This is a genomic window from Rossellomorea aquimaris TF-12 (genome assembly GCF_001648555.1).
GTDB classification, from domain to species: domain Bacteria; phylum Bacillota; class Bacilli; order Bacillales; family Bacillaceae_B; genus Rossellomorea; species Rossellomorea aquimaris.
The window spans coordinates 1-56,375 of sequence record NZ_LQXM01000019.1 but is presented as its reverse complement, the minus strand read 5'-3'; the positions used below and the strand labels follow the sequence as shown (position 1 = coordinate 56,375).

Genomic DNA, 56,375 nt, shown 5'->3' with positions numbered 1-56,375 from the left:
ACTGACCTTTCCACCTAATAAAAAAGCTTCAATCGCAACATCGAAGCAAGCTTCGTCAAATCCCTGCTGCATAAAAACGCCGCCTTGAATCTTTATATATCCAAAATGCTTTCGCACACTTTCCTGAAGCATTTTAATTGAAATCTCTTTTAACAATTTTCTTTCGGTTTTTATTTGTTTTTCTCTTCTCTTTGTATTGAAAGTTGTAATAACGTTCAAAGTTAATCCACCCCTTTGAACGTATTTTCCTACTTAACTGAACAGTTCATTCGAGCAATGGTTTCCAATTTGAAAGCCAAGCCTAATAATTCCAAATAAAAAATGGCGGGGATTATATCCTCACCATTTTTGAAATCCATATTATTTTACTTCCAAAGCCAATTTTAAATATTCCACAAACAACGTGGACTGTTCTTTTAATTTCAAATCTTCTTTTGGCAATATGGAATGTTCGAGAGCTAATCCATCAATAAAGGATACGATAGAACGAGCAAGTATTTCACTATCGAATTTCGAACTAAATTCTCCCTTTGTTTGTCCTTGGTCGATAATATCCTTATAGATCTTCAATCCATCATAATAACGAACCTTCCCATACTCTCTTCTTCGTTGATCATTTCTTCCTGTTATGAAAAACTCCAGGTTGGAAGGTGCCATGGGATCCATTTCATCATCAGGTTTCTTATCTTCGCCAAACACACTCATCAGTAACAAATCCCAGTATGAAGAAACTTCTTCCTTTAATGAATCGACTGTTTCATTTAAAGATTTTGTTAAGCTTTCTTCTAATATGGTTTCGTACACATCTTCTTTATTTGAGAAGTATTGGTACAATCCGCCACGACTAACATTAGCAGCATCCATAATATGTTTCATCGTCGTCTTTTCGTAACCATGCTCAATAAACACGTTTCTTGCTGCTTCCAATATATTCGCTCTACGCTGTTCCTTATGCTCTTTACTGACTTTTGGAGACATCTTTCTACCCCCGTTCTAATTGACTTTTTTAAAAATACTATTTGAATTTCAACTTAATTATATCGACATTGATGTCTTTTTACAAGTGAGCGATTTATTTTCACGTCTTAGATAAGTTATATTTAAAAAAACTGACCGTTGCTTTCCGCGGGGAGGAAGTCGAGCCTCCTCGACGTTCCGTCTGTGGGGTCTCGACCTTTCCTCTATCACCCGCAGGAGTCAAGTGCCTTCCGCTACAATCCACTCTGTGGTTCTACATTCATATTGCATAAAATAATATGGAAAGACAAACATAAAAGAGATCCTTTTGTAGATATGTTGAGCTTTCGTTCCCAAAAACTAACTTACTAGTAAGGTGAACCCAAATCCCGTTATGATAGCTCAAACTCATTTATTAGTAAACGTTTATCATTATTACCCACCAAGGATTTATCTTGTCCTCTTTTAAAATTATATTAATAAAAAGCATTCGATTGGAACAGTTAGTTAGTTTTTGTAGCTCTTATAGTGAAACAAAAAAGAATGGCAACAAACAACAAGCTTAAAGCAGTGGGTCCCACATCTCCCACAGGAGTCGAGCCCGTTCCGCTCCAATCAACTTTCAACGCGTGAATTCTTTAATATAAACAAAATGAAAACAATAAACTTTAAGTTAACGGTGTTCGATTTCTGCTTGGGTACTAGAAATTATGTTCAGTATGTTTTTCCTTGCCAGTGCTCTGTCACGAAATTTCTTATAGATGGTGAGGGAACTGTGTAACCCCTTCAAAAGTACTGGCGTGCCGAGACCTCGAAAAAAAGCAGTTCCCCTCACTATCTAGCTCATACTGGTTTACAGAGTCCTAGATAGAACTCATTTAAATAAACAAATCCTTTGCTAGAAGAGCAATCAAAAACATTCTTTGTCTTGAATGTTGTTTATTAAATTGGTTCTTGAAAACCACCGTTGATCATGATGCTAATTGGAGCGGAACTCAACTACCCCCATCTACTTACAAACTACACCATATTTTGAATAAAACAGCTTTAAAAACAAAAAAAGACCCCCAACCAAAAGGTTGAGAGTCTTTGGATTCCCAAAATTAACGTTTTGAGAACTGAGGTGCACGACGAGCGCCTTTAAGACCGTATTTTTTACGTTCTTTCATACGAGCGTCACGAGTTAATAGTCCAGCGCGTTTTAGAGTTCCGCGGTATTCTGGATCAGCTTGTAGTAAAGCACGAGCGATTCCGTGACGGATCGCACCAGCTTGACCAGCATATCCTCCACCACTAACGTTTACTAAAACGTCATAGTTACCAAGAGTTTCAGTTGCAACTAATGGTTGCTTGATTACTTCTCTTAGTGCTGCGAATGGGATGTAAACTTCTACTTCACGATTATTGATAACAATGTTACCGTTACCTGGTACTAAACGTACGCGAGCTACTGAGCTCTTACGACGACCAGTTCCGTAATATTGAACTTGAGCCAAGATAATAACCTCCTCTTATTAATTATCCACGAAGTTCGTAAACTTCTGGTTGTTGTGCTTGATGTGGATGCTCTGCTCCAGCAAATACATGTAATTTCTTGAACATTTGACGACCTAGAGAACCTTTTGGAAGCATACCTTTGATAGTAAGCTCTAACATTTTCTCTGAGTAGTTTGTACGCATTTCTAATGCTGTACGAGATTTTAATCCACCTGGATGTTGGCTGTGACGGTAGTAAATCTTGTCCGTAAGCTTTTTCCCAGTTAGTTCAATCTTTGAAGCATTAAGAATAATTACATGATCACCAGTGTCAACGTGTGGTGTGAATGTTGGTTTGTGTTTACCGCGTAGAATTGAAGCTACTTCACTAGCTAAACGACCTAGAGTTTTGCCTTCTGCATCTACAACGTACCATTTACGATCGATTTCGTTGGCTTTTGCCATATACGTAGTACGCATGATCTAACCTCCTATTTAATGAATCCGTAGTATTTATTTTCTAATCACAATAAGATCCGGGGCTTATCGTGGGGTTAATAACATACCATATGCTATAATATCTTGTTCTAAAGCTATTGTCAAGGGAATGTTACACCTGGATTAGTTGTTTTAGATATTTTTTTTATTTCTTACTATAATTCCTAACCTTTTTCCGGATCATAATCCACTTTCCAAAGGTATAATCCTTGGGGTGGTGCCGTCTTCCCTGCTGCGTTACGATCCTTTGCATCCAGGATAGAGGGGATATCTTCATTAGATATATTTCCTGAACCTACTTCTAATAAAGTTCCAACTAATATCCGTACCATATTATATAAAAATCCATTTCCCACAAATAAAAAGACAAGCTCTTCCTCGTATTCTTCTATGGTTATGCGATGAATCGTTCTCACTTTATCCTCTACCTCTGTTTTCGCAGAACAAAAGCTTGTGAAGTCATGTTCTCCTAGCAGATAACTAGCGGCTTTCTTCATCTCAACAACTGAAACAGGTTGAGGATAATGAAGAGCGAAGTGACGATAAAAAGGACTTCTCGTCTTTCCTGTGTACACTCTATATCGATACTCCTTTTGAAGGACAGAGAATCTTGAATGGAAATCCATCGATACATACGAAGCTTCTTTAACGGTTACTTCATCAGGTAGTTTTGTGTTTAGGACCACTGGCCATTTCTCTTCTGGTATGGCTAACGGAGTATCAAAATGAAAAACTTGACCGTTGGCGTGGACACCTGCGTCTGTACGACCAGAGGCACTTACTCGGATCTTTTCACCTTTATGGATGTCAGATAACCTGTCTTCTAGAAGTCCTTGTACAGTTCGTTGATTCGGTTGAATTTGATATCCATGAAAATTGGTTCCATCATAAGCGATGATGCACTTAATTCGCTGCATACTCTGCTCACCCCCTGTTTATCCCCTAAAAATGATTAAAACGGCTGTAAGGAGGATTAAAACGAATAATGCTCCTGTATCTTTCTTATGCCAGGATAAGAGTCTATATTTCGTTCTTCCTTCCCCGCCTTGATAGCCCCTTGCCTCCATGGCAGTGGCTAAGTCCTCAGCACGTTTGAATGCACTCACAAATAAAGGAATAAGCAAGGGGATGATCGCCTGGATTCGCTCCTTAATTGGACCTGAAGTGAATTCTGCACCTCTTGCCACTTGAGCCTTCATGATCTTATCGGTCTCTTCCATAAGTGTTGGAATAAACCGTAAAGAAATAGACATCATTAGAGCTAATTCGTGTACAGGGAATTTCACTTTTCTTAACGGATTTAACAATGTCTCTAACCCATCTGTAATGGTGATTGGAGAGGTTGTCAATGTAAGAAGAGAGGTGACAAGAATAAGGTAAAAGAACCGTAGTGAGATAAAAATTCCTTGTCTTAGTCCTTCCTCGTGTACAGAAAGTATTCCAAGGTTTAATATGACGTCCCCTTCTTTTGTGAAAAATACGTGTAGGAAGAACGTAAAGAGAATAAGCCACAGAATGGGCTTCAGTCCTCCAATGATAAAGTGAATCGGCAATCTGGACATTATAAGTGCACCGATCGTGAATAAACCGAGTAATCCATACGTCACAAAATTATTCGCTAGGAAGACAACACATATAAATCCAAAGATAAATAGTAATTTTGCTCTCGGATCTAATCGGTGAAGAATCGAATCTGTCGGTACGTATCGTCCAATAATCATTTTCTCCATCATAGAGCTTCACCCCCGTTTCGGGATCTGCTAATGGCTGTAGCCAGCTCTTCAATGGACAAACATGTTTTTGGAAGTTTATGACCTGTCCGTTTTTCAAATTCGTATTGGAATCGAACCACATCCGGGACATCTAATCCTATTTCAAACAACTCTTCAGGTTGTGAGAAAATGTCTTCAGGTTTCCCTTTTTTCTTCAGACGGCCGTTTTGCATAATGACAATTTCTTCAGCATAGTGAGCTGCATCTTCCATGCTATGAGTAACTAGTATAGTTGTCAGGCCCTTTTCCTTATGAAGAGTATAGAACATGTCCATAATTTCCTTCTGTCCTCTTGGATCTAACCCTGCTGTGGGCTCATCCAAAACAATGACATCTGGATTCATAGCCAGTACACCGGCAATGGCAACTCTTCTCATTTGGCCACCTGACAGGTCAAAGGGAGACTTATGGAGAATCTCTTCAGATAGACCGACCTTCACAATCAGTTCCTTCGCTCTTCTCTTTGCTTCCTCTTCTGATACACCAAAATTCATGGGTCCATAGCAGATGTCTTTCAGTACGGTTTCTTCAAACAATTGGTGTTCAGGAAATTGAAATACAATCCCTACCTTTTGTCTTACCGGTTTTAAGCTTTTGGCTTTTTTCTTAGGGGTAATCTCGTACTCCCCAACATTTACTGTTCCTCTTGTCGGCTTTAAAAGACCATTTAAATGCTGTAATAACGTTGACTTCCCTGAACCCGTATGACCAATAACAGCAAGAAACTGACCAGATGGAATGGATAAATCAATATCTTCTAACGCTAGCTTTTCAAATGGAGTATTATTCGAATAACGAAATTCTACATGTTGAAATGAGATTTGCATAATTCATCCACCAACTCTTCTTCTGTAAAATATGTCTTTGATAAAGGGATTCCATTTTCTTTTAAAGCGCCAGCTAATTTTATCGTAAAAGGAGAATCTAATCCTAATTTGATTAATTCATCTTCTAAAAGAAAAATCTCTTCGGGTGTTCCTTCTTTAAAAACAGACCCTTGATTCAATACAATCATTCGATCTGCCTTTGTTGCTTCTTCTAAATCATGTGTAATCGAGATAACCGTTAAGTTTTCTTCGTCTTTTAGTTTTCTAACTGTTTCAAGAACTTCTTTTCTACCTTGCGGGTCCAGCATAGAAGTGGCTTCATCCAAAATAATGATGGAAGGTTGCAAAGCTACAACACCTGCGATTGCTACTCTTTGCTTCTGACCTCCTGATAAATGGTGCGGCTCTTGATCAAGAAAATCTTCCATATGGACGCTTTTCAAAGCGTCATTCACTCTTTGTACCATCTTTTCAAAAGGTACACCATGGTTTTCTAACCCAAAAGCCACATCATCTTCAACAGTAGCACCAACAAATTGATTATCGGGATTTTGAAAAACCATACCTAGCTTTGAACGAATATCCCAAATGGAATTTTCTTCTAAGCGGGTATCATCCACAGTCACACTCCCCTTTTCAGGAAAATGAAGACCATTTAACATTTTTGCAAGGGTGGATTTTCCTGAACCATTATGGCCTACGATTGCCAGCCATTCCCCCTGCTTAACACTTAGAGTAATTCCTTTAAGGGCATAATCTTTTTGATCTGGATAACGATAATAAACATCGTCGACTTTGATGATTTCCCCCATGCCAATACCTCCTCTACGCCCTTCAATACTCAGCTGTCTCATTCTTAGCTCAAAATAAAAATACGTGCATATAAAAAAAAGCCTGCACCCCAACCAAAGAAAAGGAATCTTTTCTTGTTCATCCATTGAACAGCTTCTATGAACATAGAAGTTGGAAGGGGCGCACGAGCTAGACGAGACAACTGGGTTGCTCATCGTAACGCTCTGCTTTTCATCAACATGCACTTATACAAAAAGGGCAAAGAAGCAGTTAAGGATAACTGTCCTGCCCTTAATGTTAGTAGTCACGAATTATTAAACTAATTCGATGATTGCCATTGGAGCACCGTCACCACGGCGAGGACCAACCTTCATAATGCGAGTATATCCGCCTTGACGCTCTGTGTAACGAGGAGCGATGTCAGAGAATAACTTTTGTAAAGCATCTTGGTTGTTTTCAGCGTTTGCAATTTCTTTACGAATAAATGCACCAGCTTGACGACGCGCGTGAATGTCACCACGTTTACCTAAAGTGATCATTTTTTCCACAACCGAACGAAGCTCTTTCGCACGAGTTTCAGTTGTTTCAATACGCTCGTTAATGATCAGGTCTGTAGCTAAATCACGTAGCATTGCTTTACGCTGAGCACTAGTACGTCCTAACTTTCTGTAAGCCATTAAGGGTTCCCTCCTTTGTTGAATCTATATATGAAAGAAGATATTATCAGTCGTCTTTACGTAATCCTAAGCCAAGGTCTTCAAGTTTAACTTTAACCTCTTCTAGAGATTTACGTCCTAAGTTACGTACTTTCATCATGTCTTCTTCAGTCTTGTTAGCAAGCTCTTGAACAGTATTGATTCCAGCACGCTTTAGGCAGTTATAAGAACGAACAGAAAGATCTAGTTCTTCAATAGTCATTTCTAGAACTTTTTCTTTTTGGTCTTCTTCTTTTTCTACCATGATTTCAGCATTCTGCGCTTCATCTGTAAGGCCAACGAAAATATTTAGATGTTCTGTTAGAATTTTAGCACCCAAAGAAATAGCTTCTTTTGGTCCAATACTTCCATCAGTCCAAACATCAAGAGAAAGTTTATCGTAGTTCGTCATTTGACCAACACGAGTGTTCTCTACTTGATAATTAACGCGTGAAACTGGAGTGTAAATAGAATCGATTGGGATCACACCGATAGGAAGATCCTCACGTTTGTTTTGATCTGCTGGTCTGTAACCACGTCCACGTGATGCGCTTAAACGCACACGGAAGTGTCCACTCTTAGATAAGGTTGCGATGTGTAAATCAGGATTTAACACTTCAACATCACTATCATGAGTTATATCAGCAGCCGTAACGACTCCTTCACCCTGTACATCAATTTCAAGCGTTTTTTCTTCATCAGAATAAATCTTTAACGCTAATTTCTTGATATTCAAAATGATGGATGTGACATCCTCTACGACGCCCTCAATTGTTGAAAATTCATGCAGTACTCCATCTATTTGAATAGATGTGACAGCGGCACCTGGGAGTGACGATAGTAGGATACGACGTAAGGAGTTACCCAAAGTTGTACCATATCCACGCTCAAGTGGTTCTACGACGAACTTTCCATATGTGGCATCATCGCTGATCTCAACCGTTTCAATTTTTGGCTTTTCAATTTCGATCATTAATATTTACCCTCCTTCAAAACGTCGAAACTCCGGGCTAAAAGGATAAAGTCCGAAATTCCCCATGTTTACGTTCCCTATTGTGCACCAACAACTGGTTACTTTCTCTGAACGTATCTTGTATCATATCCCATTATAGACAAGGATACAAAATTTATACAGAAAAATTAAACGCGGCGACGTTTTGGCGGACGGCATCCATTATGAGGAACTGGAGTAACGTCTCTGATTGCAGTAACCTCAAGACCTGCTGCTTGAAGAGCACGGATCGCTGCTTCACGACCAGCACCAGGGCCTTTAACTGTTACTTCAAGAGTTTTAAGACCATGTTCCTGGGAAGCTTTCGCTGCAGTTTCAGCTGCTAATTGAGCTGCGAATGGTGTTGATTTACGAGAACCTCTAAATCCTAGAGAACCTGCACTTGACCATGCAACAGCATTTCCATGAACGTCAGTAATAGTTACGATTGTGTTATTGAATGTAGAACGAATGTGTGCAATACCAGCTTCGATATTCTTTTTCACACGACGTTTACGAGTGTTTGTTTTACGTGCCATACTAAGAAGTAACCTCCTTTACCTATTATTTTTTCTTATTCGCTACAGTCTTACGAGGACCTTTACGTGTACGAGCATTGTTCTTCGTATGTTGTCCACGAACAGGTAGTCCACGACGGTGACGAAGACCGCGGTATGAACCGATTTCCATAAGACGTTTGATATTTAGAGAGATCTCACGACGAAGATCACCTTCTACTTTTAATTTGTCAACGATATCACGAATTTTTCCTAATTCGTCATCAGTAAGATCACGAACACGCGTATTTTCAGAAACACCAGCTTCTGATAAGATTTGTGTCGCAGTATTTTTACCAATACCGTAGATGTATGTTAATGAAATGACAACACGTTTGTCACGTGGAATGTCTACACCAGCAATACGTGCCATAGTGATAGCGCACCTCCTTCAAGTTTAGCCTTGTTTTTGTTTGTGTTTAGGGTTTTCACAGATAACCATAACTTTACCTTTTCTACGAATAACTTTACATTTTTCGCAGATTGGTTTAACTGATGGTCTTACTTTCATCTTATTCTAACCTCCTTAATAGTACGGAGTGCAATAGATTATTTATAACGATAAGTGATTCTACCACGAGTTAAGTCATACGGTGATAATTCAACTGTTACCTTGTCACCAGGAAGAATACGGATGAAATGCATACGAATCTTTCCTGAAACATGTGCCAGAACTGTATGACCATTTTCTAATTCTACCTTAAACATCGCGTTGGGTAATGTCTCAGCGACTTTACCTTCAACTTCAATTACATCATCTTTAGCCATCGAACATGTCTCCCTTCTTCTCATCATTTAAAACTTCGTTTACAAACTTTGAAACAGCAAATCGCAGTTTACCGTTCGTCACTCTACCTGTTTCTATAATACTGTTTTGAACTTCTGGAGAAACATAGTCAAACAGTTGAAGATGTCCTATGTTCTTTCGTTTTGCACGATCGAACTTTCGTTTATCTCCATCTGCAATAAGTACAAAACGTTCATCCAATTGCTGAACAACGACCGAGTAGCATCCTGTTTCTCTACCTTTTTTAGTAAGAACAATTTGCCCTATCCTCGGAACCGTCGAATCTGACTCGATCAATCCAATCACCTTCACTTAGGCTTTCGTCAATATCTCATAGCCGTTTTCAGTAATTGCAATAGTGTGTTCAAAGTGCGCACACATTTTATCATCTACTGTGACTACTGTCCAGTTATCTGGTAACGTTCTAACATATCGACTACCTGCATTAACCATTGGTTCAATAGCCAGTACCATGCCAGGCTTTAAGCGAGGACCTTTGTTTGGTGGTCCATAATGAGGAATCTGAGGATCCTCATGTAAGTCTTGACCAACTCCGTGTCCTACATACTCCCGAACGATAGAAAAGCCATTAGCTTCAACATAAGTTTGTATACTATGAGAGATATTCGACAGACGTTCGCCTGGTTTAGCTTCGTTTAGCCCTAAATGTAAGGATTGCTCCGTTACATCTAAAAGCTTCTGGGTTTCATCATCAATGGTTCCTACTCCATAAGTCCAAGCTGAGTCTCCGTGATAGCCATTATATTTCGCACCGATATCGATACTAATAATGTCACCATTCTTCAATACTCGATCGCCTGGAATTCCATGAACTAATTCATTGTTGACTGATGCACAGATGCTACCACGAAACCCATTATACCCTTTAAAAGATGGAATTGCATCATGTTTACGAATGAATTTTTCAGCAATTGCATCCAATTCCTTCGTCGTTATTCCGGGTGAAATAACTTTTTGCAATTCCTTATGAGTTAACGCTACAATCTTTCCAGCTTGTCGCATAATCTCAATCTCTCTCGGAGTTTTACAAATGATCATTATGAAAGGCCTCCAAGTAATTCATCAATGTCATCAAACACTCTATGGATGTCTTGTTGACCGTCAATGTTTTCGAGATAGCCTTTTTCTTCGTAGTATGCCAAAAGTGGTTGAGTTTGTTTAATGTTTACGTCTAAACGATTTTGAACCGTTTCTTCGTTATCATCTGCACGTTGATATAACTCTCCGCCACAGCGATCACAAACGCCCTCTTCTTTTGGTGGGTTAAAGACAAGATGATAAGTAGCGCCGCACTCTTTACAGATTCTACGACCTGTCAAGCGCTCCATCAGAATGTCCTTATCTACATTAATATTAATGACATAATTCATTTTCTTACCAAGGTCAGAAAGAATGTTTTCCAGTGCTTCTGCTTGAGCTACCGTTCTTGGAAACCCATCCAGCAAGAAGCCTTTCATACAATCCTCTTTGCTTAAACGTTCACGAACGATACCGATTGTTACTTCATCAGGAACAAGATCGCCATTATCCATGAATGATTTCGCCTTCAAGCCTAGTTCGGTACCGCCTTTAATAGCTGCACGGAACATATCGCCTGTAGAGATATGGGGGATACCATATTTATCTACGATTTTTTCAGCTTGAGTGCCTTTTCCTGCGCCTGGTAGGCCCATAAGAACTATATTCACTCGAACTCCCCCTAATTGTCTATAAAATGGCTTCAGGAACAGAACGTTCCCGAAAACCCTCTTATTTAATAAAGCCTTTGTAGTGACGTTTCACTAACTGTGCTTCCAACTGCTTCATTGTCTCTAGAGCAACACCTACTACGATGAGTAAACTTGTTCCCCCAATTTGAGCTGCAGGCGGTAATCCTGCAAAGTTAATGAAGAAAACTGGAAGGATCGAGATAACAGCTAAGAAGATTGCCCCAACAAATGTTAGACGATACAGAACGCGAGTGAGATACTCTTGTGTGGTTTTACCTGGACGAATACCAGGGATATATCCACCTTGCTTCTTCAAGTTTTCAGCCATTTGTTCTGGATTCACTTGAATGAAAGCATAGAAATACGTAAAGGCAACGATCAGAGCTACATAAATGATCATTCCAACTGGTTTAGTGTAGTCAAAGATGTACTGAATCGTACTCGTCACATCATTTTCTCCAAAGAAAGATGAAATGGTCTGTGGTGTGATGATAAAAGAAATCGCGAAGATAACTGGAATAACACCCGCAGCATTCACTTTTAATGGTAGATGTGTTGACTGTCCACCAACCGGACTACGCCCCACTAAACGTTTTGCATATTGAATTGGGATTTTACGAAGTGCTTGTTGAATAAACACTACGCCAACCACAATTGCAATTACTGCTAAAACAAGAAGTGCAAGAACCACAATACGAAGGAAGAGCTGTTCGCCTGCTCCCTCAATTTGTTGAGCATAGATTTGGTTTACAGTGTTAGGAATAGCAGCAACGATACCTGCAAAAATCAGGATCGAAATACCATTACCGACACCTTTAGCCGTGATTTGTTCTCCTAACCACATAAGAAAAGCCGTACCAGCTGTTAGAACTAGAGCTATAAGTAGGTACGTACTGACTCCAGGGCTTTGGATAAGCATTCCACCGTAGATTCGGTTAAAGCCGTAGGACATACCCAGAGCTTGAATAAAACCAAGTACGATTGTGAAATATCTTGTGAACTGAGCTAGTTTACGGCGCCCAACTTCACCTTGCTTTGACCACTCCGTAAATTTTGGTACAACATCCATTTGCAGAAGCTGCACAATAATTGAAGCAGTAATGTAAGGCATAATCCCCATCGCAAAGATTGAGAAGTTTTGCAGTGCACCGCCACCAAATGTATTCAAGAATCCTAGAATTCCTGATTGATCTTGCATTTTCAATACTTCAGCGTCTACGTTCGGTACCGGTATGAAGGTACCAAGACGGAAGACTATTAACATTAGAAGGGTGAAAATAATTTTATTTCTTATATCACCCACGCGCATAAAATTGGAGATAGTTTGAAACATTAGATCACCTCAGATGTACCGCCAGCAGCTTCGATAGCTTCTTTAGCAGTGGTTGAGAATTTGTGTGCTTTTACTGTAAGCTTTTTCTCGATTGAACCTTTACCAAGAATCTTAATTCCTGCTTTTTCGTTACTTACTAAACCAGTTTCAACTAGTAGAGTAGGTGTAACCTCTGTACCATCTTCGAAGCGATTCAATGCGTCAAGGTTGACGATTGCATAATCTTTACGGTTGATGTTCGTGAATCCACGCTTAGGTAAACGTTGGAATAAAGGAGTTTGACCACCCTCAAATCCTGGACGAGTTCCGCCACCAGAACGAGCATTTTGCCCTTTATGACCTTTACCAGACGTTTTACCATTACCAGATCCAGTTCCACGACCTACACGATTGCGTACTTTACGAGAACCTTCTGCAGGTTGTAATTCATGTAATTTCATGTCGGCACCTCCTTGTTATCGAAATGACTCGATTATTTTTCTGTTACCGTTACAAGGTGAGCAACTTTATTAATCATACCGCGAATCGCAGCATTGTCTTGATGCTCAACTGTTTGATGTAGTTTACGAAGTCCAAGAGCTTCAACAGTTTGGCGTTGAGGCTGTGGACGACCGATTGTACTACGAGTGAGGGTAATTTCTAGTTTGTTAGCCATCGTTATCCCTCCCTTATCCTAATATCTCTTCTACTGATTTACCACGTAATTTTGCTACGTCTTCAGCACGCTTTAATTGCTTTAATCCTTCAAGTGTTGCGCGTACCATGTTAATTGGAGTGTTAGACCCTAATGATTTAGATAGGATATCTTGAACACCAGCTAATTCTAGTACCGCACGAACAGGTCCACCAGCAATAATTCCTGTACCCGCAGAAGCAGGTTTGATAAGAATTTGACCAGCACCAAATCGTCCAGTTACTAAGTGAGGTGTAGTACCTCCAACCATAGGAACTTCAATTAGATTTTTCTTCGCATCTTCAACCGCTTTACGGATTGCATCAGGTACTTCTTGAGCTTTACCCGTTCCGAAGCCAACGTGACCGTTTTTATCGCCTACTACTACAAGAGCAGCAAAGCGGAAACGACGTCCACCTTTAACAACTTTCGCTACACGATTGATTGTAACTACGCGTTCTTCAAATTCTAGTTTGCTTGAATCAATATGACGCATCTGGAATGTCCCTCCTTTTTTTAAAATTCTAAGCCGTTTTCACGAGCTGCTTCAGCTAAAGCTTTAATACGGCCATGATATAAATATCCACCACGGTCAAATACTACAGATTTTAATCCTTTTTCTACTGCACGCTTCGCAATTAGTTCTCCAACTTTAGCTGCTGCATCAACAGTAGAAGTTGTTTCTAATCCGAAATCATTATCTTTAGAAGATGCACTTGCAAGAGTAACACCGTTCATATCATCGATAAGTTGAGCGTAGATATTTTTGTTAGAACGGAAAACGTTCAAACGAGGACGAGTTTCAGTTCCAGTAATTTTTGAACGTACACGAGCATGACGTTTCTTACGTGTTTTGTTCTTATCTGGCTTAGTAATCACCTACGGTCACTCCTTTCTTTTGCCTACGCGGCATTATTTACCTGTTTTACCTTCTTTACGACGAACATATTCACCTTCGTAGCGAATACCTTTTCCTTTGTAAGGCTCAGGTGAGCGTACTGCACGAATGTTAGCAGCTAATGCGCCAACACGTTCTTTGTCGATTCCTTTAATAGAAATCTTTGTATTTGCTGGTACTTCGATCTCGATACCTGCTTCTGGTTCAATCTCAACTGGGTGAGAGTAACCAACGTTAAGTACAAGCTTAGTACCTTGTTTTTGAGCACGGTAACCTACACCGACTAATTCAAGGTTTCTTTGGAATCCTTTTGAAACACCTTCAACCATGTTTGCGATTAGGGCACGAGTTGTACCGTGTAACGCGCGGTGTTCTTTTGCATCAGAAGGACGAGTAACTGTTGCTACATTTCCTTCTAATTCTACTTTAATATCAGAACTGAATGTACGAGAAAGTTCCCCTTTAGATCCTTTTACAGTTACAGTGTTATCTTCTGCTACTGTAAGAGTTACATCAGATGGAATTTCAATTGGTAGTTTTCCTACACGTGACATCCTGTTGCACCTCCATTCATATAAAAAATATTACCAAACGTAAGCTAGTACTTCTCCGCCTACTTGTTGAGCACGAGCTTCTTTATCAGTTAAAACACCCGTAGAAGTAGAAACAAGTGCGATACCTAAACCGTTTAATACTCTAGGTACTTCAGTAGATTTTGCATATACACGTAAACCAGGTTTAGAGATACGCTTCAATCCAGTAATTACGCGTTCGTTGTTTGCTCCATATTTTAAGAAAATGCGGATAACTCCTTGCTTGTTGTCTTCCACATATTCTACGTCACGTACGAAACCTTCACGTTTGAGGATTTCAGCAATTTCTTTCTTGATGTTAGAAGCAGGAACTTCTAGTCTTTCGTGACGAACCATGTTCGCATTACGGATGCGAGTAAGCAAATCTGCAATTGGATCTGTCATTGTCATAATAATTTACCTCCTTCCCAATTATAGGGTATTACCAACTAGCTTTTTTAACGCCAGGAATCTGACCCTTATATGCAAGTTCACGGAAACAAATACGGCAAAGCTTAAATTTACGGATAACTGAATGAGGACGTCCGCAACGTTCGCAACGTGTGTACGCTTGAACATTATGCTTTGGCGTGCGTTTTTGTTTCGCAATCATAGATTTTTTAGCCACATTTTCGCCTCCCTTATATAGCGATTACTTTTGGAATGGCATTCCGATTTGTGTCAATAATTCACGAGCTTCTTCGTCTGTGTTCGCAGTTGTTACGATTACGATATCCATACCACGTACTTTAGACACTTTATCATAGTCAATCTCAGGGAAAATCAATTGCTCTTTAACTCCTAATGTGTAGTTACCGCGACCGTCGAATGCTTTTTTAGAAACACCACGGAAGTCACGTACACGTGGAAGTGAAACAGAAATTAATTTATCTAAGAATTGGTACATACGCTCTCCGCGAAGAGTAACTTTTGCACCGATTGGCATACCTTCACGTAGACGGAAGCCAGCGATTGATTTCTTTGCTTTCGTTACAACTGGTTTTTGACCAGTGATTTGAGTTAGTTCGTCAACAGCTACATCAAGAGCTTTTGAGTTTTGAACTGCGTCACCGATACCCATGTTGACAACGATCTTTTCAACTTTAGGTACTTCCATAACTGATTTGTAGTTGAATTTGCTCACTAGAGCTGGACTAATTTCTTGTTGAAATTTTTCTTTTAGGCGGTTCATTCAGAATACCTCCCTTCTTAATCGTACTATTTATCTAGAACTTCACCTGATTTTTTTGCTACACGTACTTTTTTGCCATCTTCAGTCTTATAACCTACACGAGTTGGCTCGTTAGATTTCGGATCTAAAAGCATAACGTTTGATACATGGATAGATGCCTCTTGGCTGATGATTCCGCCTTGCGGATTCATTTGAGAAGGCTTAGCGTGTTTTTTCACAACATTAATACCTTCAACTAGCACTCGGTCTTTTTTCGGGAATGAAGCAAGAACAACACCTGTTTTGCCTTTGTCTTTCCCTGTAATGACCATTACTTTATCGCCTTTTTTTACATGCATTTCATCGCACCTCCTTGAATGGCCCAATGCTATTCTATTAAAGAACTTCTGGAGCTAATGATACAATTTTCATAAAGTTACTGTCACGTAGTTCACGGGCAACTGGTCCGAAGATACGAGTTCCACGTGGTCCCTTATCGTCACGGATGATTACACAAGCGTTCTCGTCGAACTTAATGTATGTTCCGTCTTGACGACGTACACCAGATTTCGTACGTACGATAACAGCTTTTACAACTTCACCTTTTTTAACAACGCCACCTGGTGTTGCTTGTTTTACTGTACACACGATAACATCACCGATGTTAGCTGTCTTGCGTCCAGAACCACCAAGTACTTTGATAGTTAATACTTCACGAGCACCAGAGTTGTCAGCAACTTTTAAACGTGATTCTTGTTGAATCATGTAGGTAACCTCCCTTCGGAATTAAAAATTATCCGAACAAATATATTAGATAATAACTGCTTTTTCAACAACTTCTACTAAACGGAAACGTTTTGTAGCAGATAGTGGACGAGTCTCCATGATACGTACGATATCGCCTACTTTTGCTTCGTTGTTCTCATCATGAGTTTTAAACTTCTTAGAGTACTTAACGCGCTTGCCGTATAGAGAATGCTTTTTATAAGTTTCTACCATAACCGTTACTGTTTTATCCATTTTATCTGAAACAACACGGCCAGTGTAAACCTTACGTTGGTTGCGGTCACTCATTTAAGCAAACCTCCTCTCATTTATCGATTGTTAACCCCGATCTCTCTTTCACGGATTACAGTTTTCATACGAGCGATCCCTTTGCGGACTTCACGGATGCGAGCTGTGTTTTCAAGTTGCCCAGTCGCAAGTTGGAAGCGAAGGTTAAATAACTCTTCTTTCAGAGTTTTGACTTTTTGTTCTATTTCAGCAGTGGTTAGGTCACGAATTTCATTAGTTTTCATTTGATTCACCACCAATTTCCTCTCGTTTTACAAACTTCGTTTTGATTGGAAGTTTGTGGGATGCAAGACGAAGAGCTTCACGAGCAACCTCTTCAGAAACACCAGCGATTTCAAACATGATTTTTCCAGGCTTAACTACTGCTACCCAACCTTCTGGAGCACCTTTACCTGAACCCATACGTACTTCTAAAGGTTTAGCAGTGTAAGGTTTGTGAGGGAAGATTTTAATCCATACTTTACCGCCACGTTTCATATAACGAGTCATAGCGATACGAGCGGCTTCGATTTGACGGTTTGTGATCCAAGAAGCTTCAACTGCTTGTAAACCGTATTCACCGAATGCTACTTCCTGTCCGCCTTTAGCACGACCACGCATTTTTCCACGGTGTTCGCGACGATGTTTTACGCGTTTAGGTAATAACATAATTATTTGCCTCCTTCCTCAGTTTTCTTTCTTGTAGGAAGAACTTCTCCACGATAGATCCATACTTTTACGCCAAGCTTACCATAAGTTGTGTCAGCTTCTGCATGAGCATAGTCAATGTCAGCGCGTAGTGTATGAAGTGGAACAGTACCTTCACTGTAATGTTCTGCACGAGCAATATCCGCTCCGCCTAGACGACCAGATACTTGTGTTTTGATTCCTTTTGCACCAGCACGCATCGCACGTTGGATAGCTTGCTTTTGAGCACGACGGAAAGAAACACGATTTTCTAATTGGCGAGCAATGTTTTCTGCTACTAATTTAGCATCAACGTCTGCTCTCTTGATTTCAACGATGTTGATGTGTACACGTTTTGAAGTTAATTCGTTTAATGCTTTACGAAGAGCTTCAACTTCTGTACCACCTTTACCGATAACCATACCAGGCTTAGCTGTATGAACTGTAATGTTAATACGGTTTGCAGCGCGTTCGATTTCAACTTTAGAAACAGAAGCGTCTACTAAACGTTTTGCAATATATTCACGTACTTTAAGGTCTTCATGTAAAAGATTAGCGTAATCTTTGTCTGCGTACCATTTAGATTCCCAATCACGGATTATACCGACACGAAGTCCGACCGGATGTACTTTTTGACCCACGGATTATCCCTCCTTCTTTTCTGATACTACAAGTGTAATGTGACTTGTACGTTTGTTAATTTGACTTGCACGTCCCATCGCACGAGGGCGGAAACGTTTAAGTGTTGGACCTTCATTTACATAAGCCTCAGTTACGACTAGGCTGTTAATATCCATGTCATAGTTATGCTCTGCATTTGCGATAGCAGATTTAAGTACTTTTTCGATTACTGGTGAAGCAGCTTTCGGTGTATGCTTTAAAATCGCAACCGCTTCTCCAACTTGCTTACCTCGGATTAGATCAACGACTAAACGTACTTTACGAGGAGCAATACGAACTGTATTAGCAACAGCTTTTGCTTGCATTAGGATACCCTCCTCTCAATTAGCGTCTTGTTTTCTTATCATCACTAGCATGACCTTTGTAAGTACGAGATGGTGCGAATTCACCAAGCTTGTGTCCTACCATGTCTTCAGTGACGTATACTGGTACGTGTTTACGGCCATCGTAAACAGCGATCGTGTGACCGATGAATGCTGGGAAGATCGTTGAACGGCGAGACCAAGTTTTAACAACTTGTTTACCTTCGGTTTCGTTCAGTTTTTCGATCTTATTCATTAAATGACCATCAACAAAAGGTCCTTTTTTTAAGCTACGACCCATGTTTGAACCTCCCTTCGTGACTGATCTACGGCTCTTTGATCGAACCGTAGTACAATCCCGTTATTTTTTGCGACGACGCACAATAAATTTATCTGATTTGTTGTTCTTCTTACGAGTCTTGAATCCAAGAGTTGGTTTACCCCATGGAGACATTGGTGATTTACGTCCGATTGGAGCGCGTCCTTCACCACCACCGTGTGGGTGATCGTTAGGGTTCATTACAGAACCACGAACTGTTGGGCGTTTGCCTAACCAACGAGAACGTCCAGCTTTACCAATGTTGATAAGTTCGTGTTGTTCATTTCCAACTTGACCTACTGTTGCACGACAAGCAGAAAGGATCATACGAGTTTCACCAGAGTTAAGACGTACAAGTACATATTTACCTTCTTTACCAAGTACTTGAGCAGATGTTCCAGCAGAACGTACTAACTGGCCACCTTTTCCTGGTTTAAGTTCGATATTGTGTACAACTGTACCAACTGGGATGTTGATTAGTGGTAATGCATTACCTACTTTAATATCTGCTTCAGGGCCAGACATTACTTCTACACCTACTTCGATTGTTTTCGGTGCAAGAATGTAACGCTTTTCTCCATCAGCGTAATGGATTAGTGCAATATTTGCTGAGCGGTTTGGATCGTATTCGATCGTAGCAACGCGTCCTGGTATACCATCTTTTTCACGTTTGAAATCGATGATACGGTATTGACGCTTATGACCGCCACCTTGATGACGAACTGTTAACTTACCTTGGTTGTTACGGCCACCCTTTTTGTGTAGGGGTGCTAAAAGTGACTTTTCCGGAGAATCCGTTGTGATTTCAGCGAAATCAGATGAAGTCATACCGCGACGACCATTAGAGGTAGGTTTATACTTTTTAATCGCCATGTTTTTCCCTCCTCTTCTTAATTAAGTGTATTATACTTCAAAAAATTCGATTTCTTTACTATCAGCAGTAAGTTTTACGATAGCCTTACGACGCTTGTTAGTGTAACCAGCGTGACGACCCATGCGTTTGAACTTACCTTTGTAGTTCATAATGTTTACTTTGTCTACTTTCACGTCAAAGATTTCTTCAACAGCGTCTTTTACTTGAGTTTTGTTCGCTCTAGTATCAACTTCGAAAGTATATTTCTTTTCAGACATAAGATCAGTTGAAGCCTCTGTAATTACGGGGCGCTTAATGATTTCACGTACATCCATTATGCGAGCACCTCCTCTACTTTTTCAACAGCTGATTTAGTAATCACTAGCTTGTCGTGTCCAATTACATCTAGAACGCTAATTCCGTTTGCTGGAACAACTGTTACACCAGGGATGTTTCGAGCTGAAAGTGCTACGTTTTCATCAAGACCATCAGTTACCACTAATGTTTTAGAGTTAATTGATAGACCTTTAAGAACGTTAGCGAATTCTTTTGTTTTAGGAGCATCAAATGATAATGCTTCTAATACTACAATGTTTTCTTCTACTACTTTAGAAGAAAGTGCAGATTTGATCGCTAAGCGACGTACTTTCTTTGGCAGTTTGTAGCTGTAGCTACGTGGAACTGGTCCAAATACTACACCACCACCGCGCCATTGTGGAGAACGGATTGACCCTTGACGAGCACGACCTGTTCCTTTTTGACGCCAAGGCTTACGCCCACCGCCACGTACTTCAGAACGATTTTTTACTTTGTGATTTCCTTGACGTAATGAAGCTCTTTGCATTAATACTGCTTCAAACATTACATGTTTGTTTGGTTCGATACCAAAAACAGTGTCATTAAGTTCGATATCTCCAACTTTAGAACCGCTTTGGTTTAATAATGCTACTTTCGGCATTCTTGTTTCCTCCTTTCTTGAAAAGTTCTATTATTTTGCTTTAATAGCTGTTTTCACTCGGATTAATTGTTTCTTAGGTCCAGGTACATTACCTTTTACTAAGATAAGGTTACGGTCAGCATCAATCTTTACAATTTCAAGATTTTGAATTGTAATTTGCTCTCCACCCATACGTCCAGGTAATAATTTACCTTTGAATACACGGTTTGGATCAACAGGTCCCATTGAACCAGGACGACGGTGATAACGAGAACCATGGGACATAGGTCCGCGAGATTGGTTGTGACGCTTGATAGCACCTTGGAATCCTTTACCTTTTGATACTCCAGTTACATCTACGATATCTCCTGCAGCGAAAATATCAACTTTGACTTCTTGACCAACTTCGTACTCTTCTACGTTTACACCGCGAATTTCACGGATGAAGCGCTTAGGAGCAGTTTCAGCTTTAGCAACATGTCCCTTTGATGGTTTGTTAGAAAGCTTGTCACGTTTGTCTTCGAAACCGATTTGGATAGCTTCATAGCCATCAACCTCAACAGATTTCTTTTGAAGTACTACGTTTTGAGCAGCCTCAATTACAGTTACAGGGATAAGATCACCATTTTCAGCGAAAACTTGAGTCATACCGATCTTTCTTCCTAAGATTCCTTTGGTCATAAGTCACACCTCCTATAAATTGTTGTTTTATAAATTAAAGTTTAATTTCGATATCTACACCTGATGGTAAGTCTAAACGCATAAGCGCATCAACTGTTTGAGGTGTTGGGTTCACAATATCGATTAAGCGTTTGTGTGTACGCATTTCGAATTGCTCACGAGAATCTTTGTATTTGTGCACAGCACGTAAGATTGTGTAAACAGACTTTTCTGTTGGAAGTGGGATCGGTCCAGAAACCGCCGCACCAGAACGTTTTGCTGTTTCAACAATTTTCTCAGCTGATTGATCAAGAATTCTATGATCATAAGCCTTCAAACGAATACGAATCTTTTGTTTTGCCATTATTTTCCCTCCTTTTTTCGCCTATTTTTAAATAGACATTCTCCACAGAAATTTCCCACACACTCGCCATGGCAAAGCGGCCGGGTGTATCAGCAACCTTCTGTTTCATCGCAGTCAAAGACCAACATTGTCTATTATAACTAAATCGCCTAGAAGATGCAAGGGTTTCTTGCAAAATCTTTATGTTTTGCACACTTTCTCTATTATACAAACGAACACCTATATTTTCAAGGCTGTCGGTTATTTTCACAATATTTAATATTAATGATACAAATTGTTTATTCTTTGAGTTCGTTTAAATAAATATCGTTCATTACCAATCAATATTAACCAATCTAGAATAGTTAGCATTCCAGGATGCTCGCTTTCCGCGGGGCGTGAGTTGAGCCTCCTCGTGTTTTGCCCTGTGGGGTCTCAACTTTCCCGTTTTTTCCGCAGGAGTCGAGCACTTTCCGCTCCAATCAAATTAGCTTTTCATATTCTTGATTATCAATACAAAATAAGAAATACGAGATCCAACCAATATTTTATATGAAAATTTGAAAAATATTAATGATCTAATGGTATTGATCAGTTCAGTAATTCAATACACATAGTAGATAGACCGGTTTGTAAAACGATTAACATATATATAGAAGAAACTCGTCACTTCATATTAATATTCTTAGAGATACCATCCAAGTAAATAGCTATTTAAACACAAAAAAACAGATGGACAAGATGTCCATCTGTTTTTGATATCAATGATTACTCAGTGATTGTTGCTACTACTCCAGCACCTACAGTACGTCCACCCTCACGGATAGAGAACTTAGTACCTTCTTCGATAGCGATTGGAGCGATAAGCTCAACTGTCATTTCGATGTTATCACCAGGCATAACCATTTCTACACCTTCAGGAAGGTTACAGATACCAGTTACGTCAGTTGTACGGAAGTAGAACTGTGGGCGATAGTTAGTGAAGAATGGAGTGTGACGTCCACCTTCTTCTTTAGAAAGAACATAAACTTCAGCTTTGAACTTTGTGTGTGGAGTGATTGTACCTGGCTTAGCAAGTACTTGTCCACGTTGGATATCTTCACGAGCTACACCACGAAGTAGTGCACCGATGTTGTCTCCAGCTTCAGCATAGTCAAGAAGCTTACGGAACATTTCTACACCTGTTACAGTTGTAGATTTAGGCTCTTCAGAAAGACCGATGATGTCGATAGTGTCTCCAACTTTAACTTGTCCACGCTCAACACGTCCAGTTGCAACAGTTCCACGACCTGTAATTGAGAATACGTCCTCAACAGGCATCATGAATGGCTTTTCAGTGTCACGCTCTGGAGTTGGGATGTAGCTATCTACTGCTTCCATAAGTTCGTAGATTTTTTCTTCCCACTCAGCATCTCCTTCAAGAGCTTTAAGAGCAGAACCTTTGATTACTGGTACGTCATCGCCAGGGAAATCGTACTCAGAAAGAAGGTCACGTACTTCCATTTCTACTAATTCAAGTAACTCTTCGTCGTCTACCATGTCACATTTGTTCATGAATACAACTAGGTAAGGTACACCTACTTGACGAGAAAGAAGGATGTGCTCACGAGTTTGTGGCATTGGGCCGTCAGCAGCAGATACTACTAGGATCCCACCATCCATTTGTGCAGCACCAGTGATCATGTTTTTAACATAGTCAGCATGTCCTGGGCAGTCAACGTGTGCATAGTGACGAGTATCAGTTTCATACTCAACGTGCGCAGTAGAGATTGTGATTCCACGTTCTCTTTCTTCTGGGGCACCATCAATTTGGTCATATGCCATTGCAGTTCCACGACCATACTTCTTGTGAAGTGTAGTTGTGATTGCAGCTGTTAGAGTTGTTTTACCATGGTCAACGTGACCAATTGTACCGATATTCGCATGTTGCTTGGAACGATCAAATTTTTCCTTACCCATTTGAAAATCCTCCTTTAATTTTAAAGAAAATAAGTATATTTTGGGATGTTTCAGAGATAGTTAAAACCACCTCTGAAACAACAATTGCTTACAATAGTATTTATACTTTATAAAAGCGAATAAATCAATTATTCACCTTTATTTTTTTTGATGATTTCTTCTGAAATTGATTTTGGTACTTCTTCATAGTGATCGAAGTGCATGGAGTATGTTCCACGTCCTTGTGTGTTAGAACGAAGAGATGTTGCATATCCAAACATTTCAGAAAGTGGTACGAACGCTTTAACAACTTGAGCGTTACCGCGTGCTTCCATACCTTCTACACGACCACGACGAGAAGTAACGTCACCCATGATATCTCCAAGGTATTCCTCAGGGATAACAACCTCTACCTTCATCATTGGCTCTAAGATTACAGGCTTACATTTAGAAGCTGCATTCTTAAGTGCCATTGATGCAGCGATTTTAAACGCCATCTCAGAGGAGTCAACATCATGGTACGATCCATCGAATAATCTTGCTTTAACATCAACAAGTGGGAAACCAGCTAGGACACCATTTTCTAAAGCGTCTGCTAAACCAGCTTGTACTGCTGGGATGTATTCACGAGGAACTACACCACCGACAATACCGTTCTCGAATTCGAATCCTTTTCCTTCTTCATTAGGAGAGAACTCGATCCAAACGTGTCCGAATTGTCCACGTCCACCAGATTGACGAGCGAACTTACCTTCAACTTTAGCCGTATCACGGAAAGTTTCACGGTAAGATACTTGAGGAGCACCTACGTTTGCTTCTACTTTGAATTCACGTTTCATACGGTCAACGATGATATCTAAGTGCAGCTCACCCATACCGGCAATGATTACTTGACCTGTTTCTTGGTCAGTATGCGCACGGAAAGTTGGATCTTCCTCTTGAAGTTTTTGTAGAGCAGTAGTCATTTTATCTTGGTCAGCTTTTGATTTAGGCTCAACAGATAAAGAGATAACCGGCTCTGGGAATACCATTGATTCTAAGATAACAAGACTCTTTTCATCACATAGTGTATCTCCAGTACTAGTATCTTTCAGACCAACTGCAGCTGCAATGTCTCCAGCATATACAGTAGAGATCTCTTCACGAGAGTTAGCGTGCATTTGCAGGATACGTCCCACACGCTCACGTTTACCTTTAGAAGAGTTTCTTACGTATGAACCAGAATCTAATGTTCCAGAGTACACACGGAAGAATGTTAGCTTACCAACATAAGGGTCAGTTGCAACCTTGAATGCTAAAGCAGAGAAAGGAGCGTCGTCAGTTGATGGACGAGTAACCTCTTCTTCAGTCTCAGGTACGAAACCTTTGATGTCTTCAACATCTGTTGGTGCTGGTAGGTAATCAATTACTGCGTCAATCAATAATTGAACACCTTTGTTTTTGAAGGCTGATCCACAAACTACTGGGTAAAACTCAACAGTTAGTGTAGCTGCACGAATAGCTGCTTTGATCTCTTCATTAGAAAGCTCTTCACCTTCTAGGTATTTCATCATTAACTCTTCATCAAGTTCAGATACAGCTTCAATTAACTTTCCACGGTATTCTTCAGCTTGATCTTGGTACTCTTCAGGAATGTCACGAGCTTCAGCACGAGTTCCAAGGTCATCTTCATAGAAGTAAGCTTTCATTTCTACTAAGTCGATGATACCTTCGAAATCATCCTCAGCTCCGATTGGAAGCTGAATTGGATGTGCATTAGCTTGTAAACGCTCATGTAGTGTACCTACAGAGTAAAGGAAGTCAGCACCGATTTTGTCCATTTTGTTAACGAACACAACACGAGGAACCCCGTATGTTGTTGCTTGGCGCCAAACTGTTTCAGTTTGAGGCTCAACACCAGATTGAGCATCAAGAACTGCTACTGCACCATCAAGTACACGAAGAGAACGTTCAACTTCAACAGTGAAGTCTACGTGTCCTGGTGTATCAATGATGTTAATACGATGGCCTTTCCATTGGGCTGTTGTCGCAGCAGAAGTGATTGTGATACCACGTTCTTGCTCTTGCTCCATCCAGTCCATTTGAGAAGCACCTTCATGAGTTTCTCCAATTTTATGGATACGGCCTGTATAAAATAGGATACGCTCAGTTGCAGTAGTTTTACCAGCATCGATGTGAGCCATGATACCGATATTACGAGTGTTTTCTAAGGAGAACTCTCTAGGCATGTGGTCTTTCTCCTTCCTTATATGGGTATAGGTTGTTTGTTATTTTAAAGATTACCAACGATAGTGAGCAAACGCTTTGTTCGCTTCAGCCATCTTATGTGTATCTTCACGCTTCTTAACAGAAGCTCCAGTGTTGTTAGCTGCATCAAGAATTTCGTTAGCTAAACGCTCTTCCATTGTCTTTTCACCGCGAAGACGAGAGTAGTTTACTAACCAACGAAGACCTAATGTAGTACGACGCTCTGGACGTACCTCAACTGGTACTTGGTAGTTAGATCCACCAACACGACGAGCTTTAACCTCTAATACCGGCATGATATTTTTTAAAGCTGCATCAAATACTTCCATTGCATCTTTACCTGAACGCTCGCTGATTAAATCAAACGCTGCGTATAATTTCTTTTGAGCTTTACCTCTTTTACCGTCAATCATGATTTTGTTGATTAAACGAGTAACTAATTTAGAATTGTACATTGGATCAGGTAAAACGTCTCTTTTTGCTACAGGACCTTTACGTGGCATGTGATTTCCTCCTTTCAATGAGAAATTAATTTATTTTATATTATTTTTTTGCTGCTTTAGGGCGCTTAGTTCCGTATTTAGAACGTCCTTGCATACGGCCTTCAACTCCAGCTGTATCAAGCGCACCACGTACGATATGATAACGTACTCCTGGTAAATCCTTTACACGTCCTCCACGAATTAACACAACACTGTGCTCTTGAAGGTTATGACCAATACCAGGAATGTAAGCAGTAACCTCAATTCCATTAGTTAAACGAACACGAGCGTATTTACGTAAAGCCGAGTTCGGTTTCTTTGGAGTCATTGTACCAACACGAGTACATACACCACGTTTTTGTGGAGAAGACAAGTTCGTGTGCACCTTCTTAAAGCTGTTGTAGCCTTTGTTAAGTGCAGGTGACTTAGATTTAGTTGATTTTGACTGACGAGGCTTGCGAACTAATTGATTAATAGTTGGCATCTTTGTTTTCCTCCCTTCTTAATTGGTAAGCCCACACATCCAGGTGGTTCATTTTTGGGTAAAAGTAAAGTTTTTGCAGATAGTTTCTACAAAAACTATTTTACTGTATAATCGCAACAGCTGCTGCTCCAACATCTATTCCGCACGATTTTCCAAGCTTCTTCATTGAGTCCACTTTGACTACCGGTACTTCAAGATCATTAGCAGCCTGCACTACCTTGGTCGTTACTTTTGGGTCAGCATCTTCCGCGATAACAACTTCTAGTACATGACCTGTTTTCAGAGCTTTCACTGCTTGCTTTGTCCCTACAATAATTTCTTTGGCCTGCGATACTTTTTCATAAGACATTTCATATCCTCCAAAGTAACAGGTTATTAATAGGAGCAACCTTGAATATATTATCATCTTAAATTTCTTATGTCAACACAAGAATGAAAGATTTATAAAAGCTAACTCTTAGACTCATTCGATTATGAACCAAACCGTCTAAGAGCTAGCCTTATTAGATTACTCTACTGTTACTGTTTCTTCACTAGTATCTTCTGCTAATACTGGCTCCGCCTTGCGGTAACGTTGCATTCCTGTACCTGCAGGTACCAGTTTACCAATGATAACATTTTCTTTCAATCCTAGTAGTTCATCACGTTTTCCTTTAATTGCAGCGTCCGTTAACACACGAGTTGTTTCCTGGAATGATGCTGCAGATAAGAAGGAATCCGTTTCAAGGGAAGCTTTTGTAATTCCAAGCAGTACAGGGCGACCTGTCGCTGGAAGTCTTCCTTTGAGTAATGCACCTTCATTCGCGTCTCTAAATTGATGGATATCCATCAGAGTACCAGGCAGTACTTCTGTTTCACCTGCATCAATGACACGAACTTTACGTAGCATTTGACGAACCATTACTTCAACGTGCTTATCACCAATTTCAACCCCTTGCATACGGTATACCTTTTGTACTTCACGCAGCAGGTATTCTTGAACGGCTGAAACGTCTCTTACTTTTAAAAGTTCTTTTGGATCGATGGAACCTTCAGTGATTTCTTGACCACGAGCTACTTTGTCGTTAACAGCAAATTTCAAACGGGCTGTGTATGGTGCTGTGTAGTTTCTAGACTCTACATCACCCTGAACGGTAATCTCGTATTGGCGGTCTTTTCCTTCACTAATTGAAGTGATGACACCATCCATTTCAGAGATAACAGCTTGCCCTTTAGGATTACGCGCTTCGAAGATCTCTTGGATACGCGGTAAACCTTGAGTGATATCGTCTCCTGCAACCCCACCTGTATGGAACGTACGCATTGTTAACTGTGTACCAGGTTCCCCGATGGATTGTGCAGCGATAATACCAACTGCTTCTCCTACTTCTACTTTTTGACCGGTTGCTAAGTTCGTACCATAACACTTCTCACAAACACCATGTCTGGTGTTACATGTGAATGCAGAACGGATTGAAACATGTTCCACTCCAGCATCGATGATCGTCTTAGCCAGATCTTCTGTAATCAGCTGGTTCTCAGTGATAATAATTTCATCGGTTTGAGGGTGACGCAATGTTTTACGTGAATAACGACCAAGTAGACGTTCTTCAAGTGGTTCGATAATTTCCGTACCATCTTTAATTGATCCAACTAGTAGACCACGATCGGTTCCACAATCTTCTTCACGTACGATAACATCTTGAGCCACATCAACAAGACGACGAGTTAAGTAACCTGAGTCAGCTGTTTTCAGTGCTGTATCGGCAAGACCTTTACGAGCACCATGTGTAGAGATGAAGTATTCAAGTACCGTTAAACCTTCACGGAAACTTGATTTGATCGGTAATTCAATGATACGACCAGCCGGATTGGCCATTAGTCCACGCATACCAGCCAACTGAGTAAAGTTAGATGCGTTACCACGGGCACCTGAGTCACTCATCATGAAGATGGGGTTACGTTTGTCTAATGTCGCCATTAATTTACCTTGAATTGTATCTTTAGCAGCACTCCAGATGGAGATAACACGATCGTATCTTTCATCCTCTGTAATTAGACCACGCTTAAATTGCTTTAATACGTTATCTACTTTACTTTGTGCTTCAATTAAGATTTCTTCTTTTTCAGCTAGTACTACGATATCTGCGATACCTACTGTAATACCTGCTTTTGTAGAATATTTGAATCCTAGGTCCTTCATCTTATCAAGCATACGAGAGGTTTCAGTGATGGCAAACTTCTTGAACACTTCAGCGATGATATTCCCTAAGAAACCTTTTTTGAACGGGTTAATTAACTCACGGTTTTGGAATACTTCTTTAACATTCGTTGACGGATCAACAAAATAGTTCTCAGGAGTCGCAACTTCCAAGTTCGTTCTTGTTGGTTCGTTAATGAACGGGAATGTATCCGGTAAGATCTCGTTAAAGATTACTTTACCTACCGTTGTTAATAATAACTGGCTATTTTGCTTCTCAGTGAACGTTTTGTTGTTGATGGTGCTTGCATGGATGGCAATACGGGTATGCAAGTGTACATAACCATTTTGATATGCAAGGATGACTTCATTTGCATCATTGAAGATCATTCCTTCACCAACAGCATTTTCACGTTCAAGAGTTAAATAGTAGTTACCTAGTACCATATCCTGAGATGGTGTAACAACTGGTTTCCCATCTTTCGGATTAAGGATGTTTTGAGCAGCAAGCATTAGCATACGTGCTTCAGCTTGTGCTTCAGAAGATAACGGTACGTGTACCGCCATTTGGTCACCATCAAAATCCGCGTTGTATGCAGTACATACTAGTGGATGAAGACGAATGGCTCTTCCTTCAACTAGTGTTGGTTCAAATGCTTGAATACCAAGTCTGTGAAGAGTAGGTGCACGGTTAAGAAGAACTGGATGTTCTTTAATAACCCCTTCTAATACATCCCATACTTCTGGTTGTACGCGTTCAATCTTGCGTTTTGCACTCTTAATGTTGTGTGCCAATCCTTTTTCAACGAGTTCCTTCATAACAAATGGTTTGAATAATTCAAGAGCCATTTCTTTAGGAAGTCCACATTGGTACATCTTAAGGTTAGGTCCAACAACGATTACAGAACGACCAGAATAGTCAACACGTTTACCAAGAAGGTTTTGACGGAAACGACCTTGCTTCCCTTTAAGCATATGAGAAAGGGATTTTAATGGACGGTTACCCGGACCAGTTACTGGACGGCCACGTCGACCATTATCAATTAAAGCATCGACCGCTTCTTGAAGCATACGCTTCTCATTTTGAACAATGATGCTTGGCGCACCAAGGTCTAATAAACGTTTTAAACGGTTGTTACGGTTAATTACTCGACGATATAAATCATTCAAGTCAGATGTAGCAAAACGCCCACCATCAAGCTGAACCATCGGACGAAGTTCTGGAGGAATAACAGGTAATACGTCAAGAATCATCCAATCCGGATCATTTCCTGAGTTTCTGAAAGACTCCACCACTTCTAGACGTTTAATTGCACGAGTACGACGTTGACCTTGAGCTGTTTTTAATTCTTCTTTTAAAAATTCAGCTTCTTTATCCAGGTCAATATCTTGAAGAAGCTTTTTAATCGCTTCAGCACCCATTGCAGCATGGAATTTCACTCCATATTTCTCGCGATACGCACGGTACTCTTTTTCAGAAAGAAGTTGTTTTCTTTCAAGAGCCGTGTCACCAGGCTCTGTTACAACATAGGAAGCGAAGTAAATAACTTCTTCTAAAGCACGAGGAGACATGTCTAAAACAAGTCCCATACGGCTTGGAATCCCTTTGAAGTACCAGATGTGTGATACAGGAGCTGCTAGTTCAATGTGACCCATACGTTCACGACGAACTTTAGCTTTTGTTACTTCAACACCACAGCGGTCACAAACTACGCCTTTATAACGTACACGCTTGTATTTTCCACAGTGACATTCCCAGTCCTTTGTAGGACCAAAAATACGTTCACAGAACAAACCATCTTTTTCTGGTTTTAATGTACGATAGTTAATTGTCTCTGGTTTTTTAACCTCCCCGAAAGACCACGAACGGATCTTATCGGGGGAAGCTAAACCAATCTTCATATACTCAAAATTGTTTACATCTAGCAAGGGGCCTACCTCCCTTTTAATCTACAGGCTCTAACCCTAATTGCTCTAAATTTATTCTTTTGACCCAACTGTCTCAGACGCTTGCTCATTAGATTCAGAGATATTTAATGTATCTGCTTGTTGCACTTCTTCTTCATCCTCTAAGTCACGCATTTCAATTTCTTCTTCGTTACTTGAGAGGATCTTAACATCCATACCTAAACTTTGAAGTTCTTTAATCAGAACCTTGAAGGATTCTGGAACACCAGGCTCAGGGACGTTTTCACCTTTAACGATGGCTTCGTATGTTTTCACACGACCAACAACGTCATCGGATTTAACGGTTAGGATTTCTTGCAATGTATACGCGGCACCATAAGCTTCAAGTGCCCAAACCTCCATCTCACCAAAACGCTGTCCACCGAATTGAGCTTTACCACCCAATGGTTGTTGCGTAACAAGTGAGTATGGACCAGTAGAACGAGCGTGAAGTTTATCGTCAACCATGTGAGCTAGCTTGATCATATACATGATACCAACAGACACTCGGTTATCGAATGGTTCACCTGATCTACCATCATAAAGAACGGTTTTGGCATCTCTTGCCATACCTGCTTCTTCAATTGTTGACCATACATCTTCTTCACGTGCTCCATCAAATACTGGTGAAGCAACATGAATACCTAAATACCTTGCTGCCATACCTAAGTGAAGCTCTAACACCTGCCCGATATTCATACGTGATGGTACCCCTAGAGGATTCAACATGATATCGATTGGAGTTCCGTCCGGTAAGAACGGCATGTCTTCTTCAGGTAAGATTCTTGAGATAACACCTTTGTTACCGTGACGACCAGCCATCTTGTCACCTTCAGAAATTTTACGTTTCTGAACAATGTAAACACGAACAAGCTGGTTAACACCTGGAGGTAATTCGTCGCCATCTTCACGATTGAAAACTTTAACGTCTAAGATAATTCCTCCGCCACCGTGTGGTACGCGTAGAGATGTATCTCTAACTTCACGAGCTTTTTCACCGAAAATCGCATGTAATAAACGTTCTTCAGCCGTTAGCTCAGTTACTCCTTTAGGTGTTACCTTACCTACTAGTAAATCGCCGTCTTTTACTTCTGCCCCGATACGAATGATTCCACGTTCGTCAAGATTGCGAAGCGCATCTTCCCCAACGTTTGGAATATCACGAGTGATTTCTTCAGGTCCTAATTTCGTATCACGAGACTCGGACTCATATTCTTCAATATGAATAGAAGTATATACATCGTCTTTTACAAGACGTTCACTCATGATGATCGCATCTTCATAGTTGTAACCGTCCCAAGTCATGAATCCAACCATAACGTTTCGTCCTAAGGCTAATTCACCTTTTTCCATTGAAGGACCATCTGCAAGAATTTCTCCTTTAACAACACGGTCGCCTTCACTGACGATTGGACGTTGGTTATAACAAGTTCCCTGGTTCGAACGGATGAATTTTTGCATACGGTACTTATCGATGTCGCCTCTTACTTCTTGACCATCGATTTCTTGTACTCGGCGTACCCAAACTTGTTTCGCTTCAACCTTTTCTACAATACCTTCATGTTTACAAATCACTGCGGCACCAGAGTCTTTCGCAGATACGTGTTCCATACCTGTTCCGACGATTGGAGATTCAGGATTCATCAACGGTACTGCTTGACGTTGCATGTTCGCTCCCATTAGTGCACGGTTAGAGTCATCGTTCTCTAAGAAAGGAATACACGCTGTCGCAGCTGATACTACTTGTTTAGGAGATACATCCATGTAGTCAAGACGTTCACGCTTAATGACCGTGTTTTCACCACGGAAACGAGCGATGACTTCCTCATCAAGGAAAGCGCCGTCGTCACCAAGACGCGCGTTTGCTTGTGCTACTACATAGTTGTCTTCTTCATCTGCTGTTAAGTAATCGATACGATTCGTTACTTTCCCTGAATCAGGGTCAACACGACGATACGGTGTTTCAATAAAACCAAATTTATTCACTTTCGCAAATGAGGAAAGTGAGTTGATAAGTCCAATGTTTGGTCCCTCAGGAGTTTCAATCGGACACATACGACCATAGTGAGAGTAATGAACGTCACGCACTTCAAACCCAGCACGTTCACGTGTTAATCCACCAGGTCCTAAGGCAGAAAGTCGACGCTTATGCGTTAACTCAGCAAGAGGATTCGTTTGATCCATAAATTGAGATAACTGAGAGCTTCCAAAGAACTCTTTAATTGAAGCAATTACAGGACGAATGTTAATCAGTTGTTGTGGAGTGATGGTATTCGTATCTTGAATAGACATTCTTTCGCGAACCACACGTTCCATACGAGACAGACCGATACGGAATTGGTTTTGTAACAACTCACCAACCGAACGTAAACGACGGTTACCTAAGTGGTCGATATCATCTGTTAATCCTACTCCATGTAATAAATTGAAGAAGTAAGAAATAGAAGAAATGATATCAGCCGGTGTGATGTACTTAACTTCTTCTTCTACATACGCATTACTGATTACATTGATTTCAAACTCTCCCTCTTCATTAGGAGAGTAAATTTTAATAGACTGAAGAACTACGTCTTCCTCTAATACGCCGCCAGACTGTTGGTAGTTTTTAAATCCAATGCCTTTTTCTAAGTAAGGGATAACCTTATCTAGTGCACGACGGTCAAGAACCGTGCCTTTCTCTGCTAGAATCTCTCCCGTTTCCGGATCTGCTAGAGTTTCTGCTAGAGTTTGACCAAATAAACGATTCTTAATATCAAGCTTTTTGTTCATTTTGTAACGTCCAACGTTTGCTAAGTCATAACGCTTAGGATCAAAGAAACGTGAAACGAGTAAACTTTTAGCATTTTCTACAGTAGGAGGCTCTCCTGGACGTAGACGCTCATAAATTTCGAGCAATGCTTTGTCGATACCTTCCGTGTTGTCCTTCTCGAGCGTGTTACGAATGTACTCATTATCACCGATTAAATCGATGATTTCTTGATCAGAGCCAAACCCAAGGGCACGTAAAAGAACCGTTACCGGTAGTTTGCGAGTTCGATCAATTCGCACATACACAACATCTTTTGCATCTGTTTCATACTCAAGCCAAGCTCCGCGGTTTGGTATAACGGTAGCAGTAAACCCTTTCTTTCCGTTCTTATCTACTTTTCCGCTAAAGTAAACACTAGGCGAACGTACTAGCTGAGATACAATAACGCGCTCAGCACCATTAATGACAAAAGTACCTGTATCCGTCATTAATGGGAAATCACCCATAAATACGTCTTGATCTTTCACTTCTCCAGTTTCCTTATTCACAAGACGGACTTTCACCCTAAGCGGCGCAGAGTAAGTTACATCTCTTTCCTTTGATTCTTCCACCGAGTACTTTGGATCTCCCAGAGTATAATCAATGAACTCTAAAGAGAGATTACCAGTGAAGTCCTCAATCGGAGAAATGTCACGGAACATTTCTCTTAACCCCTCATCAAGAAACCATTGATACGAGGAAGTTTGAATTTCGATTAAATTCGGTAATTCTAAAACTTCACTGATACGCGCAAAACTTCTGCGTTGGCGGTGTCGTCCATACTGAACTAGTTGACCTGTCAACTGATTCACCCCTCAAATCAAGCGTTTTGGTAATGTCTATATGTCTAATAGTAGAAATACTAGTCTACACAAGACAAAAAGAAAAAGGGTTTTAATGATAAAACCTCATTTTCACATGACGAACTATTATTTTATAATCTTTTCCAATTAATCCAATATATATACATATGGACATAATACCGGAAAATAATATTTTTGCATTTTATAATGTTATCATAGCACTAAAGCTACGTCAACGGATTTCTTTTACTGATTTTAAGATATAGTAACCTTTTTTTCTAGCGACTATTTCTACATTTGAAAACAATTCTTCCATTTTGTCCATAGCTGATGGAGCACCTTGCTTCTTTTGAATAACAACCCACAATTCACCATTATCCGCCAAATAATCATAGCTTGTTGATAGGATTGAATGAACCGTTTCTTTTCCTGCTCGTATTGGGGGGTTCGTTAGAATGGCGGCGAACTTTTTTTCATCCACGTTTGAATAAAGATCACTTTGATAGATGTGACTATTTAGAACCTTGTTCTCACTAGCATTTTCCTTCGCTAATGATACAGCTCTTTCGTTTACATCAATCATGTGGACTTTTCGTTCATTATAATCTTTCGCTATTGAAAGACCAATCGGGCCATAACCACAACCCACATCTAAAATCGCTCCCTCAATTTCAGGTAAATTAAACATTTCAATCAGCAACCTCGATCCGAAATCAACTTCTCTTTTTGAAAATACTCCTTGATCCGTTTTAAAACGGAATGAGTGTCCTCGCAAATCAAATTGAATGGTTTGAGGGTTACTTTCCACATCGGGTTTCTGGGAATAATAATGGTTCGTCATGAGATCATCTCCATCAATTAAAATTAAGTAAGTATGACATCAAGAAATCTCTGCACCTTATAGGTCATAAGATTCCCTCGATATCTGTACTAGACAAGAAAAAAGCCCGCTTACTTAGCGAGCTTTTCTTCTATACAATTATTACTTAACTTCTACGCCAGCTCCAACTTCTTCAAGTTTAGCTTTAAGTTCTTCAGCTTCCTCTTTAGAAATACCTTCTTTAAGTGCTTTTGGAGTGTTATCAACCATTTCTTTCGCTTCTTTAAGTCCAAGACCTGTGATTTCACGAACAACTTTGATAACTTTGATTTTTTGAGATCCAGCGCTCTCAAGAACTAAGTCAAATTCAGTTTGTTCTGCAGCAGCGTCTCCGCCACCAGCAGCTACAGCTACAGGTGCAGCAGCAGTTACTCCGAATTCTTCTTCGATTGCTTTAACTAGATCGTTTAATTCAAGAACTGACATTTCTTTAATTGCGTCAATGATTTGCTCTTTACTCATTTTAAATTTCCTCCTTGGTTGTGTTTAATTCGTTTTTTATTTAAGCGACTTGCTTTAACTTACGCGCCTTGCTCTTCTTTTTGATCTGCAACGGCTTTTGTAGCCAATGCAAAGTTGCGCATTGGTGCTTGAAGCACGCTGAGTAGCATAGAAAGAAGACCTTCGCGGCTTGGAAGTTCAGCGATTGCTTTAACATCCTCAACTGAAGTAAGTGTTCCTTCAATGACACCCGCTTTAATTTCAAGCGCTTCGTGTTCTTTAGCAAAGCTGTTAATGATCTTTGCAGGTGTAACAACTTCTTCTGTACTGAACGCGATTGCGTTAGGTCCAGTTAAGAATTCGTTTAACCCCTCAAGACCAGCTTCTTCTGCAGCACGACGTACCATAGTGTTTTTGTACACTTTGAAGTCGATGCCAGCTTCACGAAGTTGTTTACGAAGTTCAGTTACTTCGGAAACGTCTAGGCCACGGTAATCTACAACGATTGTAGATACACTGTTTTTTAGTTTGTCAGAGATTTCTCCAACGATGTGTTTCTTTTGTTCTAGAATGCTGCTCATCATTACACCTCCTGTAGATTGACTGATGAACATTTATACCGTCATCCAATAAAAAATGCCCTTATGTCAAGGTAGACACAAGGGCATTGCAAACACGCTGTAAAGCGGTTATTTTATCGCAATTACCTCGGCAGGATATTAAGCTCGTGAAGAGCTCCTACTGTCTACGGTACAAATGTATTCGTTTTTTAACAACAGAACTAATTATAAAGACTAGTTCTCAGTAAGTCAATACCAAATTATGCCTTAACTGCGAAAGTTGAAGGATCGACTTTAACGCCAGGTCCCATAGTAGAAGTTACAGAAACGTTTTTCATGTAAGTTCCTTTTGCAGCAGCAGGTTTAACTTTAAGCATTGTTTCATACATAGTAGCAAAGTTTTCAACAAGCTTTTCGTTGTCGAATGAAATCTTTCCAACAGGAACGTGAACGTTACCTGATTTGTCAGCACGGTATTCAACTTTACCTGCTTTGATTTCATTAACAGCTTTTGTCACGTCGAATGTTACTGTACCAGTTTTAGGGTTTGGCATTAAACCTTTAGGTCCTAATACACGACCAAGCTTACCAACTTCACCCATCATGTCTGGAGTCGCAACGATTACATCAAAATCGAACCAACCTTGGTTGATTTTAGCGATTAAGTCTGCTTCTCCAACGAAATCAGCGCCAGCAGCTTCTGCTTCTTTTGCTTTTTCGCCTTTAGCGAATACTAAAACTTTTTGAGTTTTACCAGTACCGTGTGGTAGTACAACTGCTCCACGGATTTGCTGGTCATTCTTACGAGTATCTACACCTAAGCGGAACGCTACTTCAATTGTTGCGTCAAACTTAGCGAAGTTTGTTTTCTTTACTAATTCGATTGCTTCTTCTACTGAATAAGCCGTAGTACGATCTACTAGCTTTTGAGCTTCAAGAAACTTCTTACCTTTTTTTGCCATTATAATTTCCTCCTTATGTGGTTTTAGCGGAATAACCTCCCACGAAATAAGGTTGCGAGTGAAACGTACATTTCATCATCGCAACCTCGAACAACAGGAACTTTCAAATAAACGAAGCTGGGATTAGTCTTCGATCACAATACCCATGCTGCGCGCAGTTCCTTCTACCATGCGCATAGCTGATTCAACACTAGCTGCATTTAAATCAGGCATTTTTGTTTCAGCAATTTCACGCACTTTGTCGCGTTTAAGTGTTGCCACTTTCTTGCTGTTTGGTTCGCCTGAACCAGACTCGATACCAGCTGCTTTTTTAAGTAGAACAGCAGCAGGTGGAGTTTTTGTGATGAATGTAAATGAACGGTCTTCAAATACCGTAATTTCAACAGGAATGATTAAGCCAGCTTGATCTGCTGTACGAGCATTGAATTCCTTACAGAATCCCATGATGTTAACACCTGCTTGACCTAGTGCAGGACCAACTGGTGGAGCTGGATTAGCTTTACCGGCAGGAATCTGCAATTTAACCATTTTTATAACTTTTTTAGCCACGAGACACACCTCCTTAAGTCCGTGATGTGGTTATTGGGTTCTTCACCCTCCCACTCATGTAAAAAATGTCTTTATCAACATAAAGAACGTCTATTAATTTCAGTATCTCTTGTGGAGACGCACTGACTTATGAAATAGTACCATTTTTTCAGAATGATTTCAAGTTCTTTTCCATTATAATTTATCAATTTGAGAGAAATCCAGTTCTACTGGGGTATCTCTACCAAACATATTCACAAGCACTTTAACTTTCGCTTTAGTAGAATCAATCTCTTCGATTGAGCCAGTAAAGTTTGCAAATGGACCTTCATTAACTTTAACTGTTTCTCCTAATTCGAAATCAATTTCTACTTTCTTCTCTGTCATACCCATTTGCTTCAGAAGGTTCGTTACTTCTTCAGGTAATAACGGAGTTGGTTTGGAACCTCCACCAGAAGAGCCAACAAATCCAGTAACACCAGGAGTATTACGAACGACATACCATGAATCGTCTGTCATAACGATTTCAACAATAACGTATCCTGGGAATACTTTTTTCTTTACAACTTTTTTCTTACCATTTTTAAAATCTGTTTCTTCTTCTTCAGGCACGATTACACGGAAAATCTTATCTTGCATCCCCATTGTTTCAACACGCTTCTCAAGGTTTGCTTTTACCTTATTCTCGTAACCTGAATAAGTATGGACTACATACCAATTCTTTTCCATTTGATAGGACTTAAAGTCCGTCCCTCCTCGCTATTTAAGAATACCTCTTGCCTTTATCTACTTAAACAAAGGCACACCCACCTCAATTTAGGATCATGGTGCCAGACTGCACTCGTTTTAAGAAAATCACTTTCTTAAACAATGAAAAAACCCGTAAGAAAATAACGGGCTTAAAGGTCTTGTACTCTATTAATGTTCATTATACCATGCTTTGACGGTATATATACAACTAATTCAATCTTATTTAGAACCAATGATCAATCTCATTAGCTCTGAGATTCCTAAATCTATCACAGCAAAGAAAAGAGCAACGAACACGACTGTTGAAATAACAGTGATTGTGTAGCGTGTTAATTCTTTACGTTTCGGCCAGCTGACCTTTCTCATTTCTGATGCAACATTGCGAAAGAATTTAAACATCCGTTTGTAACCTCCAACTAATATCAATACGCAAAACATGCTAACTCAACTATTTTGTTTCTTTGTGTATGGTGTGAGCATTACATTTATTACAAAATTTCTTCAGTTCTAATCGAACAGACTGGTTCCCTTTGCCTGGAACACTGTAGTTTCTCGAACCACAAATGGAACAAGCCAATGTAAGTTTAGTAGTCATATTATTCACCTTAAAAGTACGTATTAAGTCCTAATCAAAAATAACATGACCACCAATTTGTGTCAATAACACATTACATGGTTATTTCACGAACCTCCAGATATCGTTCCAGCTTTCTCTTTACTCTCTGTAAAGCGTTATCAATAGACTTTACGTGACGGTTCAATTCTTCTGATATTTCCTGATAAGATTGTCCATCAAGATAAAGTGCCAGCACTTTCCTCTCAAGGTCGCTCAATAATTCAGCCATTTTGTCTTCCATATTGTCGAACTCTTCACGATTGATTATGAGAGATTCTGGATCCATTACTTTCGTACCCGAAATGACATCTAATAGTGTTCGGTCAGACTCGTCATCATAAATAGGCTTATCTAATGAAACATAAGAATTTAAAGGTATGTGCTTTTGTCTAGTGGCTGTTTTAATCGCTGTAATGATTTGTCTTGTAATACAAAGCTCGGCAAACGCTTTAAACGAAGTAAGCTTGTCCTCTTTATAGTCACGAATGGATTTATAGAGGCCAATCATACCTTCTTGAACAATATCCTCTTTGTCTGCTCCAATTAAAAAATAGGAACGAGCTTTAGCTCTTACAAAATTACGATATTTTTTAATTAAAAAGTTTAATGCTTCGCTATCACCCTGATGGACAGCTTCTATGATTCCTTCATCATCCATTACAGTAAATCGATCATCAAGTGTTTCTATCCTAGTGTTATTGCTCACACACATCCCCCCGCGCAAAACAATAGATAGAAATATTATACATTACAGAAAATTCAATCGTCAACCCACCTAACCTTCTCCTCGGCGCCATTTTTCGAAAATTTCAGCAATTTCATCAGATAATTGTATCTTTGACGCGGGTTTCTTATGGGTAGAGTGTTGAACCTTTCGTTCAATCTTTTTTTCTATTACTTTCACTTCATTCAATAATTCTCTTGCTGATTTACGAAGGGCCCCTTGACCGAAGATCGCCCATTGCTCTGTAAAATCAGAAGTGGCTACATGAATTTGGGTTTTAATATTACTAAGTTCAATGGCAAGCTTTTCAATTCTTTCATCCGCTGTTTCGTTTTCTCTCGTAAATAATACTTCCACTTTATAATTGTTATATTTACGAGCGATTCCTTGTACATAGTAAGCATCAAAGACGACAATGACCCTGTAACCAGTGTAGCCCTGATATTCTGCCATCTGTTCAACGAGGCGGTCTCGAGATGCAGCTAAATCCTTTTGCTTCAATTGATTAAGCTCTGGCCAAGCACCGATAATGTTATATCCATCCACCAGGAGAATATCCATCTCTCCTTATTCTCCCAATGGGTGGCGCTTACGATATACCTCATATATTAATAAACTGGCAGCCACCGACGCGTTTAGTGAAGTGACATGTCCGACCATAGGTAATTGAATCAGGAAATCACATTTGTCTCCAAGTATCCTACTCATTCCTTTGCCTTCACTTCCAATGATTAATCCGATGGGTAATGTTCCATCTAGCTGTCTGTAATCTTGTTTTCCTTTTGCATCTGTACCAGCGATCCATACCCCACGGTCCTTTAATTCGTCCACCGTACGGGATAAATTAGTTACACGAACGACCGGAATATGTTCAATAGCCCCGGTTGAAGCTTTCGCCACTGTTGAAGTCAGTCCTACTGCTCTTCTCTTAGGAATAATAATACCGTGTGCTCCAGCTGCATCTGCCGTTCTCATAATGGAACCTAAATTATGGGGATCCTCAAGCTCATCTAGAATAAGAATGAATGGGTCCTCCCCTTTTTGCTCTGCTTTATGGAATAAATCATCGATTTCCGCATACTGATAGGCCGCTACAGATGCCACTACTCCCTGATGATTTTCAGATACCATCTGTTCAATCTTTTTCTTTGGAACAAATTGAACCATCACATTCATTTCTTTAGCAAGACCAAGTATCTGTTGAATTGATCCTTTTTGAGATCCCTCTGCAATCCAAATTTTATTAATATCTCTCCCTGATTTTAACGCTTCCATGACAGGGTTTCTTCCGCCAATAAAATCCTTACTCATTCTTACTCCTCCTTTCCAAATTGGGCTTGGTCAAAAATCATCTTCAATAATTCCTCTAGTCGCTCGGTTCTATTGAGCAAAAATAAATAACCAATAAGAGCCTCAAAGGCTGTACTGTGTTTGTATGTTTGTACATCTGTATTCTTCGGAATGGTACCTGACTTCGCGTTTCGACCACGTTTGACAATCGTAATTTCCTCTTCCGTCAATCGTTCTTCTTCAAATAACGTTTTAAGGATGACCGCTTGGGCTTTCGCTGATACATATTTTGTTGCCGCTCTATGCAGTTGATTTGGCTTGATCTTCCCTTTTGTAAGGAGGAGCTGCCGTACATACGTTTCATATACAGCATCTCCCATATAAGCTAATGCCAGAGCATTCATTTGTTTTGCATCAATTTTCTCATTCGTCTCGTATATCATTAGGACCCTCTCTTCCAACGGGTACCTTGAGGCGTGTCTTCTAAAATAATATTCATTTCTTTTAATTTGTCACGGATTTCATCGGAAAGTTGGAAATTCCGGTCCTTACGAGCTTGAATTCTTTTTTCAATAAGCTCTTCTACTTCTTCATCCAATAGCTCTGCTTCTCGTTGAAGAGTAAGACCTAATACAGAAAAGAAATCTTCAAACTGGTGTAAGAAAGCGTCAATGACTTCAGTTGAAGTGTTTTTTTCCATTAAGTAATAATTAGCTTGCTTTGATAGTTCAAATAATACGGATATCCCATTTGCTGTATTAAAATCATCGTCCATGTCAGAAATAAATTGTTCTTTTAAGTCAGCAATTTTATCTAACCACTCTTGATTATTATCTGTTAGGTTTGTGCTTGATTCTTGGCGATGCTTCAAGTTTTCATAGGCTGTTTTAATACGGTCTAAAGCTGATTCAGCATTCTGAAGAAGCTCTAAATTATAGTTGATCGGGTGGCGATAATGAACTGATAACATAAAGAATCGTAGAACTTGAGGGTCCTGTTCTTTAATAATATCGTGTACTAATACGAAGTTCCCTAACGATTTAGACATCTTTTCATTATCGATATTAATATAACCATTATGCATCCAATACTTCGCAAATGGTTCTCCTGTTAATGCCTCGGACTGGGCAATTTCATTTTCATGATGGGGGAAGGTTAAATCCTGTCCACCCGCATGAATATCAATGGTATTCCCTAAGTAGCGTTTTGCCATTGCTGAACATTCTATATGCCAGCCTGGTCGACCTTCTCCCCACGGGCTCTCCCATGATATTTCTCCTTCTTTCGCCGCTTTCCATAGAACAAAATCAAGTGCATCTTCTTTTTTGTCCCCAACATCAATACGGGCCCCTACTTTTAATTCATCCACTGATTGATGAGAAAGCTTTCCATAGCCATCAAATTTTCTCGTACGATAGTAAACGTCTCCTTGAGATTCATATGCATATCCTTTTTCAATAAGAGCCGCGATAAAATCAATAATCGTATCGATATTCTCTGTTACGGTCGGGTGAACATCTGCTTTTTTACAGCCTAACGCTCCTGTATCTTCAAAGTAAGCTTGAATAAAACGCTCTGCAATTGTCGGAACATCCTCACCCAGTTCTTTTGCTGCTTTAATTAATTTATCATCTACATCAGTAAAGTTTGAAACAAACTGCACATCATACCCTCTGTATTCTAAGTAACGTCTTACTGTATCAAAAACGATTGCAGGACGTGCATTACCGATGTGAATATAATTATAAACCGTCGGTCCGCACACATACATTTTGACTTTACCCTCTTCTAACGGCTTAAATTCCTCTTTTTGCCTAGTGAGTGTATTATATAAACGAATCGTCATAGTGATCGACTCCTTTCCTCAAATTCCTTTAATGTAGTTTTCAGAACATCTATTTCTGCTTGCATTTGCTTCATTCGATCATTGATTGGGTCTGGCATATCACAATGATTCAAATCCTTTTGCACCTTCAATCCATCCTGTATAACGACCTTACCAGGAATCCCTACTACAGTGGAATTGGGAGGCACATCCTTTAATACTACAGAACCTGCTCCTACCTTTGAGTTTTCCCCAACTATAATAGAACCTAACACCTTCGCCCCAGTTGCTATGAGGGCATTATCATGAATGGTAGGATGACGTTTCCCTTTTTCCTTACCAGTTCCTCCTAATGTGACCCCTTGAAAGATGGTCACATTATCTCCTATTTCACACGTTTCTCCAATGACTACACCCATCCCGTGATCGATAAAAAAGCGACTTCCTATCTTTGCACCAGGATGTATCTCTACTCCTGTAAAAAAGCGACTGACTTGTGAAATGACTCGTGCTATAAAAAAGAATTTCCGTTTGAAGAATGCATGAGCAATCCGGTGACCCCATATGGCATGTAGCCCTGAGTAGGTCAGAATCACTTCAACATAACTTCTTGCAGCAGGGTCCTGTTCAAACACTACTTCGATATCTTCCTTAAACGTTTTAAACATACGGTAACCTCCTTTCATTCCATAAAAAAAGCGTCTCTGCCAGAAAACTGACAGAGACGCTTAGGTAGCGCGGTTCCACTCTGATTGAGAAGTCTTATACTCTTCTCCAACTCAAATCCTGTTAACGGTAGGGAACCGCCTTTACCTACTATATTTCAGTAACGGGCTCTGAGGTGCATTTCAGAAACGGATTAGCTTAAACCACTTTCAGCCGGTGATGGTTCTCTCTAATAAGCATCCTTTTCTTACTTCTCCTCATCAACGCGATTTAATATCAATTTTGATGATACTCTTACTATATTACATTTAACCAAAAATGTTAACCTAAAAGACTTTGAAGGCGGTATTTAACTTTATCTTTCCCTAAAAGCTCAATGGCATTCGGCAATTCTGGTCCGTGTGTTTGACCTGTAACAGCAACACGAATAGGCATAAATAATTTTTTCCCTTTATGACCAGTCGATTTTTGAACCTTTTTGATCGATGATTTGATTTCAGCCGCTTCGTAATTTTCTAAGGCATCAATTTCATTTAGAAATGCTTGTAGAACTTCCGGAACCTGCTCTTCTTCTAATACCGCTTTTGCATCAGCATCATATTCAAGGTCCTTCTTAAAGAACATTTCAGACAGTTCAACAATTTCAGCACCAAAGCTCATTTGCTCCTGATAAAGGGAAATGACACCACGTGCCCATTCTTTTTGCTCTGAAGACGGATTTTCCTCCAGCTTCCCTGCTTTAATTAAGTGTGGAAGAGAAAGCTCTACTACTTGATCCAGCTCCAGGTTCTTCATATACTGATTATTCATCCACGTTAGCTTTTGGTTATCAAACAGAGCCGAAGAAGTAGATAAACGTTCTGGATCAAAGATCTCGATGAACTGTTCTTTAGAGAAAAGCTCTTCTTCTCCTTTTGGAGACCATCCTAATAAAGCAATGAAGTTGAATAAAGCTTCCGGAAGATACCCTAAAGCTTCATATTGCTCGATAAATTGAATGATACTTTCATCGCGCTTACTTAACTTTTTACGGCTTTCGTTTACGATTAATGTCATATGACCGAAAATTGGTGCATCCCATCCAAATGCTTCAAAAATCATTAATTGCTTTGGCGTGTTAGAAATATGATCTTCTCCACGAAGAACATGTGAGATTTTCATTAAATAATCATCCACAGCAACGGCGAAATTATACGTTGGAGTGCCATCTTTTTTAGCAATAACAAAATCACCGATACCATCAGATTCAAAAGCGACATCTTCTTTTACAATGTCATTAAATGAATATACTTTTCCTTCTGGGACACGGAATCGAATACTTGGCTGACGACCTTCTGCCGCTAGCTTTTCTTGATCTTCTTTTGTTAAGTTACGACATTTCCCTGAATATCGTGGCATTTGACCTGATTCAGTCTGTGCTTCGCGTTCTGCTTCTAACTCTTCTTCTGTACAATAGCACTTATAGGCTTTTCCATTTTCCAATAGCTCATTTAAGTACTGCTCATAAATATGGTTACGTTCTGATTGACGATATGGACCATATTCTCCTTCTTTATCTACACTTTCATCCCAGTCTATTCCCAACCACTGAAGGTATTTAAGTTGACTCTCTTCTCCACCCTCAATATTACGCTTCTTATCTGTGTCTTCAATCCGAATGATAAATTTCCCATTCACACTTCGAGCGTACAAGTAATTAAACAAAGCAGTTCTTGCATTTCCAATATGTAAATGTCCTGTTGGACTTGGAGCATAGCGTACACGTACTTCCTTCGTCATCATATTTCCTCCTCAGTATTCCTGCATTAAATCCTCTGACCTATTTTAACACCGTTATGTAAGGGAATAAAGCGAATTTCACTCCCTCTACTTCTTTTTAATCAACATCGTTGTTTGAGCCGCAATTCCTTCGCCTCTACCTGTGAATCCAAGCTTCTCAGACGTTGTAGCTTTTACGTTCACTTGAGAAATATCCGCTTCTAAAAGATGAGCAATTCGTAATCTCATTTCATCAATGTACGGAGCCATCTTTGGCTTTTGAGCAATGATAGTACAGTCAATGTTCCCTAATTCATAGCCTTCCTTTTTTACAAGGTCCCATACATGCTGAAGAAGCTTTGCTGAATCTGCATCTTTAAACTCTGGATCTGTGTCTGGAAAATGTTTGCCGATATCTCCTGCCGCAATGGCCCCTAAACACCCATCAGCAACTGCATGCAATAACACATCTGCGTCTGAATGACCAAGTAACCCTTTTTCATAAGGAATCGTAATTCCACCCATGATAAGGGGTCTACCTTCTACCAATTGATGAACATCAAATCCTTGTCCGATTCTAAACATGATTCTCTCCTCCACTCATATCCTGTTGTTTCTTTACAATCGCTTCAGCAAAATACAAATCCTCAGGGGTGGTGAGTTTAATATTGTCATAATCACTTTCCACAACGGAAACGTCAATATTAAGTCTTTCCACAAGAGAAGCGTCATCCGTTCCTAAGAAGCGATCTGTTATTGCCGCCTCATGCGCTTTGGTTAACAAGGAAACACGAAAAGCTTGTGGAGTTTGAACCATCCACAAGCTTGAGCGTTCAATCGTTTCCTCAACTTCTCCATCGACTACCTTTTTAATCGTATCTTTCACAGGTACTGCCGCAATGGCCGCTCCTGTCTCTTTCGTTTTTTCAACCAGATGTTGAATGGTTGATGGTTTTATAAAGGGCCTTGCCCCATCATGGACAAGGACAATGTCATGATCTACTTCAAGCAATGCATTATACACGCTATGCTGTCTTTCTTCACCACCATCTACCAGCTTCACTACCTTCGTAATATCGTACTTTCTCAGGAGTTTCTCTAGAGCTTGACGATCACCAGGATGAATTGATAAATAGATGCCTTTACAGTTTGAATCTTTTTCAAACACACGTAATGTATGAATAATAACGGGAGATCCATTTAACTCAAGTAATAATTTATTTTTGCCTGCCTTCATTCTTTTCCCTTGTCCAGCAGCAGGAATGACTACACCATATTCCATACCCTAACTCCTTTAAATCTGACATCATCTTTGTCTATTATACCTTATCAAATCAATAGAGTCAGGGGGTATAGTGGGTTTGTCGTTTATAATGCTTTCTCAAGTTGCTTAGGCTTAGCGAAAATCATGCGACCAGCAGATGTTTGAAGAACACTCGTAACGAGTACGTCAATGTATCTGCCAATGTAATTTCGTCCTTCTTCCACGACGATCATCGTTCCATCATCTAGATAAGCGATACCTTGATTGTGCTCTTTACCATCCTTGATGACTTGAACTTTTAATTCTTCACCAGGTAAGACTACAGGTTTTACCGCATTGGCAAGATCATTAATATTTAATACTTGTACACCTTGAAGATCGCAAACTTTATTTAAGTTGAAATCATTCGTCACAACAATCCCATTCGTGAGCTTGGCTAATTTCACAAGCTTCGAATCCACTTCTTGGATTTCTTCAAAGTCACCTTCGTAAATTTGAACTTCCACTGGTAACTCTTTTTGAATACGATTTAAAATATCCAATCCTCTTCGTCCTCGATTACGCTTCAGAACATCCGATGAATCTGCAATATGTTGAAGCTCCTCTAATACGAATTGAGGAATCACAACAATTCCTTCTAAAAATCCAGTCTGACAGATGTCGGCAATACGTCCATCAATAATCACGCTTGTATCTAAAATCTTTAACGTTTTAACCGCATCTTCTTCAAATTCTCCATCAGTACCTTTCTTTTTCCCACGGTTTGGATTAGCAAAAAGAGAAATCAATTCATCTCTTCTTTTAAAACCGACCTGAAAACCTAAGTACCCGAGGAGTAATGTTAGTAAAATAGGGACAACCGTATTTACGATAGGTATTTCCATTTGATTAAATGGAATACCAAATAAATACGCAACAAATAGACCTATAATAAGACCTAAACTACCAAATAACAAATCTGCTACCGGCGCTTTTACTAAGCTATCTTCGAACCACTTAACAAAGTTGACTACGTACTCGACTGCCCAAAACGTAATAATATAAAAAATAATGGCTCCAAATATGGCAGTCATATAAGGGTTATTAATTAAAGGGATGTCAGATAAATTTGTGACGGTTAATAATTCGGGAAGTAGAAAAATTCCTAGTGTTCCACCTACAATAAGGAAGCACGCTTGAACGATTCTCTTTAACATTCCCTCACCTCCTCCTACTCATTATAAACAAATTCCTTTTTTTGAAACGTATTACTATTGAAATTTTATTATTTTAATCAAATCGAAATAATTCTGAAAATTAACCCTTGAATTATATCATCCTTTATGAAAGGCTAACATGTCTCAATAGGACTGTCAATTTTTTGAAAATACCTCATTGTATCATACTCATCCATGCCTGGCTACCACTCTATAATTGCCGATCGGCGAATGTTTGCTCTTTAATCAGCTTTAAGCCCTCTTTGATTTTTCTTGCTCTTACTTCTCCAATGCCTTCTACTTCATCTAATTCTTTTACAGTAGCCTTCACGATGAATGGCAATGTTTCATACTCCGTAATTAAATTTTCTATGATCACAATAGGCAACCTGGGAATTTTATTTAAAACGCGGTAACCTCTCGGGAAAATAGGATCATCATGATGAACATATCCGTGATAACCTAACAGCTTTAAGAGTACATTATCTTCGAGTACTTCAGAATGAACGAGTTCTTGGAATTTATATAGAAGCTCAAAAGGTTTGATATCACGCTCGTGGGAATAATCTCGAATAATCAACATCGCTTCTTCTTCTATATCTGCCAATAATTCATTCATTTGTAATCGAATCAATCTTCCTTCGACCCCAAGTTCACTTAAATAAGTTAGTAATTCGTTTTTAATACGGAGAACCATTTCAAAGCGATGTAATACCTTTAACAAATCACTTTGAGTGACAAGCTCTTCAAATTCCATGACAGAAAGGTTTGAAATACTTTGATCTAATACAACCTTATACTTCTCGAGGGTTTGGATTGCCTGATTCGCTTTTGTTAAAATCACTGAAATATCTTTAAGAGCATATCTGAAATTCCCCTGATATAAGGTGATGACATTTCTTCTTTGTGAAATAGCGATGACTAAAGCATTGGTTTGTCGTGCGACCCTTTCTGCTGTACGATGCCTCATCCCGGTTTCTGTGGAAGGCACATACACATCAGGGGCTAGCTGTGCATTAGCCAAAATAATTTTAGTACCGGCTTCGTTTAATATGATGGCTCCATCCATCTTCGCCAGCTCGTATAAGTAGCTGGGTGAAAAGGAACAGTTAATATGAAATCCGCCATCTAATACGGATTTCACTTTATCATTGTATCCAACGACGATGAGTCCTCCAGTATTCGCTCTCAATACATTGTCTATCCCTTCACGAATGGGAGCACCCGGAGCAACAAACTGCAGAATATCCGACATGGACTTATCGTTCGATTTCTTTTCTTCCATTTCCTATCCTCCTAAAATAAGAGCTAACGCTTCGTTAATAGTCGAAACACCGATAACCTCAATATCTTTCGGGAGCTGCCACCCACTTAAATTATTTTGCGGAATAATCACTCTCTTAAAACCTAATTTAGCTGCTTCTTGAACACGTTGTTCAATTCTGGAAACCCTTCTGATTTCACCTGTCAATCCAACTTCTCCGATAATACAATCATCAGGCTTAGAAGCCTTATCTCTGAAGCTTGATGCAATACTTGTTGCAACAGCTAAATCAATGGCGGGTTCGTCAAGCTTTACGCCCCCCGCTACTTTTAAATAAGCATCCTGCTGCTGCAATAACATCCCCGCTCTTTTTTCCAGTACTGCCATGATAAGAGATACCCGGCTATGGTCAATTCCAGTGGCCATACGTCTAGGATTATTAAAGCTCGTGGGAGTAACCAAGGCTTGGATTTCAACTAAGACTGGCCTCGTTCCTTCCATCGATGCAACTACCGTGGACCCTGCTGCACCTTGAGAACGCTCTTCCAGGAAAATTTCTGAAGGATTTGCAACTTCCTCTAATCCAAGCTCCTTCATTTCGAATATACCCATCTCATTTGTTGATCCAAAGCGGTTTTTAACAGCGCGCAGAATGCGGTACGTATGATGACGTTCCCCTTCAAAATACAAAACGGTATCCACCATATGCTCCAGTAACCTTGGTCCAGCAATGGACCCCTCTTTTGTCACATGCCCGACAATAAAGATGGCGATGCCCTTTGTCTTTCCAATTCTCATTAATTCTGCTGTACACTCTCTCACCTGAGAAACGCTTCCCGGTGCAGATGTAACCTCGGGGTGATAAATGGTTTGGATAGAATCCACAATGACAAAATCCGGAGATAATTGTTCAATCGTTTGATGAATAGATTCTAAATTCGTTTCCGCATATATATATAATTCGTCTGACTTAACACTTAAACGATCAGCTCTAAGCTTAGTTTGTTTAATAGATTCTTCACCAGATATATAAAGTACCTTATGGTGTTGATCCGCTAGTTGAGCAGACACCTGTAGTAACAAAGTAGACTTTCCTATACCCGGATCTCCCCCAATTAAAACTAGAGAGCCAGGAACCACTCCTCCACCTAACACACGATTTAACTCATTCGACTGAGTTAATACTCTTGGTTCTTGTTTTGTTTCAACGGATGCAAGCTTTTCTGCTTTGGAAGGGCCACTATTCTCCGAATGCACGAATGATTTTCTAGGTTGCTTCCCAGTAATGGCAACCTCTTCAACCATCGTGTTCCATTCACCGCATCCTGGACACTTTCCCATCCACTTAGCTGATTCATATCCACATGATGAACATACAAATTTCGTCTTTTTCTTTGCCAAATCAGTTCTTCTCCTCTTTAAACTCTATTTTTCCCACTTTCATTTGATGACTGGAATGGGTACATTGACTGTTTATAATCTATGTTGCTCTTTAGCAACAGTTCGATTGAGGGGGGAGGCGCAGTACAAATACTCCCTCACACCTCCTGTTCCCATCTACTTCTATGCCTACTAAAATCCTTATATAAAAAGGGTACACGCTAAATCTCTTCGTGTACCCTTTCCTTCACTCGTATTAGGTAGCTGTGTTAGTTGTTGCTTCTTCCTTTACCTTTACTACAAACTCATTGTCTTCTACATCAATTAGAATATTTTGTCCTGTTAACACCTTACCTCTTAATAACTCTTCAGAAAGTTTATCCTCTACATGTTTCTGAATAGCGCGGCGTAATGGACGTGCACCATATTCCGGGTCAAACCCTTCATCTGCAATCTTCTCTTTAGCCGACAAGGAGAGCTCCAGATGGATATCCTGATCTTTCAAGCGGTTTGTCAGTTGGTTCGACATCAACGTCACAATTTCTTTTAAGTGATCTTTTTCAAGTGAGTGGAACACAATGATTTCATCAATACGGTTTAGGAACTCCGGACGGAACGCACGCTTCAATTCCTCCATTACTTTCCCTTTCATATCTTTGTAATCTTGTTTTCCATCTTGAATATTAAACCCAACGTATTTATTGCTCTTCAATGATTGTGCACCTACGTTAGAAGTCATAATCAATACCGTATTTCTAAAGTCTACAGTTCTTCCTTTTGAATCCGTTAAACGTCCATCCTCTAGTACTTGAAGTAAGATGTTAAATACATCTGGATGCGCTTTTTCAATTTCATCTAATAGGACGACTGAATATGGTTTGCGACGAACCTTCTCAGTTAATTGTCCGCCTTCTTCATACCCTACATAACCTGGAGGTGACCCAACTAAACGTGAAGTCGAATGCTTCTCCATATATTCAGACATGTCGATACGTATCATAGCGTCCTCATCACCGAACATTGATTCTGCTAATGCACGAGCAAGCTCTGTCTTCCCTACACCTGTTGGTCCTAGAAAAACAAATGAACCAATCGGGCGTTTTGGATCCTTCAATCCTGCTCTGGCACGTCGAACTGCTTTGGATACGGCTACAACTGCTTCAGATTGACCAATAACCCTTGAGTGTAATATTTCTTCCAGCTTAAGCAAACGATCGGTTTCAGTTTGAGCAAGCTTTGAAACAGGGACTCCAGTCCAATTAGAAACTACCTTTGCAATATCTTCTACTGTTACTTCCGTATTTTCTTGCCCCTGCTTTTCTTTCCAAGTATTCTTCGTTTCTTCTAATTCTTCACGAAGCTTTTGTTCTGAATCACGTAAGGAAGCAGCTTTTTCAAATTCCTGACTTTGAACAGCAGCATCTTTCTCCTTACGAATCTCCTCAAGCTTAGCTTCTAACTCTTTCAAGTTAGGAGGAGTAGTATAGGAACGTAATCGTACCTTTGAACCGGCTTCATCAATTAAATCGATTGCTTTATCCGGTAAGAACCGATCCGAAATATATCGATCTGATAGCTTAACTGCCGCATCAATTGCTTCATCTGTAATCGAAACGCGATGATGAGCTTCATAACGGTCACGTAGCCCTTTAAGAATCTGGATCGATTCCTCTGCTGTCGGTTCATTTACCTGAATTGGCTGGAAACGACGTTCTAGTGCTGCATCCTTCTCAATGTACTTACGATATTCATCTAATGTAGTAGCACCGATACATTGTAACTCACCACGAGCAAGTGATGGTTTTAAGATGTTGGATGCATCAATTGCCCCTTCAGCTCCACCAGCACCAATTAAAGTGTGAAGCTCATCGATAAAGAGAATGATGTTACCTGCTTGACGAATTTCATCCATCACCTTTTTCAGACGATCTTCAAACTCACCACGGTACTTAGTACCAGCAACAACCGTACCCATATCCAATGTCATTACACGTTTATCACGAAGTATTTCAGGAACCTCATTGGCAATAATTTGTTGAGCAAGACCCTCAGCAATTGCGGTTTTTCCGACACCAGGCTCACCAATCAAAACTGGGTTATTCTTCGTACGACGGCTTAAAACCTCAATTACACGTTGAATTTCCTTACTTCTTCCAATAACAGGATCTAGACTGCCTTCACGGGCAATGACTGTTAAATCTCGTGCTAAGCTATCGAGGGTTGGAGTATTAGCGTTAGCGTTTCCTCCGCCTTGGTGATTATTTGAATCATTACTACCAAGAAGCTGCAGTACTTGTTGTCTCGCTTTATTTAAGCTAACTCCTAAATTCCCAAGAACTCTTGCAGCCACTCCCTCTCCTTCACGGATTAGACCTAATAAAATATGCTCTGTTCCTACATAGGAATGACCTAGTTTACGCGCTTCATCCATTGAAAGCTCAATGACTTTTTTCGCTCTTGGAGTATAATGAATGGTTTGAGACTTCTCAGTACCTTTTCCAATTAAACCTTCAACTTCTTTTTGAATCTTTTCCGGGCTCAGACCTAACGCAGTTAGTGCTTTTGCCGCAATACCTTCACCCTCACGGACAAGTCCTAATAAAATATGTTCAGTACCAATATTACTGTGGGATAAACGAATCGCTTCTTCTTGAGCTAATGCTAATACCTTTTGGGCTCTCTCTGTAAATCGACCAAACATCATATTATTTTTCCTCCTCACATGTATCTTTATCTAACTTAATTCGCTCTCTTATTAAAGAAGACCTTCTTATATCTCGTTCATTTGGTCTCAAAGGACCTCCTGAATATTGCTGTAAAAATCCAGGTTGAGTTAAAATCATTAGTTCATTCAATATATTCTTAGATAAGTTTTTGATGTATCCTAAATCGATTCCAAGTCTAACATCTGACAGACATTTCGCTGCTTCTTTAGACTCAATAATTCTACTATGTTCTAATACACCTAATGACCTGAAAACTCTGTCTTCTAATTGTATATTCGACGTTTTTACTAATGCTTCTCTGGCTGAATGTTCTTTTGCAATTATTTGCTTCACTACACTTAATAAATCATCTACAATATCCTCTTCCGATTTACCAAGGGTCATTTGGTTAGAAATTTGAAAAATATTGCCTAACGCTTCACTGCCTTCACCATATATTCCTCTCACCACTAAACCTAATTGATTAATAGCGGGAATAATCCGGTTCAATTGCTGTGTCAAAACAAGACCAGGTAAATGCATCATTACCGATGCTCTAAGTCCAGTTCCCACATTTGTTGGACACGTGGTTAAGTATCCATGTTTCTCATCAAAAGCGAAATCAAATTCACCTTCAAACCAGTCATCAATTTGATTTGCTCGATGTAAAGCTTCTTTTAACTGTAACCCTGGATATAAACACTGTATTCGAATATGGTCCTCTTCGTTTACCATAATACTTACATCTTCTTCATTTGACAGAAGGACAGCTCCATAATTCGTATCCTCTGCCAGGTTAGGACTAATAAGGTGTTTCTCCATCAATACCCTCTTTTGCAAGGGCTGAATCTCACTTGTAGGTAAAAATTCTAATTCCCCAAGACTATGAGGATATAATGATAGCTTTTCCTTCACATTATCTACAATTTCTTTCGCTTCCTCAGAAGAATAGAGAGTGGAAAACCTGAAATCCGTTAAGTTACGAGCCAATCGCACTCGTGAGCTAAGGACAATATCTGAATTTGGACCATCTTCATTCATCCATGAACTAACTGCGTTACTTAGAAATTTTTCAAGACTCATTCCTTTTCTCCTCCCTCTTCTTTAACTTCTTTTTCCAGGGAGCGAATTTCGTCTCTAATCTCAGCTGCTTTCTCAAACTCTTCATCAGCAATTAACCTTTGAATATCCGATTTCAGCTCGAGTATCTTCTTCTTTACGTGGATGGTTCCGCCCATTCGTTCAGGAATCTTACCATGATGTTCCACATTTCCACTATGAACTCGTTTTAAAATAGGATTTAACTGATCCTTAAATGTTTCATAACAATGGGAGCAGCCAAACCGCCCTACGTTTATGAATTGCTGAAACGTCATATTACACTTTTCACATTGCACTATTTCTTGTTGTGGAATTTCTGTTTCTTTCGCCTGCTTAAATGCAGGAGAAATATTTAGAAGACCCGCCAATAGATTGTTAACAGAGAATCCCGGAGATGAGTCAAACATAAACATCTCACCTTTATCCTGAGCACATTGCTCACACAAATGAATCTCTGTTTTCTCCCCATTTACGACCTTTGTAAAATGAAGGGTTGCAGGTCTTTCATTACATTCCTGACAAATCATCCTACTCACCTCTCACCGTTACTCATATTTCAAAGTATCTAGCATAGCCTTTAGCATTCTTCCCCTTAAAATATCTCGCTCAGGTAAATCCACTCTAATAATTGAACGATCCATTACACTTAGCATAATTTTAGCTTCTCGTTCAGAAATAATATCTTCCTCGACCAACCGAAAAATAATATCAGCTGCCGTATTTTGACTAATCGTTTGTGTAATCAGAGAAACCAATTGGTCTATAAGATGAACTTGGTCGTGTGCTTTGACTTTCATAATTCTGATATAGCCTCCGCCACCTCGTTTACTCTCTACAACATACCCTCTTTCAATTGTAAATCGGGTATTGATTACATAATTAATTTGAGAAGGAACACATTGAAACTTATCAGCGATTTCGCTTCTTTTTATCTCGACGATTTCACTTTCACTCAGCTCTAAAACATTTTTCAAATAGCTTTCAATGATGTCGGAAATGTTCCTCATCAAACCTCCTCCTCATTTTGACTTTGACTATATTTGACTATAATTATACAACCGAGCTTTAAACTTTGCAATTATCAAGTTTTCCCTTAGAAGTTTTCCTGTTTTGGTAACATTTTAAACGTATAAAAGAGAGATTGTTAGGAGGGAATGTGATTGATTTGAAGTTGAAGGTGTAAAATTCGTTGATGAATATGCGATATCCTTTGTTATCAAGTTGATATTTGGGTAGGTGGTGGTATGGGATTGATTAGGTGAGGAGGGACAGATATTTGGCTACTTCGCATTGTGAACGCTGTTTTCCAACCACATTAAAAACAGCAAAAAAAGAGTAACTTTTTATTAGATTTAATTTTATGATGAATATTTTTTGTTTTGTTGAGAGGTTTTTCTTTAAAAATAGTGGGATTAAGTGCTGCTGGGTTGAGGGTTGTGTGAAGGAATGTGCGATTTTTGTTGGGGAATGTGCTAAATCGGGGGTGAAATGTGCGAAATTATGGTAAGAATGTGCGAAAAATCAACGTAAATGTGCGAAACCGAGGCTAGAATGTGCAAAATGGTGAACAGGTGGTCATTTCAAGTGGCTTGTATTCCCACTCTGTGCTCAATTGGGCCAGAAGTTAAACAAATTGAGCCACTTTGCTCGAGAATTGGGCCACTTTCACAATTAATTGCGGCCAAATTGTGAACAAACACCCAATCAAACAACCAAACCAACAACCAAACCAACAAAAAAGAGTAACTCCTAAGAGCTACTCTTTCTACTCGCCTGGCGACGTTCTACTCTCACAGGGGGAGACCCCAACTACCATTGGCGCTGAAGACTGCGGCTAGTGATGAGCGGCGAATCTCTTCGTCCGCTTCATTCGTTCAGATCCTCGTGTGGGGACCACACTCCGGTCTTCTCTCCCTCGCGTCCTCGACCTTCTTGCTCCTCCCTACCCTCGCAGTGCGTAGGAGAAGACTTAAATGAAACTCCCGTGTTCTTCGAACCCAAAAACAAAAACCAACAAAAAAAGAGTAACTCCT

General features: G+C 39.8%; 70 protein-coding genes and 2 other annotated features (1 of these 72 running past the window's edge). All 70 genes read right to left on the bottom strand.

The window, feature by feature from the left end; genetic code table 11:
• Positions 1 to 219 carry the beginning of a DUF2521 family protein gene (locus tag IQI_RS02945; RefSeq protein ID WP_064091242.1) on the bottom strand. Its footprint begins 228 nt before the window's first position, so only the first 219 of its 447 coding nucleotides appear in the window; the start codon lies at positions 217 to 219; its stop codon lies off the left edge, out of view.
• A gap of 141 nt (positions 220 to 360) precedes the next feature.
• On the bottom strand, positions 361 to 978 hold the full coding sequence (locus IQI_RS02940) for a TetR/AcrR family transcriptional regulator (RefSeq protein ID WP_064091241.1): 618 nt from the start codon (positions 976 to 978) through the stop codon (positions 361 to 363).
• A 1,082-nt stretch (positions 979 to 2,060) separates the two neighbouring features.
• Positions 2,061 to 2,453 carry a 30S ribosomal protein S9 gene (gene rpsI / locus IQI_RS02935; protein WP_064091240.1) on the bottom strand — a complete coding sequence of 131 codons (393 nt, stop codon included), beginning with the start codon at positions 2,451 to 2,453 and terminating at the stop codon, positions 2,061 to 2,063.
• Positions 2,454 to 2,475: 22 nt separating this feature from the next.
• Positions 2,476 to 2,913 carry a 50S ribosomal protein L13 gene (gene rplM, locus IQI_RS02930; RefSeq protein ID WP_064091239.1) on the bottom strand — a complete coding sequence of 146 codons (438 nt, stop codon included), beginning with the start codon at positions 2,911 to 2,913 and terminating at the stop codon, positions 2,476 to 2,478.
• A 182-nt stretch (positions 2,914 to 3,095) separates the two neighbouring features.
• Positions 3,096 to 3,848, bottom strand: coding sequence for a tRNA pseudouridine(38-40) synthase TruA (truA, locus tag IQI_RS02925; RefSeq protein WP_064091238.1), 753 nt, complete (start codon positions 3,846 to 3,848; stop codon positions 3,096 to 3,098).
• An 18-nt stretch (positions 3,849 to 3,866) separates the two neighbouring features.
• Positions 3,867 to 4,664, bottom strand: coding sequence for an energy-coupling factor transporter transmembrane component T family protein (locus tag IQI_RS02920; RefSeq protein WP_064091237.1), 798 nt, complete (start codon positions 4,662 to 4,664; stop codon positions 3,867 to 3,869).
• Positions 4,661 to 5,530: an energy-coupling factor ABC transporter ATP-binding protein gene (locus IQI_RS02915; protein WP_064091236.1), complete on the bottom strand. Its 870-nt coding sequence runs from the start codon at positions 5,528 to 5,530 to the stop codon at positions 4,661 to 4,663. The genes IQI_RS02920 and IQI_RS02915 overlap by 4 nt, the downstream gene beginning before the upstream one ends.
• Positions 5,506 to 6,342 carry an energy-coupling factor ABC transporter ATP-binding protein gene (locus tag IQI_RS02910; RefSeq protein ID WP_064091235.1) on the bottom strand — a complete coding sequence of 279 codons (837 nt, stop codon included), beginning with the start codon at positions 6,340 to 6,342 and terminating at the stop codon, positions 5,506 to 5,508. The genes IQI_RS02915 and IQI_RS02910 overlap by 25 nt, the downstream gene beginning before the upstream one ends.
• Before the next feature lie 294 nt (positions 6,343 to 6,636).
• Positions 6,637 to 6,999, bottom strand: a complete 363-nt coding sequence (rplQ, locus tag IQI_RS02905; RefSeq protein ID WP_064091234.1) for a 50S ribosomal protein L17 — start codon at positions 6,997 to 6,999, stop codon at positions 6,637 to 6,639.
• A 46-nt stretch (positions 7,000 to 7,045) separates the two neighbouring features.
• Positions 7,046 to 7,990 carry a DNA-directed RNA polymerase subunit alpha gene (locus IQI_RS02900; protein ID WP_032085295.1) on the bottom strand — a complete coding sequence of 315 codons (945 nt, stop codon included), beginning with the start codon at positions 7,988 to 7,990 and terminating at the stop codon, positions 7,046 to 7,048.
• Positions 7,991 to 8,157: 167 nt separating this feature from the next.
• A complete protein-coding gene (rpsK, locus tag IQI_RS02895; RefSeq protein WP_064091233.1) occupies positions 8,158 to 8,547 on the bottom strand; it encodes a 30S ribosomal protein S11 in 390 nt (129 codons plus the stop codon).
• A 25-nt stretch (positions 8,548 to 8,572) separates the two neighbouring features.
• Entirely contained in the window at positions 8,573 to 8,938 is a 366-nt protein-coding gene (gene rpsM / locus IQI_RS02890) for a 30S ribosomal protein S13 (RefSeq protein WP_064091232.1), read from the bottom strand.
• Positions 8,939 to 8,962: 24 nt separating this feature from the next.
• Positions 8,963 to 9,076 (bottom strand): 50S ribosomal protein L36, encoded by a 114-nt coding sequence (rpmJ, locus tag IQI_RS02885; protein WP_003156543.1) that lies wholly within the window; start codon positions 9,074 to 9,076, stop codon positions 8,963 to 8,965.
• A 38-nt stretch (positions 9,077 to 9,114) separates the two neighbouring features.
• Positions 9,115 to 9,333, bottom strand: coding sequence for a translation initiation factor IF-1 (gene infA / locus IQI_RS02880; protein WP_034765945.1), 219 nt, complete (start codon positions 9,331 to 9,333; stop codon positions 9,115 to 9,117).
• Positions 9,326 to 9,649: a KOW domain-containing RNA-binding protein gene (locus tag IQI_RS02875; RefSeq protein WP_064091231.1), complete on the bottom strand. Its 324-nt coding sequence runs from the start codon at positions 9,647 to 9,649 to the stop codon at positions 9,326 to 9,328. Before IQI_RS02875 ends, infA begins: the two co-directional genes overlap by 8 nt.
• A 15-nt stretch (positions 9,650 to 9,664) precedes the next feature.
• Entirely contained in the window at positions 9,665 to 10,411 is a 747-nt protein-coding gene (gene map / locus IQI_RS02870) for a type I methionyl aminopeptidase (protein WP_064091230.1), read from the bottom strand.
• Positions 10,411 to 11,061 (bottom strand): adenylate kinase, encoded by a 651-nt coding sequence (locus tag IQI_RS02865; RefSeq protein WP_064091229.1) that lies wholly within the window; start codon positions 11,059 to 11,061, stop codon positions 10,411 to 10,413. The genes map and IQI_RS02865 overlap by 1 nt, the downstream gene beginning before the upstream one ends.
• 61 nt (positions 11,062 to 11,122) lie before the next feature.
• Positions 11,123 to 12,415, bottom strand: coding sequence for a preprotein translocase subunit SecY (gene secY / locus IQI_RS02860; RefSeq protein ID WP_064091228.1), 1,293 nt, complete (start codon positions 12,413 to 12,415; stop codon positions 11,123 to 11,125).
• On the bottom strand, positions 12,415 to 12,855 hold the full coding sequence (gene rplO / locus IQI_RS02855; protein ID WP_064091227.1) for a 50S ribosomal protein L15: 441 nt from the start codon (positions 12,853 to 12,855) through the stop codon (positions 12,415 to 12,417). The genes secY and rplO overlap by 1 nt, the downstream gene beginning before the upstream one ends.
• Positions 12,856 to 12,887: 32 nt before the next feature.
• Positions 12,888 to 13,070, bottom strand: a complete 183-nt coding sequence (rpmD, locus tag IQI_RS02850; RefSeq protein ID WP_064091226.1) for a 50S ribosomal protein L30 — start codon at positions 13,068 to 13,070, stop codon at positions 12,888 to 12,890.
• A gap of 13 nt (positions 13,071 to 13,083) precedes the next feature.
• Entirely contained in the window at positions 13,084 to 13,584 is a 501-nt protein-coding gene (rpsE, locus tag IQI_RS02845) for a 30S ribosomal protein S5 (RefSeq protein WP_064091225.1), read from the bottom strand.
• 20 nt (positions 13,585 to 13,604) lie between these two features.
• Entirely contained in the window at positions 13,605 to 13,967 is a 363-nt protein-coding gene (gene rplR, locus IQI_RS02840) for a 50S ribosomal protein L18 (RefSeq protein WP_064091224.1), read from the bottom strand.
• A 33-nt stretch (positions 13,968 to 14,000) separates the two neighbouring features.
• A complete protein-coding gene (gene rplF, locus IQI_RS02835; protein WP_064091223.1) occupies positions 14,001 to 14,540 on the bottom strand; it encodes a 50S ribosomal protein L6 in 540 nt (179 codons plus the stop codon).
• Between the two features lie 30 nt (positions 14,541 to 14,570).
• On the bottom strand, positions 14,571 to 14,969 hold the full coding sequence (rpsH, locus tag IQI_RS02830) for a 30S ribosomal protein S8 (RefSeq protein WP_060674108.1): 399 nt from the start codon (positions 14,967 to 14,969) through the stop codon (positions 14,571 to 14,573).
• A gap of 31 nt (positions 14,970 to 15,000) precedes the next feature.
• Entirely contained in the window at positions 15,001 to 15,186 is a 186-nt protein-coding gene (locus IQI_RS02825) for a type Z 30S ribosomal protein S14 (protein WP_010191505.1), read from the bottom strand.
• Positions 15,187 to 15,210: 24 nt separating this feature from the next.
• Positions 15,211 to 15,750 (bottom strand): 50S ribosomal protein L5, encoded by a 540-nt coding sequence (rplE, locus tag IQI_RS02820; RefSeq protein WP_034765967.1) that lies wholly within the window; start codon positions 15,748 to 15,750, stop codon positions 15,211 to 15,213.
• A 26-nt stretch (positions 15,751 to 15,776) separates the two neighbouring features.
• Positions 15,777 to 16,088: a 50S ribosomal protein L24 gene (gene rplX, locus IQI_RS02815; RefSeq protein WP_034765969.1), complete on the bottom strand. Its 312-nt coding sequence runs from the start codon at positions 16,086 to 16,088 to the stop codon at positions 15,777 to 15,779.
• Positions 16,089 to 16,125: 37 nt separating this feature from the next.
• A complete protein-coding gene (gene rplN / locus IQI_RS02810) occupies positions 16,126 to 16,494 on the bottom strand; it encodes a 50S ribosomal protein L14 (protein WP_064091222.1) in 369 nt (122 codons plus the stop codon).
• A gap of 45 nt (positions 16,495 to 16,539) precedes the next feature.
• Positions 16,540 to 16,803 carry a 30S ribosomal protein S17 gene (gene rpsQ / locus IQI_RS02805; protein ID WP_032085279.1) on the bottom strand — a complete coding sequence of 88 codons (264 nt, stop codon included), beginning with the start codon at positions 16,801 to 16,803 and terminating at the stop codon, positions 16,540 to 16,542.
• A 20-nt stretch (positions 16,804 to 16,823) separates the two neighbouring features.
• A complete protein-coding gene (gene rpmC, locus IQI_RS02800) occupies positions 16,824 to 17,027 on the bottom strand; it encodes a 50S ribosomal protein L29 (protein WP_032085278.1) in 204 nt (67 codons plus the stop codon).
• Complete coding sequence (gene rplP / locus IQI_RS02795; protein WP_044340527.1) at positions 17,017 to 17,451, bottom strand: 50S ribosomal protein L16; 435 nt, start codon at positions 17,449 to 17,451, stop codon at positions 17,017 to 17,019. Before rplP ends, rpmC begins: the two co-directional genes overlap by 11 nt.
• A 2-nt stretch (positions 17,452 to 17,453) precedes the next feature.
• A complete protein-coding gene (gene rpsC / locus IQI_RS02790; RefSeq protein WP_064091221.1) occupies positions 17,454 to 18,110 on the bottom strand; it encodes a 30S ribosomal protein S3 in 657 nt (218 codons plus the stop codon).
• Between the two features lie 3 nt (positions 18,111 to 18,113).
• A complete protein-coding gene (gene rplV / locus IQI_RS02785) occupies positions 18,114 to 18,455 on the bottom strand; it encodes a 50S ribosomal protein L22 (protein ID WP_064091220.1) in 342 nt (113 codons plus the stop codon).
• 19 nt (positions 18,456 to 18,474) lie between these two features.
• Positions 18,475 to 18,753 (bottom strand): 30S ribosomal protein S19, encoded by a 279-nt coding sequence (rpsS, locus tag IQI_RS02780; RefSeq protein WP_064091219.1) that lies wholly within the window; start codon positions 18,751 to 18,753, stop codon positions 18,475 to 18,477.
• A 60-nt stretch (positions 18,754 to 18,813) separates the two neighbouring features.
• Complete coding sequence (rplB, locus tag IQI_RS02775; RefSeq protein ID WP_064091218.1) at positions 18,814 to 19,644, bottom strand: 50S ribosomal protein L2; 831 nt, start codon at positions 19,642 to 19,644, stop codon at positions 18,814 to 18,816.
• A 30-nt stretch (positions 19,645 to 19,674) separates the two neighbouring features.
• Complete coding sequence (gene rplW, locus IQI_RS02770) at positions 19,675 to 19,959, bottom strand: 50S ribosomal protein L23 (protein WP_064091217.1); 285 nt, start codon at positions 19,957 to 19,959, stop codon at positions 19,675 to 19,677.
• Positions 19,959 to 20,582: a 50S ribosomal protein L4 gene (gene rplD, locus IQI_RS02765; protein ID WP_064091216.1), complete on the bottom strand. Its 624-nt coding sequence runs from the start codon at positions 20,580 to 20,582 to the stop codon at positions 19,959 to 19,961. The genes rplW and rplD overlap by 1 nt, the downstream gene beginning before the upstream one ends.
• A 30-nt stretch (positions 20,583 to 20,612) precedes the next feature.
• The gene (rplC, locus tag IQI_RS02760; protein ID WP_064091215.1) at positions 20,613 to 21,242 is read right to left on the bottom strand and encodes a 50S ribosomal protein L3; all 630 of its coding nucleotides are present in this window, start codon (positions 21,240 to 21,242) and stop codon (positions 20,613 to 20,615) included.
• 34 nt (positions 21,243 to 21,276) lie between these two features.
• A complete protein-coding gene (rpsJ, locus tag IQI_RS02755) occupies positions 21,277 to 21,585 on the bottom strand; it encodes a 30S ribosomal protein S10 (RefSeq protein WP_007085291.1) in 309 nt (102 codons plus the stop codon).
• A 747-nt stretch (positions 21,586 to 22,332) separates the two neighbouring features.
• Positions 22,333 to 23,523: an elongation factor Tu gene (gene tuf / locus IQI_RS02750; protein ID WP_064091214.1), complete on the bottom strand. Its 1,191-nt coding sequence runs from the start codon at positions 23,521 to 23,523 to the stop codon at positions 22,333 to 22,335.
• Positions 23,524 to 23,651: 128 nt separating this feature from the next.
• Positions 23,652 to 25,730 (bottom strand): elongation factor G, encoded by a 2,079-nt coding sequence (gene fusA, locus IQI_RS02745; RefSeq protein WP_064091213.1) that lies wholly within the window; start codon positions 25,728 to 25,730, stop codon positions 23,652 to 23,654.
• 51 nt (positions 25,731 to 25,781) lie between these two features.
• A complete protein-coding gene (gene rpsG / locus IQI_RS02740; RefSeq protein ID WP_064091212.1) occupies positions 25,782 to 26,252 on the bottom strand; it encodes a 30S ribosomal protein S7 in 471 nt (156 codons plus the stop codon).
• 40 nt (positions 26,253 to 26,292) lie between these two features.
• Positions 26,293 to 26,715: a 30S ribosomal protein S12 gene (rpsL, locus tag IQI_RS02735; protein ID WP_032085266.1), complete on the bottom strand. Its 423-nt coding sequence runs from the start codon at positions 26,713 to 26,715 to the stop codon at positions 26,293 to 26,295.
• A gap of 100 nt (positions 26,716 to 26,815) precedes the next feature.
• The gene (locus IQI_RS02730) at positions 26,816 to 27,064 is read right to left on the bottom strand and encodes a 50S ribosomal protein L7ae-like protein (protein ID WP_064091211.1); all 249 of its coding nucleotides are present in this window, start codon (positions 27,062 to 27,064) and stop codon (positions 26,816 to 26,818) included.
• 159 nt (positions 27,065 to 27,223) lie between these two features.
• Positions 27,224 to 30,823, bottom strand: coding sequence for a DNA-directed RNA polymerase subunit beta' (rpoC, locus tag IQI_RS02725; protein WP_064091210.1), 3,600 nt, complete (start codon positions 30,821 to 30,823; stop codon positions 27,224 to 27,226).
• 51 nt (positions 30,824 to 30,874) lie between these two features.
• Positions 30,875 to 34,432 carry a DNA-directed RNA polymerase subunit beta gene (gene rpoB / locus IQI_RS02720; protein ID WP_064091209.1) on the bottom strand — a complete coding sequence of 1,186 codons (3,558 nt, stop codon included), beginning with the start codon at positions 34,430 to 34,432 and terminating at the stop codon, positions 30,875 to 30,877.
• A gap of 232 nt (positions 34,433 to 34,664) precedes the next feature.
• Positions 34,665 to 35,273, bottom strand: a complete 609-nt coding sequence (locus IQI_RS02715) for a class I SAM-dependent methyltransferase (protein WP_064091208.1) — start codon at positions 35,271 to 35,273, stop codon at positions 34,665 to 34,667.
• 141 nt (positions 35,274 to 35,414) lie between these two features.
• On the bottom strand, positions 35,415 to 35,774 hold the full coding sequence (gene rplL / locus IQI_RS02710; protein WP_064091207.1) for a 50S ribosomal protein L7/L12: 360 nt from the start codon (positions 35,772 to 35,774) through the stop codon (positions 35,415 to 35,417).
• A 59-nt stretch (positions 35,775 to 35,833) separates the two neighbouring features.
• Complete coding sequence (gene rplJ / locus IQI_RS02705) at positions 35,834 to 36,334, bottom strand: 50S ribosomal protein L10 (RefSeq protein ID WP_064091206.1); 501 nt, start codon at positions 36,332 to 36,334, stop codon at positions 35,834 to 35,836.
• Between the two features lie 42 nt (positions 36,335 to 36,376).
• Positions 36,377 to 36,522, bottom strand: a sequence feature (ribosomal protein L10 leader region).
• A gap of 51 nt (positions 36,523 to 36,573) precedes the next feature.
• Positions 36,574 to 37,275 (bottom strand): 50S ribosomal protein L1, encoded by a 702-nt coding sequence (rplA, locus tag IQI_RS02700; RefSeq protein ID WP_064091205.1) that lies wholly within the window; start codon positions 37,273 to 37,275, stop codon positions 36,574 to 36,576.
• A 123-nt stretch (positions 37,276 to 37,398) separates the two neighbouring features.
• The gene (rplK, locus tag IQI_RS02695) at positions 37,399 to 37,824 is read right to left on the bottom strand and encodes a 50S ribosomal protein L11 (RefSeq protein WP_032085258.1); all 426 of its coding nucleotides are present in this window, start codon (positions 37,822 to 37,824) and stop codon (positions 37,399 to 37,401) included.
• Between the two features lie 174 nt (positions 37,825 to 37,998).
• On the bottom strand, positions 37,999 to 38,532 hold the full coding sequence (gene nusG / locus IQI_RS02690; protein WP_064091204.1) for a transcription termination/antitermination protein NusG: 534 nt from the start codon (positions 38,530 to 38,532) through the stop codon (positions 37,999 to 38,001).
• A gap of 240 nt (positions 38,533 to 38,772) precedes the next feature.
• Entirely contained in the window at positions 38,773 to 38,952 is a 180-nt protein-coding gene (secE, locus tag IQI_RS02685; RefSeq protein WP_197489698.1) for a preprotein translocase subunit SecE, read from the bottom strand.
• A gap of 49 nt (positions 38,953 to 39,001) precedes the next feature.
• Entirely contained in the window at positions 39,002 to 39,148 is a 147-nt protein-coding gene (gene rpmG / locus IQI_RS20205) for a 50S ribosomal protein L33 (RefSeq protein ID WP_082892560.1), read from the bottom strand.
• A gap of 73 nt (positions 39,149 to 39,221) precedes the next feature.
• On the bottom strand, positions 39,222 to 39,881 hold the full coding sequence (gene sigH / locus IQI_RS02680) for an RNA polymerase sporulation sigma factor SigH (RefSeq protein ID WP_064091202.1): 660 nt from the start codon (positions 39,879 to 39,881) through the stop codon (positions 39,222 to 39,224).
• A 63-nt stretch (positions 39,882 to 39,944) separates the two neighbouring features.
• Positions 39,945 to 40,454 carry an NYN domain-containing protein gene (locus IQI_RS02675; RefSeq protein WP_064091201.1) on the bottom strand — a complete coding sequence of 170 codons (510 nt, stop codon included), beginning with the start codon at positions 40,452 to 40,454 and terminating at the stop codon, positions 39,945 to 39,947.
• Positions 40,455 to 40,460: 6 nt separating this feature from the next.
• Entirely contained in the window at positions 40,461 to 41,204 is a 744-nt protein-coding gene (gene rlmB / locus IQI_RS02670; protein ID WP_064091200.1) for a 23S rRNA (guanosine(2251)-2'-O)-methyltransferase RlmB, read from the bottom strand.
• A 2-nt stretch (positions 41,205 to 41,206) separates the two neighbouring features.
• Positions 41,207 to 41,626, bottom strand: a complete 420-nt coding sequence (locus IQI_RS02665) for a Mini-ribonuclease 3 (protein ID WP_064091199.1) — start codon at positions 41,624 to 41,626, stop codon at positions 41,207 to 41,209.
• Positions 41,626 to 43,029 carry a cysteine--tRNA ligase gene (gene cysS / locus IQI_RS02660; protein ID WP_064091198.1) on the bottom strand — a complete coding sequence of 468 codons (1,404 nt, stop codon included), beginning with the start codon at positions 43,027 to 43,029 and terminating at the stop codon, positions 41,626 to 41,628. The genes IQI_RS02665 and cysS overlap by 1 nt, the downstream gene beginning before the upstream one ends.
• On the bottom strand, positions 43,026 to 43,676 hold the full coding sequence (cysE, locus tag IQI_RS02655; protein ID WP_064091197.1) for a serine O-acetyltransferase: 651 nt from the start codon (positions 43,674 to 43,676) through the stop codon (positions 43,026 to 43,028). The genes cysS and cysE overlap by 4 nt, the downstream gene beginning before the upstream one ends.
• Before the next feature lie 49 nt (positions 43,677 to 43,725).
• Positions 43,726 to 43,947: a binding site (T-box leader), on the bottom strand.
• Between the two features lie 48 nt (positions 43,948 to 43,995).
• A complete protein-coding gene (gltX, locus tag IQI_RS02650) occupies positions 43,996 to 45,453 on the bottom strand; it encodes a glutamate--tRNA ligase (RefSeq protein ID WP_064091196.1) in 1,458 nt (485 codons plus the stop codon).
• Between the two features lie 87 nt (positions 45,454 to 45,540).
• The gene (gene ispF / locus IQI_RS02645) at positions 45,541 to 46,017 is read right to left on the bottom strand and encodes a 2-C-methyl-D-erythritol 2,4-cyclodiphosphate synthase (RefSeq protein ID WP_064091195.1); all 477 of its coding nucleotides are present in this window, start codon (positions 46,015 to 46,017) and stop codon (positions 45,541 to 45,543) included.
• Positions 46,010 to 46,714 carry a 2-C-methyl-D-erythritol 4-phosphate cytidylyltransferase gene (gene ispD / locus IQI_RS02640; protein ID WP_064091194.1) on the bottom strand — a complete coding sequence of 235 codons (705 nt, stop codon included), beginning with the start codon at positions 46,712 to 46,714 and terminating at the stop codon, positions 46,010 to 46,012. The genes ispF and ispD overlap by 8 nt, the downstream gene beginning before the upstream one ends.
• Before the next feature lie 86 nt (positions 46,715 to 46,800).
• Positions 46,801 to 47,892: a PIN/TRAM domain-containing protein gene (locus IQI_RS02635; protein WP_064091193.1), complete on the bottom strand. Its 1,092-nt coding sequence runs from the start codon at positions 47,890 to 47,892 to the stop codon at positions 46,801 to 46,803.
• A gap of 211 nt (positions 47,893 to 48,103) precedes the next feature.
• Positions 48,104 to 49,177 carry a DNA integrity scanning diadenylate cyclase DisA gene (disA, locus tag IQI_RS02630; RefSeq protein WP_064091192.1) on the bottom strand — a complete coding sequence of 358 codons (1,074 nt, stop codon included), beginning with the start codon at positions 49,175 to 49,177 and terminating at the stop codon, positions 48,104 to 48,106.
• Between the two features lie 3 nt (positions 49,178 to 49,180).
• Positions 49,181 to 50,557: a DNA repair protein RadA gene (gene radA / locus IQI_RS02625; RefSeq protein ID WP_064091191.1), complete on the bottom strand. Its 1,377-nt coding sequence runs from the start codon at positions 50,555 to 50,557 to the stop codon at positions 49,181 to 49,183.
• A gap of 235 nt (positions 50,558 to 50,792) precedes the next feature.
• Positions 50,793 to 53,240 carry an ATP-dependent protease ATP-binding subunit ClpC gene (gene clpC / locus IQI_RS02620; protein WP_064091190.1) on the bottom strand — a complete coding sequence of 816 codons (2,448 nt, stop codon included), beginning with the start codon at positions 53,238 to 53,240 and terminating at the stop codon, positions 50,793 to 50,795.
• Between the two features lies 1 nt (position 53,241).
• A complete protein-coding gene (locus IQI_RS02615; protein WP_064091189.1) occupies positions 53,242 to 54,324 on the bottom strand; it encodes a protein arginine kinase in 1,083 nt (360 codons plus the stop codon).
• Positions 54,321 to 54,869, bottom strand: coding sequence for a UvrB/UvrC motif-containing protein (locus IQI_RS02610; RefSeq protein ID WP_064091188.1), 549 nt, complete (start codon positions 54,867 to 54,869; stop codon positions 54,321 to 54,323). The genes IQI_RS02615 and IQI_RS02610 overlap by 4 nt, the downstream gene beginning before the upstream one ends.
• 18 nt (positions 54,870 to 54,887) lie before the next feature.
• Positions 54,888 to 55,349: a CtsR family transcriptional regulator gene (locus IQI_RS02605; protein WP_064091187.1), complete on the bottom strand. Its 462-nt coding sequence runs from the start codon at positions 55,347 to 55,349 to the stop codon at positions 54,888 to 54,890.
• Positions 55,350 to 56,375 lie beyond the last annotated feature (1,026 nt).

What these genes read in the sequence shown, in the direction of transcription:
- IQI_RS02940 (WP_064091241.1), bottom strand. Translation starts at nt 978, where the DNA reads ATGTCTCCAAAAGTCAGTAAAGAGCATAAGGAACAGCGTAGAGCGAAT.
- rplM (WP_064091239.1), bottom strand. Translation starts at nt 2,913, where the DNA reads ATGCGTACTACGTATATGGCAAAAGCCAACGAAATCGATCGTAAATGG.
- truA (WP_064091238.1), bottom strand. Translation starts at nt 3,848, where the DNA reads ATGCAGCGAATTAAGTGCATCATCGCTTATGATGGAACCAATTTTCAT.
- IQI_RS02920 (WP_064091237.1), bottom strand. Translation starts at nt 4,664, where the DNA reads ATGATGGAGAAAATGATTATTGGACGATACGTACCGACAGATTCGATT.
- IQI_RS02915 (WP_064091236.1), bottom strand. Translation starts at nt 5,530, where the DNA reads ATGCAAATCTCATTTCAACATGTAGAATTTCGTTATTCGAATAATACT.
- IQI_RS02910 (WP_064091235.1), bottom strand. Translation starts at nt 6,342, where the DNA reads ATGGGGGAAATCATCAAAGTCGACGATGTTTATTATCGTTATCCAGAT.
- rplQ (WP_064091234.1), bottom strand. Translation starts at nt 6,999, where the DNA reads ATGGCTTACAGAAAGTTAGGACGTACTAGTGCTCAGCGTAAAGCAATG.
- IQI_RS02900 (WP_032085295.1), bottom strand. Translation starts at nt 7,990, where the DNA reads ATGATCGAAATTGAAAAGCCAAAAATTGAAACGGTTGAGATCAGCGAT.
- rpsK (WP_064091233.1), bottom strand. Translation starts at nt 8,547, where the DNA reads ATGGCACGTAAAACAAACACTCGTAAACGTCGTGTGAAAAAGAATATC.
- rpsM (WP_064091232.1), bottom strand. Translation starts at nt 8,938, where the DNA reads ATGGCACGTATTGCTGGTGTAGACATTCCACGTGACAAACGTGTTGTC.
- rpmJ (WP_003156543.1), bottom strand. Translation starts at nt 9,076, where the DNA reads ATGAAAGTAAGACCATCAGTTAAACCAATCTGCGAAAAATGTAAAGTT.
- infA (WP_034765945.1), bottom strand. Translation starts at nt 9,333, where the DNA reads ATGGCTAAAGATGATGTAATTGAAGTTGAAGGTAAAGTCGCTGAGACA.
- map (WP_064091230.1), bottom strand. Translation starts at nt 10,411, where the DNA reads ATGATCATTTGTAAAACTCCGAGAGAGATTGAGATTATGCGACAAGCT.
- secY (WP_064091228.1), bottom strand. Translation starts at nt 12,415, where the DNA reads ATGTTTCAAACTATCTCCAATTTTATGCGCGTGGGTGATATAAGAAAT.
- rplO (WP_064091227.1), bottom strand. Translation starts at nt 12,855, where the DNA reads ATGAAATTACATGAATTACAACCTGCAGAAGGTTCTCGTAAAGTACGC.
- rpmD (WP_064091226.1), bottom strand. Translation starts at nt 13,070, where the DNA reads ATGGCTAACAAACTAGAAATTACCCTCACTCGTAGTACAATCGGTCGT.
- rpsE (WP_064091225.1), bottom strand. Translation starts at nt 13,584, where the DNA reads ATGCGTCATATTGATTCAAGCAAACTAGAATTTGAAGAACGCGTAGTT.
- rplF (WP_064091223.1), bottom strand. Translation starts at nt 14,540, where the DNA reads ATGTCACGTGTAGGAAAACTACCAATTGAAATTCCATCTGATGTAACT.
- rpsH (WP_060674108.1), bottom strand. Translation starts at nt 14,969, where the DNA reads ATGACAATGACAGATCCAATTGCAGATTTGCTTACTCGCATCCGTAAT.
- rplE (WP_034765967.1), bottom strand. Translation starts at nt 15,750, where the DNA reads ATGAACCGCCTAAAAGAAAAATTTCAACAAGAAATTAGTCCAGCTCTA.
- rplX (WP_034765969.1), bottom strand. Translation starts at nt 16,088, where the DNA reads ATGCATGTAAAAAAAGGCGATAAAGTAATGGTCATTACAGGGAAAGAC.
- rplN (WP_064091222.1), bottom strand. Translation starts at nt 16,494, where the DNA reads ATGATTCAACAAGAATCACGTTTAAAAGTTGCTGACAACTCTGGTGCT.
- rpsQ (WP_032085279.1), bottom strand. Translation starts at nt 16,803, where the DNA reads ATGAGTGACCGCAACCAACGTAAGGTTTACACTGGCCGTGTTGTTTCA.
- rpmC (WP_032085278.1), bottom strand. Translation starts at nt 17,027, where the DNA reads ATGAAAACTAATGAAATTCGTGACCTAACCACTGCTGAAATAGAACAA.
- rplP (WP_044340527.1), bottom strand. Translation starts at nt 17,451, where the DNA reads ATGTTATTACCTAAACGCGTAAAACATCGTCGCGAACACCGTGGAAAA.
- rplV (WP_064091220.1), bottom strand. Translation starts at nt 18,455, where the DNA reads ATGCAAGCAAAAGCTGTTGCTAATACAGTTCGTATTGCTCCTCGTAAA.
- rpsS (WP_064091219.1), bottom strand. Translation starts at nt 18,753, where the DNA reads ATGGGTCGTAGCTTAAAAAAAGGACCTTTTGTTGATGGTCATTTAATG.
- rplB (WP_064091218.1), bottom strand. Translation starts at nt 19,644, where the DNA reads ATGGCGATTAAAAAGTATAAACCTACCTCTAATGGTCGTCGCGGTATG.
- rplW (WP_064091217.1), bottom strand. Translation starts at nt 19,959, where the DNA reads ATGGATGTACGTGAAATCATTAAGCGCCCCGTAATTACAGAGGCTTCA.
- rplD (WP_064091216.1), bottom strand. Translation starts at nt 20,582, where the DNA reads ATGCCGAAAGTAGCATTATTAAACCAAAGCGGTTCTAAAGTTGGAGAT.
- rplC (WP_064091215.1), bottom strand. Translation starts at nt 21,242, where the DNA reads ATGACCAAAGGAATCTTAGGAAGAAAGATCGGTATGACTCAAGTTTTC.
- rpsJ (WP_007085291.1), bottom strand. Translation starts at nt 21,585, where the DNA reads ATGGCAAAACAAAAGATTCGTATTCGTTTGAAGGCTTATGATCATAGA.
- tuf (WP_064091214.1), bottom strand. Translation starts at nt 23,523, where the DNA reads ATGGGTAAGGAAAAATTTGATCGTTCCAAGCAACATGCGAATATCGGT.
- fusA (WP_064091213.1), bottom strand. Translation starts at nt 25,730, where the DNA reads ATGCCTAGAGAGTTCTCCTTAGAAAACACTCGTAATATCGGTATCATG.
- rpsG (WP_064091212.1), bottom strand. Translation starts at nt 26,252, where the DNA reads ATGCCACGTAAAGGTCCTGTAGCAAAAAGAGACGTTTTACCTGATCCA.
- rpsL (WP_032085266.1), bottom strand. Translation starts at nt 26,715, where the DNA reads ATGCCAACTATTAATCAATTAGTTCGCAAGCCTCGTCAGTCAAAATCA.
- IQI_RS02730 (WP_064091211.1), bottom strand. Translation starts at nt 27,064, where the DNA reads ATGTCTTATGAAAAAGTATCGCAGGCCAAAGAAATTATTGTAGGGACA.
- IQI_RS02715 (WP_064091208.1), bottom strand. Translation starts at nt 35,273, where the DNA reads ATGACGAACCATTATTATTCCCAGAAACCCGATGTGGAAAGTAACCCT.
- rplL (WP_064091207.1), bottom strand. Translation starts at nt 35,774, where the DNA reads ATGAGTAAAGAGCAAATCATTGACGCAATTAAAGAAATGTCAGTTCTT.
- rplJ (WP_064091206.1), bottom strand. Translation starts at nt 36,334, where the DNA reads ATGAGCAGCATTCTAGAACAAAAGAAACACATCGTTGGAGAAATCTCT.
- rplA (WP_064091205.1), bottom strand. Translation starts at nt 37,275, where the DNA reads ATGGCAAAAAAAGGTAAGAAGTTTCTTGAAGCTCAAAAGCTAGTAGAT.
- nusG (WP_064091204.1), bottom strand. Translation starts at nt 38,532, where the DNA reads ATGGAAAAGAATTGGTATGTAGTCCATACTTATTCAGGTTACGAGAAT.
- secE (WP_197489698.1), bottom strand. Translation starts at nt 38,952, where the DNA reads ATGTTTAAATTCTTTCGCAATGTTGCATCAGAAATGAGAAAGGTCAGC.
- rpmG (WP_082892560.1), bottom strand. Translation starts at nt 39,148, where the DNA reads ATGACTACTAAACTTACATTGGCTTGTTCCATTTGTGGTTCGAGAAAC.
- sigH (WP_064091202.1), bottom strand. Translation starts at nt 39,881, where the DNA reads ATGTGTGTGAGCAATAACACTAGGATAGAAACACTTGATGATCGATTT.
- IQI_RS02675 (WP_064091201.1), bottom strand. Translation starts at nt 40,454, where the DNA reads ATGGATATTCTCCTGGTGGATGGATATAACATTATCGGTGCTTGGCCA.
- rlmB (WP_064091200.1), bottom strand. Translation starts at nt 41,204, where the DNA reads ATGAGTAAGGATTTTATTGGCGGAAGAAACCCTGTCATGGAAGCGTTA.
- IQI_RS02665 (WP_064091199.1), bottom strand. Translation starts at nt 41,626, where the DNA reads ATGATATACGAGACGAATGAGAAAATTGATGCAAAACAAATGAATGCT.
- cysS (WP_064091198.1), bottom strand. Translation starts at nt 43,029, where the DNA reads ATGACGATTCGTTTATATAATACACTCACTAGGCAAAAAGAGGAATTT.
- cysE (WP_064091197.1), bottom strand. Translation starts at nt 43,676, where the DNA reads ATGTTTAAAACGTTTAAGGAAGATATCGAAGTAGTGTTTGAACAGGAC.
- gltX (WP_064091196.1), bottom strand. Translation starts at nt 45,453, where the DNA reads ATGACGAAGGAAGTACGTGTACGCTATGCTCCAAGTCCAACAGGACAT.
- ispF (WP_064091195.1), bottom strand. Translation starts at nt 46,017, where the DNA reads ATGTTTAGAATCGGACAAGGATTTGATGTTCATCAATTGGTAGAAGGT.
- ispD (WP_064091194.1), bottom strand. Translation starts at nt 46,714, where the DNA reads ATGGAATATGGTGTAGTCATTCCTGCTGCTGGACAAGGGAAAAGAATG.
- IQI_RS02635 (WP_064091193.1), bottom strand. Translation starts at nt 47,892, where the DNA reads ATGTTAAAGAGAATCGTTCAAGCGTGCTTCCTTATTGTAGGTGGAACA.
- disA (WP_064091192.1), bottom strand. Translation starts at nt 49,177, where the DNA reads ATGGAAGAAAAGAAATCGAACGATAAGTCCATGTCGGATATTCTGCAG.
- clpC (WP_064091190.1), bottom strand. Translation starts at nt 53,240, where the DNA reads ATGATGTTTGGTCGATTTACAGAGAGAGCCCAAAAGGTATTAGCATTA.
- IQI_RS02615 (WP_064091189.1), bottom strand. Translation starts at nt 54,324, where the DNA reads ATGAGTCTTGAAAAATTTCTAAGTAACGCAGTTAGTTCATGGATGAAT.
- IQI_RS02610 (WP_064091188.1), bottom strand. Translation starts at nt 54,869, where the DNA reads ATGATTTGTCAGGAATGTAATGAAAGACCTGCAACCCTTCATTTTACA.
- IQI_RS02605 (WP_064091187.1), bottom strand. Translation starts at nt 55,349, where the DNA reads ATGAGGAACATTTCCGACATCATTGAAAGCTATTTGAAAAATGTTTTA.